The organism is Neorhizobium populisoli, assembly GCF_019430945.1.
Classification (GTDB): Bacteria; Pseudomonadota; Alphaproteobacteria; order Rhizobiales; family Rhizobiaceae; genus Neorhizobium; species Neorhizobium populisoli.
The window spans coordinates 510,918-563,661 of sequence record NZ_JAHYCB010000002.1; the positions used below are offsets into that span (position 1 = coordinate 510,918).

The following is a 52,744-nucleotide window of genomic DNA, read 5'->3' on the forward strand; positions in this document are numbered from 1 at the left end:
GCAAGATGTTTGGTTGGACCCTCGACCACGATTTCGACATGGGGCCGATGGGCACCTACCACATCTTCTCCCATAACGGCCGGCAGACCGGCGGCATGATGACGAGGCCGGAACAGGTGCCGGTGCCCTGCTGGTGCTATTATTTCATCGTCGATGCGATCGATGCTGCCATCGACCGCGTCAAGGCCGGCGGCGGCCAGATCCTGATGGGTCCGATGGAAGTCCCCGGCGGCTGGATCGTCCAGGGGCTCGATCCGCAGGGTGCCTATTTCTGCCTGACGGCCGGCAAGCGCTGATCGCTTTTGTCATGTCGGCCCCGCTTCGGCGGGGCCGTTCGTTTCATCGTCTACCGATTGCGCGATGAAGTCGCGTGCTTTCGTCTCGCAAGCTCAATGCCGTATGGCGTTGATGCCGTTGAACATCGCGTCGAGATTGCCGTTTTCGGCGGCGTAGCGAAGCGGCTTGCAGCGCTCGACCACCACTTCCGTCACGTCCGGCTGGTCGGTGAGGATCTGCATGACTTCCGAGATGAAATCGGCAAGCGGCATGGCATTCGGATCGCTTGCCTGATGCGCGCCCATCAGTTCGGTCTGGACATAGGGCGGAACGATCTCGATCACCTGAGTGCCCGTATCCTTCAACTGGTGACGCAGTCCCATCGTATAGGAATGAATGGCCGCCTTGGTGGCCGAATAGGTCGGCGTCATGGCCATGGGCACGAAAGCGAGACCGGACGAGACGTTCAGCATCGCCGCATCCTTGCCTGTCCGCAGATGCGGCAGCAGGGCGGCACCGAGGCGGATCGGGCCGAGCAGATTGGTGGCGATCGTCGTCTCGGAGATTTCCAGATAGTCGCCCCCGGCACCGATCTCCTCCATCACCATAATGCCGGCATTGTTGAGAACGGCATTCAGCGACGGATAGGTTTTTACGATCTCGGCGGCAAACGCTTTGATGCCCTCCGCATCGGTCATGTCGAGCGCCATGGCCTGCATGCCGGGATTGGCGGCGGTCACTTCCGCCAGCGCCGATTGCCGCCGGCCGGTAATGATCACCTGATTGCCGAGCGCGTGAAACGCTTCGGCCAGCGCCCTGCCGATGCCCGATCCGCCGCCGGTGATGAGAATAGTGTTGCCGTTCATCTTCATGGTTTTCGCCTTTCCTGATTGCGTGACGGGAAAATATGGCCGACAGTCTCCATCGGGAAGAAGGCACCCAAAAGATTTATACATACCAAAAGGAGAGTGACTGTGGTGCAGGGCATCAAGCCATCGATGCGGTCGCCGTTGGGCCGTGAAATCCCCGATCAGGTCGATCCGGTTCTGGAGGAACTGGTGCGCGGTATCATTGCCCAGGTGGCCGACAAATGGACGATGCTGATCCTCGAAGTCCTGGAAGAGCATGGCACCCTGCGCTTCACGCAGATCGGCAAGCTCACCGAGGGCATCAGCCAGAAGATGCTGACCCAGACCCTGCGCCAGATGGAGCGCGACGGCTTCGTGTCGCGCATCGTCCATCCGGTCATCCCGCCCAAGGTGGAATACAGCCTGACGGAACTCGGTCATAGCCTCAGCGCTGCTTTCTGCGGTGTCTGGGAATGGGCCGCCGCCCGTCACGCGGATATCGAAGCCGCCCGCCGCGCTTTCGAGGCGCGCAACCGGGCGGACTAAGCAAGCACCTGCGCGGTCGCTGCCGCCTCTCACGACCCCGTGATTAGCATGCTAAGCTTTGTTGCATTGCGGCAGAGATGGTGGTTTAACGGGTTTCGCCGACCGCCCCAATCCGGCAGCCGGGCAGCCTCTCCCTCCGGCTTCTCCTGATATGCCCTCCATGGCACGCCACTCATGACTTCCGTCGACGATACCACCGTTTTCGCGGTCGAACGCGATCCCAAACTGCGTTTCATCATCCCGGCCGTGGTCGCGGTTGCCTTCCTGATGGAACAGCTCGACCAGACGATCATCGTCACCGCCATTCCCGATATCGCGGCAAGTCTCGGCACCGTGCCGCTCAGGATGAACCTCGCGATCACCACCTATGTGCTGACGCTTGCCATGTTCATTCCGGTCAGCGGCTGGTTTGCAGACCGGTTCGGCGCGCGGCGCGTCTTCATGGCGGCGCTGCTCGTCTTTTCGGTAGGGTCGATCCTCTGCGGCATGGCGACCAGCCTGCCGATGCTGATCGCCACCCGCGCGCTACAGGGCATCGGCGGCGCGATGATGACGCCGGTCGGCCGGCTGATCCTGATCCGCAGCTTTCCGCGCGCCCAGCTGATCACCGCCATGACCTACATGACCCTGCCGGCGATCGTCGGTCCTTTGCTTGGCCCGCTTTTGGGTGGTTTCCTGACCACCTATGTCTCCTGGCGCTGGATCTTCTGGGTCAACGTGCCCTTCGGCATTATCGGCATGCTGGTGGCGATGCGGTATGTCGAGGATACCAGGGTCGATGCCACCGCAAAGTTCGACCTGCCGGGTTTCCTGATGGTCGGCGTGTCCTGCGTGCTCTTACAGTTCGGCATCGAAAATATCGGCCGCCCGACCGTTCCCGTCTCGGCGATCGTCGGCGTCATCGCCGTTGCGGTCCTGCTGTTCCTCGCCTTTGTGCGTTATGCGAAGAGCGTGGCGGCACCGGCCGTCGACATGAACCTCTTCAAGGAACGCACGTTCACGATCGGCACGCTGGCCGGCGGCGTCTGTCGCATCGGGCTGAACGGCGTGCCCTTCCTGTTGCCGCTGATGCTGCAGGTGGCCTACGGCTTCAGCGCCATGACGACGGGCCTGATCACCTCCGTCAGCGTGCTGAGCGCGCTTGTGGCGCGGCCGCTTCTGTCGCGGGCGCTGCGCCGTTTCGGTTTCGCCCATGTGCTGACCTGGAGCGCCGTCGGCGGCTCCGTCATCATCGCCGGCTTTACGCTGCTCGGGCCTGACACGCCGCACTGGATCATCTCCGCCTATGCCATGCTGTTCGGCTTCATGCGCGCCATGCAGTTCATGAGTTCCAACACGCTCTCCTATTCCGATATGCCGGCCTCCCAGCTTTCCCGCGCCACCTCGGTCGGCGGCGTGCTGCAACAACTCTCTGTCACCTTCGGCGTTTCGATCGCCGCCATGCTGCTCGGCCTCGTCACACAAGACGGTTCGGCGCTGACGCCGGAGACGTTTGATACGGTCTTCCTGATTTCGGCTGTGCTGCCATTGCTCGGTATTCCGGGGTTCTTTTTCCTGAAGCCGGAGGATGGGGCCGAGGTGAGCGGGTATTCTTCGCAAAATAAAAGAAAATCCGAGCGCTCTTAGATTCCACGCCAACGGGGCGGCATCTTAAGTCGATAAAATAACAAGTTGTTGTATTTTTAGGAGGTTGTGATAATATTTATCGGCAATCATGAGTTGGAGGTTGTCATGGATGCTGCCGGTGTGATCGATATTTTCTTTTCAAAAATGACAATTCCAATGGCGGTCATGACCATGATAGTGGCGATCGCATGTTTCGGGTTTTCTTTTAAGAAATTCACCACTCTTGCGTGGCAACCCGGTATGTCAAAGGTTCCGATTGGCGCGAGATATTGGACGACATACTATAATTATTATGTATCTGGAATTATATATGCATCTATATCGATAATATTGTTTATATTGCTTATATTTTCACCCGAATTGCTTGATTATATATTGAAGATTATTTCGGGGAAGCTAAATTTGGGGGAACTGTCGATACCGACACAGGGTTTTCCCGATGTCGCGCGACCGATCGTGGCACTGAGTGTGATCTTCGTTTTGTTCGGAAGCCGTAAAAGCCCATTTCACGGAGTCGAGGAAGGGCTTCGTGGGTTTCTTCAGGATTGCGCATCTATTCCGACGAAAGTGCGATCTGTTGTCAATTCAATGGTCAAAGCAACATTCGATCCATCGAGAAAAAGCCAGTTGGCCGGCGCTGCGGCCGAGTTCATGTCCGATGCGTCGATGGATGAATGGCCCGAACACGTCAAGGGCAAATCCTTTGACGACAAGCTTTACAAGATACTGGCTGTGAAAGCGGAGATCGACAAGTGGTCCAGCACGATGTCTGAGCTCAATGCCCTTCACAAAGAATGCGCTGAAGAGTTCGGCCGATTGGACGCCGACATGCGATCGCTTTTTTTGCAGATCGAGAACTACATCGATCTCATTAAAAATAACGCTGAAAAACATGATATAGATGAAATGGAAAGAGATATACTCTTGTATTTGGATAATATGGAATCCAGAGTGTATTTGCCGATAGCATGGAAGCTTTTTATCGGATCGAGATTTATTTCGAGGCGGCGGCAGATATTGGAAAAAGTGGGATTTCTGGATCTTCCTATGACGAAGCCAAGAGTTGTATTAAAGTCGATGCAAGAGGATATCTATCAAATTTCAGCCGGATTGCTATTCGTTATATACCCCGTTGGTATTTTCATTGCGTCGGCTTTCTTACATTGGAAGCCGGACAATAAATGGTGGGACGTTCTATTGATTTGGCCTATGCAATTCGTGATTTTCTTCCTGTCCATCCTGGTGCCGGCGATATGGATTGCCGACAGGATACATAAAGACAACAAAAATCGCTTTCTGGGTTATTTGATTGCCGCACCTTTTGGATTTTTCGGCTCGATCTTGAGCATCGCCGCAACCCGCGGAATAGCTGACGGGGTCATTTCTGCCTCGACCGGTCAAGGCCTCGCTTCCGCGATCGTTTCTGCAGGGGCAGTCGCTCCGTTCGGTTTCTGCGCGGCGATAGTTACTGTTACTCTATCGGTACTTTCGGATATTCCGCGGAATTTTATCGGGCGATCTTTGTTAGATGGTCTGATAACGGCGATCGCGGCCGTGTTTTCGGTCGTTCTGGCGTTTGGTTTTGCTCAGGAAATTGATCGTCCCCTTTGGGACTTGCTCTGGCCCGATCAGGCCTTGATCCAGCAATTGCCGACGCTGAGACCCCTGCAGATGATAGTGCCTCTGATCTCTTTCGCCGGATTTGCTCTCGGATTGTATGTACCTTCCGCCTTTCGCCGATATCGGCAGGGTCTTTCTTCGTCAACGTCAACGGCGCCAAAGCCGGTATCGCCCCCGCGGTCAGTCGAGGTGGCATTGCCCTAGGTTCTACGCTGGCAGTTGCCACGTCGCCGCTCTCGATGCATTCCGAGCATGCGGCAAAGGCCGGCGCATCGGTGGCGCCGCAGATCCGGGAAAGCATCCCGAGGTCTCTAGGATCGATCGCGAGCATCTTCAGGCGGCTTCTCAGCGCCGTGCCGCCGCGAAGAACACTTCCGGGCCTTCCACCTCCACCAGCCGTTTCCCCTCGATCTGCCAGAACCGGTTGCCGATGGTGCGTACGAAACTGCGGTCGTGGGAGACGAGCAGGCAGCTTGCCTGATGTCCCAGCAATTCCGCCTCCAGCGCCTCCTGGCCATCGATATCGAGATGATTGGTCGGTTCGTCGAGCAGGTAGAAATTCGGCTCGCGAAGTCTCAGCACCAAGAGCCCCAGCCGCGCCTTCTGCCCGCCGGACAGGGCTGAGACCGGCTTGCCCTGCATATCGATCGACATGCCGGCGCCGGCCAGCAGGGTGCGCGCTCGCTGGTCGCCGATATCGAAACGGTGGATGATGGTTTCGTGCGGGGTGCGCCGGTCGTCGAGATCGGCCAGCGCCTGGTCGCCGTAACCGAGCACCAGAGAGGGCGTCGCCTTGATGCCGTCCGCCGTCGAGTTAGGCTCGGCGATCGCCCGGCGCAGCATCGTCGCCAGCCGCGTCTTGCCGGTGCCGTTGCGGCCGAGCAGTACGATCCGGTCGCCCTGGCAGATGAACTGCTGGCCGGTGCGAAACAGCAATGTGCCGTCCGGCGTCTTCACCTCGGCATTATCGAGTGTCACCAGCACCTTGGCATGCGTGCAGCGGTTGGCGAGGCGGATGGCGCCGGCGGAGCGTTCCAGATGCGCCGGCTTAGTGGCATCCTCCAGCTTTTCGGCCCTTTCCTTTAGCTGCTTGGTCTTGGTGATCAGAAGATCGCTGCCGGAATTGATGCCGATATTCTTCAGCTTCGCCGCCTGCTTGCGCAGTTGGTCGGCGGTCTTCATGTCCCGCTCGTAGCGCCTGGCATCCGCGGCATCCGCCTCGTCCAGCGCCACCCGCGCCGGGCTGTAGGGCAGGGAGAAGACCTGGCTGTTCTCCGGCCGCAGAAACAGGGTGCGGCTGCTGACGGCATCGAGAAAGGCGCGGTCATGGCTCGCGAGGATCACCGGCACATCTCGCGGCAGCGCATTCAGCCAGTCTTCCAGCAGCGCGATCTTGGCGAGGTCGAGATGGTTTGTCGGCTCGTCGAGCAAAAGCACGTCCGGCTCGGCCACCCAGGCCCGCGCGATGAGCGCCAGCCGCTGCCAGCCGCCGCTCAAAGCGGAAAGCTGTCGTTCCTGCAGCTCTTCCGGCACCTCCATGCCTGCGAGAACTACATCCGCCCGCCAGCTCTCGCTGTCGATCTGGTCGGCCGGCAAGGCCTGCAGCACGGCATCCCGGAAGGTTGCGCCAACAAGGGCAGGAGGCACGTTCTGCTCTACCAGTCCGACCGTCAGCCCGCGGGCACGGGTAATCTCACCCTCGGTCGCATCCAGCCGGCCGGTGATGCAGTTCAGAAGCGTGGACTTGCCGCGCCCGTTGGCTGCGACGATGCCGATCCGGTCGCCGGCATTGACGGTGAGATTGAGCCCGGAAAACAGCGGGCTGGAAAGGATCACTCCGAGATTGCGGAGGTTGAGAATGCTCATGATAAATCTCTGGTCTTGCCGCAGAAGGACGGTGTTGCCGGCACGCAGCTTTCAGCAACGCCGCCGTTTGCGGTGGGTATGAAATGGCAGGTGAATACCTGCCGGCCACGAAGGACCGACCAGAATGAGGATGTGTGAGAAAACGGCCTCTGGTCAGCCCTGCAAACGCATCTGCAGGGCGACGATCGGGCCACGGGGCCGGTAGAACCGGAGATAGAAATTGCGCACGTGACCCTCCTTTCTCTGATGAGCACGGGAGGTGAAATATCATCGCACCCGGCGGATTGCAATCTGACGGCGTGGAATGATGGCTCTGCCGGTCTTGCCCCACCCGGCCCGCTGCTATAGGGCCGATCCGAGACAGAGTTAGATTTCAGGGGAGAGCCGATGACCGCCGGTGACGACGACTACATCTATGACGAGGCAACCGGCGAATGGCGCCCGGCGTCGGAAATCGCCGCAGCCGCCGCACTGGCCGCCGAAGTGCGCGACGCCTCCGGCAACCTGCTGCAGGACGGCGATTCCGTCACTCTGATCAAAGACCTGAAGGTCAAGGGCGCCGGCCAGACCCTGAAACAGGGCACGGTGATCCGCTCGATCCGGCTGACGGACAATCCCGAAGAGATCGACTGCAAGCATGACGCCATCAAGGGTCTGGTGTTGAGGACGGAGTTCGTGAAGAAGCGGTAAAAGGCAAGGCGAGACGAAACGTGCGTTGTCGATCAGCCGAATTTGTCGTCCGTCATGCCGACGCCCGTATCCTTGTCTTTGGGAAACAGGCCATAGTAGCAATCGGAACCGACTATCCGATCGTCATTATAAACGGTCGATAACGTCACTTCGCAGAACTTGTCGCCGAGATTAGCGCGGTAGAAGCGCTTCATGTACTCACGCGGATAGACTTCAATATAGTCACTCACCGGCGCAATCTCCGTCATGCATTGGTTGATCTCGCTCCAGATGGCACGGTCCGCCCTGTAAAGATTGGCCGGGTTGGTGGACGGATAGCACCATCTCGCCGGTCCCTTTATCCGCCGCAAAGTGGACGCCATATTCTCGATCCGGTCCTTGGCCGATTGCGGCCAGGCGAATCTGTCCATGTTCGTGATCTCATCCCAGGCAACAAAGCTCGCAATGAGCAATGCGACGGCAAGGACAAGTCGTTTTATCCGACCTTGCGGGTAAAGTTTCATAGCGGAATCATAGGGTAATGATTGGTTGCATCCGGATTGCCTGGTACCAAGCTGTGTCGTTCGGCCCCATCTGTCAACCAACGCGCTGCCAACTTGATGCCCTAGTGCTGCGGACCGAGTTTATGCGGAAGCGGTGAGGACGGTCATTCCGGTGGCCGCTGGACCGAAACATCCAACGGCTCGAAGTGGCGGATATTGTTTGTAACGACAGTCAATCCGTGTGCTTTTGCGGTGGCGGCGATCATCACATCGGCCAGATCCTGCGGGGTTCCGCTTGCGTCCGCGTCGTCAGCCATCTCGCCTGCAATCCTCGCTGCATCGGCATCGAAGGGCAGGATGCGATCTTTAAATGTTGAACCGATGCCATCAAGCCAGTCGGCAAGCTTCGCGGCGCGCTCTTGGCCGCCTTTGCGATCAAGCTTTCGGATGCCGCGCTCAATTTCCGCGATGGTGATCGCTGCGATATAGAGCCGCCCGGCTGCGCCTTCGGTTATTATCCAGTCACGCAAGGCAGTCGAAGGCTCATATCTGCCAGGCGCCAAGCGGGAAATGACGTTCGTGTCGAGAAGATACCCACTCACAGGTCGATATCACGCATAGTCGAACGATCCCGTTCGAACTCGATTCCGCCGGGAAACGACATGAGATACTCGCCGAAATTCAACTGGGCTTTGCCGAGTGCCTTTTGGGCGGCCTCCGCAGCTTCGATGCTGACCAACGCAGCCACTGGCTTGCCGTGACGGGTAATCGTCACGATCTCGCCCTTCAACGCCTGATCGACAAGAGTGGAGAAACCGGCCTTTGCCTCGCGGAGATTGACTGTCGACATGGCATATACCTCTGTAGTCACATGTGACTACAGTAGGGGCTGGCCTTGCCGATTTCAATCACAGAGTTACCGCTTCAAACTCCCCAAAATCCCGCGAACGATCGCCCGGCCCACCTGCGTCGCCACCGTCCGCGTCACGCTCTTCATTGCCGCTTCGATGATCGTCTCGCGCTGGTAGCCGGAGCGTCCGCGCGGCTGGTCGCGGCGGTCGTCGTCGTCCTTGTGGCCGAAGCCCGGCAGCGTCCAGCCGGTGGTCTCGCCGGAGCCGGCGGGCTGGCCGGGGTCGAGTTCGTCCTGCGCCTTTTTTGCAGCCGCCTGGTCGGATGCCGTCTTAGCCTTGGCGGCCAGCATTTCGAAGGCGCTTTCGCGGTCCACGTCCTCGTCATAAATTCCGAGAACCGGGCTCCTGTCCATCACGGTCTGGCGCTCGGCATCGGTCAGCGGGCCGATGCGGCCCGACGGCGGGCAGATGAGGGTGCGTTCGACCATCGACGGCGCGCCCTTGCCTTCCAGCGTCGAGACCAGCGCTTCGCCGGTGCCGAGATTGGTGATGGCCGTGGCGCAATCGAAAGCCGGGTTGGGGCGGAATGTATCGGCGGCGGTGCGCACCGCCTTCTGCTCGCGCGGCGTATAGGCGCGCAGCGCGTGCTGCACCCGATTGCCGAGCTGGGCCAGTACCGTTTCCGGCACATCGAGCGGGTTCTGGGTGACGAAATAGACGCCGACGCCCTTGGAGCGGATCAGGCGCACCACCTGTTCGACACGATCGAGAAGAACCTTCGGCGCCTCGTCGAACAGAAGATGCGCCTCGTCGAAGAAGAAGACCAGCTTCGGCTTGTCCGGATCGCCGACTTCCGGCAGTTCCTCGAAGAGTTCGGAGAGCAGCCAGAGCAGGAAGGTCGCGTAGAGTCGCGGGTTCATCATCAGCTTGTCGGCGGCAAGGATCGACACCTGGCCATGGCCGGTATTGGGGTTGACCCGCATGATATCGGTGATCTTCAGCGCCGGCTCGCCGAAGAAATGTTCCGCACCCTGCTGTTCCAGCACCAGCAGCGCGCGCTGCACGGCGGCGACCGACGACTTGGAGATCAGCCCGAACTGGCTGGAAAGCTCGGTGGCGTTTTCAGCCATGTAGTTGAGCAGCGAGGTGAGGTCCTTGAGATCGAGCAGCGGCAGGCCGGCCTTGTCGGCGATCTTGAAGGCGATGTTGAGCACGCCTTCCTGCGGCTCGGACGCATCCATCAGCCGGGAGAGCAGCAGCGGTCCCATTTCGGCGATCGTGGTGCGGACCCGGTGGCCCTTTTCGCCGTAGATATCCCAGAAGATCACCGGGAACTGCTCGAACTCATAATCCTGATAGCCGATCTGTTCGGCGCGCTTGAGGAGGAAGTCCTTGGCCTCGCCCTTGGCGGCGATGCCGGACAGGTCGCCCTTGATGTCGGCGGCGAAGACCGGCACGCCGGCGCGCGAAAAGCCTTCGGCAAGCACCTGCAGCGTCACCGTCTTACCGGTGCCGGTGGCGCCGGTCACCAGGCCATGGCGGTTGCCGAACTTCATGTCCAGATATTCGGCCTTGTTGAGCGTATCGTCCGGCTTGCGGCTGCCGCCGATGAAGAGTTTTCCGGTCTCGTCCATATGCAACTATCCGCCTTCTGTTCGCGTTCAACGCCAACGGCTTACCGCCGGCAATCTCTTATAGGATGCGGCACGGCGGCGGGCAACGAAAAGCATCCGCGCGGAGATGGGTGATGACGACAGGCGACGGATCACTATTCGGAAGAGATGAAGGCATGTCCGCTGGCCGGGCCGGCGCATCTGAAAAGGTCGCGGGAGAAAAGGCCAGGGACGAAAAGAGCAGGGGCCGCGATGCCGAATCGCCTGCCGAAATCCCGGCCCGAGGCCTGAAGGATGTGTTCTGGCGGCTCTACGCCTGCCTCACCGAAGACCGCATCACGCTGATCGCCGCCGGTGTCACCTATTATCTGCTGCTGGCGCTGTTTCCCGCCGCCAGCGCGCTCGTTTCTCTCTATGGCTTCGTATCCGACCCGACGGCGATCGTCGACCGCATCGCTTTCCTGAGTTCCGTCATGCCGGCAGATGCGCTGAACATCTTCCTCGACCAGCTGAGGGCGCTCACCTCTGAACACGGCGCGACGCTTTCGATCGGCCTGATCGGCGGCCTCGCTCTCGCATTATGGAGCGCCAATAACGGCATAAAGGCACTGTTCGAGGCAATGAACGTCGCTTACGGCGAGGATGAGAAGCGCAATATCGTCTGGCTGAACGTGGTGTCGCTACTCTTCACGCTCGGCGCGCTGTTCCTGGCGATCGTCATCCTCTTTGCCATGGGCATCGTGCCGGCGGTGCTGAAATATTTCTGGCTCGACCAATGGACGGAAATTATCATCCGCTTCGCCCGCTGGCCTGTGATGATGGCCTTCGTCACCGGCGGCATCATGATGCTCTACCGCTTCGGCCCCAGCCGCGAACCCGCCAAGTTCCGATGGCTCACCTGGGGCGCGGCATTTTCCACCATCGCCTGGCTCACCGCCTCCATTGCGGTTTCCTATTACTTGTCCAATATTGCCGATTATAATGCCACTTACGGCACGCTCGGTGCGCTGATCGGTTTCATGGTCTGGACATGGATTTCCGTCATCATCGTCATCGTCGGAGCGGAGATCAACGCGGAACTGGAGCACCAGACGGCGAAGGATTCGACGACCGGCCGGCCGAAGCCGATGGGCCGGCGAGGCGCCTATATGGCGGACACGCTGGGTGAGGCTTCGGGTGGAGGGAAGGGGTGATGGCCGAACGGCGCGCGTGTTGTTCTCCGTCATCCCTGTGTTTGTCACAAGGATCCAGCAGCATCGCGTCTGCGATGCGAAAGAGTCTTTTTAGCCCAAAGACTTGGGCCGGCTGGGTTCCTGTGACAAGCACAGGAATGACGGAGGAGGTGTCGTCTCCTGCTCTGTCAAAACCACTTGCCATCGCCGAAACCTTCGGCCAAAACTAACCCTATTACCTTGACGTGAACGTCAAAACCCGAGGAGAGATTGATGAACGAACTGGTTTCCCGCGTCGCCGATTCTGTCGGCATTGCTCCGGATGTTGCCGAAAAGGCGATCGGCATGATGCTCGGTTTCCTGCAGCGCGAGGCCGATGACGGCGCGGTCGCCAAGATGATCGAGGCAATCCCGGGCGCTCCAGAACTGGTTGCCCAGTATAATGGCGAGGGTGCCGGCGGCGGCGGTCTGCTTGGCAGCCTGATGTCGAGCTTCGGCGGCGGCGGCGTCATGGCGCTCGGCCAGCAGCTGATGAGCCAGGGCCTCGGCATGGGCGAAATCACCGGTCTCGCCAAGGAAACCATGGCGGTTGCCCGCGAACACGCCGGCGATGAAGTGGTGGATACGGTGATCGCTTCGGTGCCGGGGTTGAGCCAGTTCGTCTGATCGGACGGTTTGCCGGACAGGAGGCCGCTGACTACAAGGTCGGCGGCTTTTTTGTGCGGGCTTAAGGGGCTTGAAATGCTGACCTTTGCAAGTGCCAGAAGACTTGCCGAAACCTATGTCGAGGTGATCACCAACGGCGATGGTGAATTGCTACGCGATTCGACGATTGCAAAGCCCTACGGCTGGATCTTCTTCTACCAGAATCGCGAATATTTGCGTGACCCGACAAACATACTCAATGCCTACGGTGGAAATGCCCCGTTCGTTGTCGATCGCGATACTTTAGAAGTGCGTGTGTTTGGTACGGCGTGGCCTCTGGAGACCTATATCGACCAATACGAGGCGACAATGCCGCCTGCCAGATTGTCAGGAAAACCGCAAATCCCATCCTGGTAAGATGACTGGCCGAAAAGACCGGAAATCTGATGGTGCCCCCGCCGAGGAATTGAACCTGGACCTGCTACGAACGAAGTAGCTGCTCTGACATTGAGCTACGAGGGGCGGCGGGATCAGGCTAAATCATTAGTCTTTAATAATATGATAGTGAATATAAACATTTGCGTGATCGTAAATAACGAACGTCAACCCGTGCCGATCTCGTGATGGCACCGGTGTCGCAGGTGGTAAAAACCCATTGACTTTTGCCCTTTTGAGGCACATTTCAGGCGGTGAAGGGGCACCTGTTCAGGCAGCCCTATTTCAAAGGACAAAGAGATGAACCCCGACAGTCGAAGTTCGACGTCAATATACCGACCTGTCTTTTCGGGGCTCTGATCCTTCTTTTTCAAGGATACGCGCTCCGGAGGACCAATGGTCCGAAAAGGAGCCGTCATGCTGCGTATCCATGCCTATGACCTCGACCGCCTCGTATCGGTCGCTTCCGACATGCCCGCCATTGCAGCCGCGGAATTGCCCGTAGATGGGCGACCGGCGGAAGCTGCGTCGTCGGAAGTTGCCGCCGCACCGGCGATCGTCTGGTACGATCTCGTCAGCCCCACCGCCGAGGAAGAGCGCGAAGTGGGCGAGCGCCTCGGCATCACCGTGCCGACCATGGACGAGATGGAGGATATCGAGCTTTCCGCCCGGCTTTATCAGGAAGACGGCGCCGAGTTCATGACCATGACCGTGCTGACGCGGCCCGACAGCGGTTCGCCGCGCAAGGTGCCGGTCACCTTCATCGTCAAGGGCCAGATCCTCGTCACCGTGCGCCATTCCGAGCCGCGTCCGTTCGATGCCTTCATGGCCCGCGCCAGAAAGCCGAACGGCGCCGGCCTGCATTGCGGTTACGGCGAGCTGATCATGACCGGTCTTGTCGAAGCGATCATCGACCGCATGGCCGATACGCTGGAACGGCTCGGCACCGATATCGACCTGATCTCGCAGGAAGTGTTTTCGACCAAGGCCGCCAAGGCCAACAAGAAGACGCGCGACCTGCAGGAGCTGATGCGCGAGGTCGGCCTCAAGGGCGAGTTCATCACCGTGGTGCGCGAAAGCCTCGTCAGCATCAGCCGCGCGGTCGCCTATTATGCCGCGCTCGACGGCGTCGACCGCAAGCTTTCCAAGGAACTGCGCCAGCGGCTGAAGCTTCTGGCGCGGGATGCCACGTCGCTTGGCGATCATTCGGCGTTTCTGTCCGGCAAGATCAACTTCCTGCTCGATGCAACGCTCGGGCTGATCAACCTCGAGCAGAACCAGATCATCAAGATCTTCTCGGTCGCCTCGGTGGTCTTCCTGCCACCGACGCTGGTCGCCTCGATCTATGGCATGAACTTCGCCAACCAGCCGGAACTGCAATGGACCTACGGTTATCAGATGGCGATCGCCATGATGATCGTCTCGATGGCGCTGCCCTATCTGTATTTCAAGCGGAAAGGGTGGCTGTAGCGCGGCCCGTTGGTCAGGATTGCGAAAGGGGATTGCCGCCGGTCGGCATCCCCGCATCGCGTCAGTCGTCGTCTTTCAGGTAGTTGCTGCCGTTGATCACCAGCAGCTTGTCGGAGCCGACATCCGGTTCGAAAATGCTCAGGGTTTCCGTTTGGCCGGTCGCGTGCCTGAGGTCGAGGCGATAGCCGGAAAGCGTGTATGTGCCGGTTTCGGCGGCGCGTTTGCCGGTGGTGCTCAGGCCGCTGCTCGAGCCGGCGATCTCGTTGCTGGCGGAGGCGCCATGCCAGCCGGTGCGGCGGAACGTGCCGTCCGGTTTCAGCGTCAGCGTCCGGCTGGAGGCGACCGATCCGGAAGAGGTCGCGGTCATGCCGCTGGACGCGAATGTAAACGTCCATTCGCCGTCAAGCGTCGCGCCGTCCTTAAAGGCGGGGATGGCGCGATATTCCCGTTCGCCGATCTTGATGTTCTTGCCGCTCTTTGCAAACGCCGATGCCTCCGGTTCGATCGTGCCGTAATCGGAGGTGACGCTGCGCAGCTCGATATTGCCGGCGGAAAAGAAGCCGCCGCCCTTGAGGCTGTAGAGCCCGCACTCGGTGGGGTTTTCGCGGCAGTGCTCGGCGATCGACAGGCCGCCCTTCGGTAGCTCGGTCGAGAATATTCCCTTCTGATCGAACACCTTGATCAGGCTGTCGGAATAGAAATCCATGCCACCGAACACGTTCGGTCTCAGGCCCGTATCGAGATAGGTAAAGACGCCGTCCAGCCCGCCGTCGCCGCCGGAAGGCGCGATTTCGAAATCCTTGTCGGACGGATCGAGCTTCACCGAGCGCACCAGTGCCGCAAACTCAGCCTCCGCCTGGCTGCTGCGATCGCCGCGGAGGTTGAACTGCACGAGCTGCAGATAGGCCTGCCGTTTGTCGCCCGCGATGCCGACGACGATTTGGCTGACGGAAACGCCCTTCATGCTGGCGCAGCAGCGGTCCTCGACGCGGATGTCGTGGCCGTTCACCGTCACGCCGTAGTGCTTGACGGTGATATCTTCCTTGGCCATGTCGGGCAGGGTGTTGACGAATGTCTTGAGGCCAGCCGGCAGCGAATTGCGCGCCGCTGAGACCGGCTTCATGATCTGGATCATCGCGGTGCCGCGCTTGTCCTTATCCGTTTCCGGAAATTCCTTCTGCAGCATGAAGAGAGTGGTCTTGCCGACCTTGTTCCAGCCGGTCTGAGGCAGTGTCACGGTCAGCCCGTCGATATCGGTTGTCTGCGCCCATGCCGGGGAAAATGGGAAAAGCAAAAGGAAAATGGAGAAAACAACAACCAGCCGGCCGGTGCCGGCCCGATCGATCAACCCGTAAAACATGCCGCCCGCCTGCGTTGTTTCAACTGTCGCCGACGGGAATTGGGGCGGGTGAGGGGTAAATCAAGGGTGACGGGCGGCCCCTCATCCGACGGCCGCCACATTCTCCCCCAATGCGGGAGAAGGGCGCACGCTGCAAAAGCGTGCCAAATCTCAACGGTCGGTTTGGGGCACGCCCCCTCTCACCGTCAGGACGGTGAGAGGGTTAGGGGCATGCTTTACCGGCTCACGCCAATGATCCGATCAATTATCCCACTTCGGCGCCAGATGCCCAGGATTGACGATGCGGCCGGCGGGCTTGGCGAGCTTGTGAACCGCCTGCATTTCGTCCTCGGACAGGGCGAAATCGAAGACGTCGTAGTTTTCCGGCAGGCGGGAAACGGTCGCGGTTTTCGACAGCGCGATGACGTCCTTCTGCTGGATCGCCCAGCGCAGCGCCACCTGTGCAGCCGTCTTGCCGTGCTTGGCGCCGATATCCTTCAGCACTTCGTCGCCCGGAACCGCGCCGTTTGCCATCAGGTAATAGGAGGTCAGGGACATGCCGTGCTTGCGCATTTCCGCCAGAACCTTGGTCTGGTCGAGATAGGGGTGGTATTCGACCTGGTTGGTGGCGAGCGGCGCGTCGGAAAACTTCACGGCCTCCTCGATCAGCGCGACCGAGAAGTTGGAAACGCCGATATTCTTCACCTTGCCGGCCTTTTTCAGGTCGTTCAGGGCGCCCATCCGGTCGGCGAGCGGCATTTCGCTCTGCGGCCAGTGCAGGAGCAGAAGGTCGACATAATCGGTCTTCAGCTTGTCAAGGCTCTCGTCGACGGAGGCGAGGAAATCCTTGTGGCCGACACGATCGACCCAGACCTTGGTGGTGAGGAAGATATCGGCGCGCGGAATGCCGGAATTATGCAGGACCTCACCGACGGCCGCCTCGTTCTTGTAGATCTGCGCAGTATCGACATGGCGGAAGCCGAGCTTCAACGCTTCCGGCAGCACGCGGGCGACGTCTTCGTCGGGCATACGGAACGTGCCGAAACCGAGGGCTGGAATGTTTGCGCCATTGGCGCTGACATCGAACATGAATGTGCTCCTGAGAAAAAGGCCCGGCAAGATTGCTTGATTGCGGCCAGGCGGAATGAGGCCCGCTATACATGGACCGATTTTGTGACGGATCAACCTCCGTCTTTTGGGGAGGTGGGTTGTAGATGGGGATGACGGCGGTGCGGCGATCCTAACCCTCCCCCTTGTGGGGAGGGTGGCCGGCAGGCGGGAGGGGTTTTCACTTTATAGCGAAGATCCCCTCCCCAACCCCTCCCCACAAGGGGGAGGGGCTTCTCGCATCACCCCGCAATCGGCGGGTTAAGCCGCGCAAAACCCTCCTGCCGCCGATACGGAAAATACGGATAAGGCGCCGTCACAGCACTCGCCGCATCGAGCTTTTCCACTTGCTCCTTCGTCAGCGACCAGCCGACAGCGCCAAGGTTCTGGCGAAGCTGTTCCTCGTTGCGGGCGCCGATGATGACGGAGGAGACCGTCGGTCGGCCGACCAGCCAGTTGATCGCCACCTGCGGCACGGTCTTGCCTGTCTCTGCTGCGACTTCTTCCAGCGCATCCACCACCTTGTAGAGCAGTTCGTCATCCACCGGCGGGCCAAAATCAGCCGTCTCATGCAGCCGGCTGCCGGCCGGGATGGGCTTGGAGCGGCTGATCTTGCCGGTGAGGCGTCCCCAGCCGAGCGGGCTCCAGACCAGCGCGCCGAGCCCCTGATCTGCCCCAAGCGGCATCAGGTCCCATTCGTAATCGCGGCCGACCAGCGAGTAATAGACCTGGTTCGCTACATAACGCGTCTGCCCGTGCTTCTCGGCGGCGGCGAGCGATTTCATGATCTGCCAGCCGGCGAAGTTGGAGACGCCGATATAACGCAGCTTGCCGTCCTGCACGAGCCGGTCGAGCGTCGAGACGACTTCCTCGACAGGCGTCGAGGCATCGAAGGCATGCAGCTGGAAAATGTCGATATGATCGGTGCCGAGCCGCTTCAGCGATGCTTCGACAGAGGCGATCAGCCGCGAGCGGGAGGAACCCCAGTCGGCCGGACCGTCACCCACCGGCAGGCTGGCCTTGGTGGAGATCAGCACCTCGTTGCGGCGGCCCTTGATGGCCTCGCCGAGCACTTCTTCCGAAGCGCCTGCCGAATAGACGTCGGCCGTATCGAACAGGTTGACGCCGGCTTCGAGGCAGATGTCGACGAGGCGGCGGGCCTCTTCCACATCGGTCGTGCCCCAATGGGAAAACAGCGGGCCGGAGCCGCCGAACGTGCCGGCGCCGAAGGAGAGAACCGGCACTCTGAGGCCGGATGCGCCGAGATTGCGATATTCCATGATCCTATTCCTTTTGTTGCATGCCGCCCGAAGCGGAAAACCGGTTGCGGGAGCACGGCATGCGTTGAACAGACAGATTATTCGGCAGGCGAGGCGAGGGCGGCATTGTCGGCACTGCGCCGGTCGAGACGAATGGCGATCAGCGCGACGGCCAGGGCTGCAATCGGCACGAGGCCGGCGACGAAGGTGACCGAACCGAGGCCGGGGCCGTGGTCGATGACTGCACCGCCAAGCCAGGCGCCGATCGCATTGCCGAGGTTGAAGGCGGCGATGTTGAAGGAGGAGGCGAGGCCCTGGCCCGCACCTTCCGCCTTGGCCAGCACCCACATCTGCAGCGGCGAGACGGTGGCGAAGGCGGCTGCACCGAACAGACCGATGGCGATCACGGCGAGAACCGGCTGGTGGATGGCGGCGGTCATGGCGAGCAGCACCACAGCGAGAGCGACGAGACTTCCGACGATGGTCGGGATCAGGTGCCGGTCGGCCAGCCAGCCGCCGAACAGGTTACCGACCACCAGACCACCACCGAAGACGAGCAGGATCGGCGAAACGGCAGCTTCGGAAAAGCCGGTGATCTGCGTCAGAATCGGGGCGATATAGGTGAAGCCCGCAAACACGCCGACCCAGGACAGCACGGTGGTCAGAAGGCCAAGGATGACCGAGCGGCGGCCGAGCACGGCCAGCACGCCCTGCGAGGCTTCTTGCTTGTCGTCGGCAGCATTATCCTTCGGAACCAGCGCGGCGATGACCGCAAATGCCACGATGCCGATCAGTGTCACGGCCCAGAAGGTCGCCCGCCAGCCATAGGCCTGACCGAGCCAGGTACCGAAGGGCACACCGAGAATATTGGCGACGGTGAGGCCGGTGAACATGATGGCGATGGCCGAAGCCTTCTTGTTCGGAGCCACGAGGCTGGTGGCGACCACCGAACCGACGCCGAAGAAGGAGGCATGCGCGAAAGCAGTCAGCACGCGGGCGGCCATCAGCGTCCAGTAATCGGGTGCAATGGCACAGGCGAGGTTGCCGACGGTGAACACCACCATCAGCGCCATCAGCAAGGTCTTCTTCGACCATTTGCCGGCAATCGCGCCGAGGATGGGCGCACCGATGACGACGCCGAGCGCATAACCGGAAATCAGCAGGCCGGCGGCGGAGATCGAAACGCCGAGATCCTTGCTGACATCGATCAGCAGACCCATGATGACAAATTCCGTGACGCCGATCCCGAAGGCGCCCGCCGTCAGGGCATAAAGTGCAAGTGGCATGAGGGGAGTCCTTGTTGGTTGTTCCGGGGAGGGCGGAACGTGATGCAACGCAATATCGTCGCGCCGGACTTGCATGGGTAGCGGGGGAAGTGGATAATCATTTGTGAAATTGATTCATAGATAGAGATTGGACCAAGTCTCATGTGATACCCCCTCTGGCCTGCCGGCCATCTCCCCCACAAGGAGGGAGATTGGCTGGGCGCACCGGCTTCCTCGAACAACGAGTGTTGCCGATTGCCGTGCCGTCGATTGGACGAAGGCCGTGCCACGAGTCGATCTCCCCCCTTGTGGGGGAGATGGCCGGCAGGCCAGAGGGGGGTATCTCAGATCGCGACATCCAAGACAGAACAAGGAGCCCCATGGACAACCGAGCCGGCGAAATGGAAGTCTTCACCCTGGCGGCGGAGCTGAAAAGCTTCTCCGCTGCCGGTCGGCGGCTGAAACTTTCGCCGTCCGCCGTCAGCAAACTCGTCACCCGCCTGGAAGACCGGCTCGGCACCCGCCTCGTCGTCCGCTCCACCCGTCTCCTTCAGCTCACTCCGGAAGGCGAGACCTATCTCGCCCGCGCCCGGCGCATCCTGGCCGAGATCGCCGACACCGAAGAGGTCGTCTCCGGCGGCGGCAAGATGCGGCCGCGCGGGCCGCTGGTCGTCAACGCCTCGGTGGGTTTCGGCGAAAGCTACATCCTGCCGCTGACCGCGGAATTTCTGGCGGCGTTTCCGGACGTGCAGCTCGACGTGACGTTGACCGACGACATGGCTGACCTGATCCGCGACCGCGTGGACGTCGCCATCCGCCACGGGGCCTTGCGCGATTCATCGCTGATGGCGAGAAAACTCGGCGAGAGCCGCCAGGTGGTCATCGCTTCGCCGGCCTATCTCGAACGATACGGCATTCCGCAAACCCCGGCCGAACTCATCCACCACAATTGCATCAATTTCAATTTCCGCCGCGCGGTGGAAGGCTGGCCGTTCCGTGATCCGGCGACGGGCCGGCGCGACGTCCTGCCGGTTTCCGGAAACCTCAAGGCCAGCAGCGGCTCGATCATCCGCCAATATTGCCTGAATGGCCAGGGCATCGGCCGCGTCGGCCGTTTTCATGTGGAGCCAGATATCCAGGCTGGCCGGCTGGTGCCTATCCTGGAGGATTTCAATCCGGAAGACATCGAAGCCATCCACGCCGTTTTCGCCGGCCACGAACACCTGGCAGCCCGCATCCGCGCCTTCATCGATTTCATCGCCGAGAGGATGTGAACCTCAATCCCGATCCGGCGCGCCGAGCGGGAAGAATGACCGATACGGCCGGCCTTCATCCACCGCGCGGGCGAAGGATGGGCGAGCGAGCAGGCGGTTGCGATAGGCGGTGACGTTCGGAAAACGGTCGCCGAGCGGATGCGTCCAGTCTGCGTAGAACAGAGCGGGGGCGGCGGCGCAGTCGGTAAGGCTGAAATCGCCGGCGGCCCATTCTCGGTCCTTCATCCGTTCGTCGAGCCAGCCATAGGCATTGTCCAGCATCGCCCGCGCCTCATCGACGCCATAGGGATCGCGATGTTCTTCAGGGCGGATGGCGTTGAAGACGACCTTCTGCTGCGGCGTGGAAATATAATTATCGAAGAACCGGTCCATCATCCGCACCTCGATCGCCTTGTCCGGATCCGCGGGAATGAGTTTTATGGGTCCGGGATAACGCACGTCGAGATATTCGATGATGATCGTCGCCTCGAAGACCGGACGGTCTCCGTCCATCAGCATCGGAAAGCGTTTGACCGGCCAGAGGCTGCAAAGTTCCTCATAGGCGGCAGGGTCTTCCGGCCCCAGCATGCGCGTGTCGAACTGCGTGCCGTTTTCGTAAAGTGCCACCAGCGCCTTCTGGCAGTAGGACGAAAACGGGTGCGAATAAAGAACCGGACGCATTTGCAAATCCTCCCAAACCGATTGCAAATTGAAATCGGATAACGAATAGCGAAACTGGTTAGAATTTGCAATCGGTTTATGCAAGGCGGCCGATCGGGATGATCTCTTTCGCCATGGTATGGAAGGGATTGCCCTCCCAGTCGCCCAGCCAGATATCGACCGCCAGCCCGGCATCGCCGCTCAGCCGCTCTAGAGCGTCCTTGGCCGTGTAGCGAATCTGCGCCGAAGCGGAGAGGTCCTGGCCGGTGGCGATCACCCGAAAGCCGTTCTCATAGGTCAGGATGTCGGTGGCCTCGTCGTAGACGGACTCGTTCCACGCTTCGATGCGGCCATGTTCGGGATGCTCGATCTCGCGGCTGCCGGCGCGTTTCGTCCAGTTCTCCCAGCTGCGATAGGCCGGGTTGCGGCTGTCGAAGATGAAGCGCCCGCCGGGCGCCAGGTGCGCGGCGATCGTCGCGAGCGCCGCCCTCTGGTCCTCGGTGGTCAGAAACACCTGGAACGCGTGGCCGGTCAGCAGAACAAGGTCGAAACGCCGGTCGAGCCGGACGGTGCGTGCATCCGCCTCCACCCATTCGACCCGCTCGCCGCCGGGACGCCTGGCCGCAATCTCCAGCATGGCCGCCGCCGGATCGACGCCCACCACATCACGACCTGCCGAAAGTGCAGCCGTCAGTTCCCCCGTGCCGCAGCCGAGATCGAGGATGGCGCGGGCATCCCTGGCGAGCCCAGTGCAATAATCGAAATCCGCAGCCCAGCCGTTTGCCGCATCGTAGAACTGCGCCAGCAGCGGATCGCGATAAAGCGCGTCTTCGGCCAGTTCGCGTGCGGGTTCAGGCATCGGCCGCAACCGGCTTTTGCGCTCGCAGCGCCCGGATCTCCTCCGCCACCATTTCCTGCAGCCGCCAGAGATTGCGGTCGCGGATGCCGAATTCGGCCAGATGCACGACGGTATTGTAGAGATATTCGGCGCAGGAGCCGCGATGGCCGCAGGCGCGCGCCAGGATCGGCGCCACCTCGTCGAGCGGCAGGAGCGGTTTGACGATCCGCTGGCTGCTGCCACCGACCCAGAAGACCAGCGATTTGACCGTCTCGCCCTCCGGCGTACGTACCTGCAGCCAGCGCATCGAGGAAAGGCTGTCCTTGTTGCTCACTTCGCGCCGCAACGCCTTTTCAATCTGCTCGCGCTTTTCCGCGTCGGCGACGCGGTAGATCACGCCGTCGCAGCGGCCGCCGCGCGACAGCATCATCATCAGGCCGGGCTGGGCCGGCGAGCCGCGGCCGCGCTCGATCTTCAGCGAAAACGACCGGTGCCAGCCATAGATCGTCGCCCGTTTGGAGGCGACGGATTCGAAACCCGGTTTCCAGATCAGCGAGCCATAGGCGAAAATCCACAGCGGTTCGTCGCCGATTTCCGCCGAGAGCCGGTCGGTCAGCAGGACGTAATCCTCATCGGTCAACGGCGTCCAGGATGGCGGCAGGCCGGGATCGGCCTCCTCGCGAAAGCAGAGGTCGACAAGCTCCTGGGTGAGCGACATGGGGGCGGATCTGGGCATGGTTTGACGGCTTTTCGGCAATGAAACGGTTTATGGAAAGCCGGAGACTGCAAGCCGCGAAAGGTCTAGTCAACCCGTTTTCCGGCGCGTTCGGCGAGTTTGCCTGACGACCGAACGACCCGATCTCACCCCTTTGCCCCATCCATGCCCGATTGTTCTGGTCAAACGCCCATCACGGAATATTTCCGTGCGTAACCATTCCCGAGATTTCGAGATGGAGTAATTGATCTGATGCGTTGGCTTTTTATTGCGGTACTGGTGATCCTGGTCGGGCTCATCCTCAGCATTGCGTTCATGAATGACAACCAGGATTTCCCACAGACCGACACGCCCGCACCGGCTCAACAGAACCAGCTCGCGCCACCGCCCGGCAATCCCTGATAATTCAGGCCGCAAACGTCAGCTTTTGACCGCGATCATGAACAGCCGCGGAAAGCGCAGCAGCACCCGCCCGTCCGCCATCGGCGGATAGGCGGCGGTGATGCGTGCCGTGTAATCGGCGGCGAAGGCTTGCGCATATTTCGGGCCGGCGGCATCGAGATAGGGCCTGAGCCCCGTGCCGCGCACCCATTCGACGATCGCTTCGGCATTGGCGAGCGGGTGGTAATAGACTGTGTGCCAGACATCGACACGGACGGATTTCGGCATCAGCGCATCGAAATAGGCGGCCGGCGAGGGCAGCACCGCACGACGCACCTTGCCGCCTTCGAAAGCCGGCGCCCAGGGACCGGCGGCACCGGTTTCCTCCATCAGCACATGGCTCGGTTCGGTGAGATTGTCCGGCATCTGCACGGCCAGCACGCCACCGGGTTTCAGGTGGTCCATCAGCCGCGAAAGCACGGCGATATGGTCCGGTATCCACTGGAAGACGGCATTGGCATAAAGCAGGTCCGCCGGCATGTCCGGGGTCCAGGTATTGAGATCGGCCTTCATAAATTCGCTGCCGGGCAGGCGCTTTGCGGCGGCGGCGAGCATGTTGTCGTCGCTGTCGAGCCCGATCACATTGCCTGCCCCGAAACGCTCGACCAGAAGCTCGGTGGAATTGCCCGGCCCGCAGCCAAGGTCATAGGCAATGACCGCATCCGCCAGCGGCACCTGCGCAAACAGATCGCGGGCCGGACGGGTCCGCTCGTCTTCGAATTTCACATATTGCTGCGCTGACCAGGCCATTTCGCTTCACTCTCGACGAATCCGACAACATGGAAAATGCCACTCATCGAAGCGGCTCTCTACGCATAAAAACATCAAATTTTGTGATGACTCATCTCATATTATCGCTTGACCTTGAGGTGATGGCCGGACTTCACTCACCGCAATTTTCGTAAGCTCAAGGAGACTATCATGGCCGTCAACACCGCCGCGCGCACCACCACCTGGACCTATGTGGATGGCGAATGGCTGGAGGGCAACCCGAAGCTCATCGGCCCGACCTCGCATGCCATGTGGCTCGGTTCGACGGTGTTCGACGGCGCCCGCTGGTTCGACGGTATCGCGCCGGATATCGATCTGCACTGCCAGCGCGTCAACCGCTCGGCGACCAACATGGGCATGCAGCCGGTGATGAAGGCCGAGGAGATCGAGGCGCTCGCCTGGGAAGGCGTCAAGAAATTCGACGGCAAGACGGCGATCTATATCAAGCCGATGTACTGGTCCGAACACGGCATGCCCTACAGCGTCGTCACCGCCGACCCGGAATCGACCCGCTTCTGCCTCTGCCTGTTCGAGGCGCCGATGAATACGGCGAAGCCCTCGTCGCTCACCGTCTCGCCCTATCGCCGCCCGAACCCGGAAGTGGCGATGACCGGTGCCAAGACCGGCAGTCTTTACCCGAACAGCGGCCGCATGATCATGGACGCCCGCAACCGTGGCTTCGACAATGCGCTTGCTCGCGACATGAACGGCAATGTCGCCGAAACCGCCTCCTCGAACATCTTCATGGTCAAGGACGGCGTTGTGATGACGCCGATCGCCAACGGCACCTTCCTCGCCGGCATCACCCGCTCGCGCGTCCTGAACCTGCTGCGCCAGGCCGGCCTCGACGTGCGCGAAACCACGCTGACGGTCGAAGATTTCATGGATGCCGACGAGATCTTCACCTCGGGCAACTATTCCAAGATCGTCCCGGTCAACAAGTTCGAGGATCGCCAGCTGCAGGAAGGCCCCGTCGCCCGCAAGGCACTGGAAGTCTACATGGACTGGGCCCGCTCCAAGCGCGGCCAGGACGTCTAAGCGGTCGTTACGGCCCCGAAAACCTTCGCCAGAAACTCTCCGGCATAGGCAGCGCCGCTGCCGGAGATCGTATGCCCGAGGCCGGGCTCGATCCGCATCTCGACCGGCAGGCCGAGTGCCGCGAGCTTGCCGGCTGCGTTTTCCGTTTCCTCGGCGGAAATCACCCGGTCATCGGTGCCATGCACCAGCAGAAGCGGCGTCGAACCCTTTGGCGCATGCGGTTCGGGTGCCGAAAGCCGCCCCGAAAACCCGACCACGGCGCCCACTGGCCAACGCCCGCTGGCGATCGCATCGAGCGACATGATCGTGCCTTGCGAGAAACCGACAAAGGCAACCCGGTCCAGCCGGCCGACAAAGCCGTTCTCCTCGATGATCGCCGAAACCGTCGCGTCGAAACCCGGCCGTGCCGCGGCAATCCGCGCCGGGCGGTTTTCTGCTGTGACGCCGACGACGGAAAACCATTGACGGCCCTGTCCGGTTGCCGAGGGTTCCGGACCGTCCGGTGCGGCGAAGAAGGCACTCGGAAGTGCCGTGGCCAACCGCTTGCCGAGCGAGGCAAGGCTTTCCCCATTGGAACCGACGCCATGCAGCAGGATGACGAGAATGTCGGAAACGGCGTCTGCCATGGAAAATGCCTTTGCGTCTGGGGGAGAGAGCTCGTCGCGGATGCGAAAAGCACGAGGGTGGGCGGCGGTCTTGTTACGACATCATCCTCAACGGCGCCAGCGCGCGGGGAGTGACCGGAGCGTTCAGTGTTTGGAGCCAATTCTAGGCGTCGTTGTCGTCAAACCGGATATCCCGCCCGCCATGGAAGACCCTGACGATTGTTACGACGTCTTCTTCGACCCGAAAGGCTATGGTTGCCTTTTTCCGGTAACCGACGAGCCGAAGACCCGGACGGATGTCATCATGCGCCATGCCACGAGCCGGGAAAATCTCGAACCGGAGGCAATAGTCGATGATCGAGTCCACATAGGCTATCGCGGCGCGGCCACCGCCCTGGCTATGCAGATATTGTGAGATTTCCCGAAGATCAGCCTGAGCGCCGAGCGAAAACTGAACCCTGTATTTCAGCCCCATTGGCTTTTGCGCCGGGCCAGACCGTGAATGTACTCGTGCAGCTCCTGCCGGGTTTCTTCCGCCGATTTGGCCTTCGAAGGATCGGCGTCATGCACTTCCAATGCCGGCACGACCTCATCTCGGATCCACTGCTCTATTTCCGCATCATTGTCCGCCAGATACCGCAGCCCCTCGGCGACGACTTCGCTCTCGTTGGCGAACTCGCCGGACGCGATCTTCTTCTCGACAAGTTCGACCATGTCTTCGGGAAGCGAGATCGTGATGGACCGGTTTGGGCGCATGATGGGCTCCTTTTCTCAGACAATTTAACATAGCAGCTTTATCTCGGCTATTTTTGTCTAAACGCTTTCCGGCCATTCCCGTGCGCCATGCTGCACAAAGAGCACTTCGATCCGCTCCTCGGTGACGCGATAGGCGACGACATAGGGAGTGCCGATGATCACAAGCTCGCGGGTGCCGGCGATTTCACCAGGGCGCCCTATGAAGGCGTTGGCATTCAGCAGACGGGTGATCTTCGTATGGATATCATGAACGATTTTGGCGGCAGCTCGCGGGTTGCGTTCGCCAATATAGTCCCCGATGTTTGCCAACTCGCGCAGATAGCGTCGGGTGAAGACGATCTGCATTCAGGTCAGGCCGGGCCGTATTTGTTCAGGACCGCGGTGATTTCCTCATCGCTTGCAAACTCGCCTTTTTCGGCTTCTGCCAGACCGGATTCCACACCGGCAATCCACCGCTCCTGCCATGCCAGCGAGCGTCCATGGGCCAACGCATCCTCGATGATCTGGCTGCGCGTCAGCCTCGAGCGCTCTGTCAGCCGGTCGATACGCCGGCTAAGATCGTCTGATATCTCGGCATCCTGCTTCATGTCGGGCAATCTGCCATAGAGGGCATGCTTGCGCCAGCGCCTCTGCAGCAAAGCTCATGCGACCGGCTGCGATATTTCATGCGTGCCCAGCCCTTCACACGAACCGCACGGCTGCCGTGCCGATGATGATTGCCGAGACCGCGATCATCAGGGATTTCACCGGCAATCTCTTCACGATAAGCGCGCCGAAAGGCGCCGCCAGCACGCCGCCGAGGATGAGGCCGAGCGCCGAGGACAGTTCCGTCCAGCCGAGCGCGATGATGAAGGTGGCGGAAATGACCGTCGTCACCGCAAATTCCGTGAGGTTGGTCGAGCCGATCACCTTTTTGGGCTCATGGCCGCGACCGAGCAGCGAACTGGTGACGATCGGACCCCAGCCGCCACCGCCCATGGCATCCAGCAGGCCGCCCGCGCCGCCGACATAGGGCACGATCCAGTCATGCACATCGCGCGGAAACTTCGGGCGGAATGCCTTGTAGAGGATATAGAGGCCGACGCCGATCAGATAGACCGAGACAAAGGGCTCGATGACATGCCCGTCGATATTCGACAGCGCATAGGCGCCGATCACGCCGCCCACCATGCCTGCCGGTGCGAGCCTGACGACCAGACGCCAATCGACATTGCGCTGGTAGAGATGGGACAGACCGGACGCCGCGGTGGTGAAACATTCCGTCACATGCGTCATGGCGCTCGCCACCGCCGGCGGCACGCCGACGGCTAGCAGGCTCGTCGTCGTCAGCACGCCGAAGGCCATGCCGAGCGCGCCATCGACGATCTGGGCAAAAAAGCCGATCGCGACAAAAATCAGGACTTCGGTCGTCAGGAAGTCGAACATGCGGGCGCTCTCCCGGCTTGATTCCAAAGCAATTCCAGCAAAAGTGCGAAGCAGGTCCGTGTCCGGATTTGCTGTAAAAACAAATGGCTAGAACACGTGCAGCGATCAAGGGCGCCACAAATGTTTTAACCCGAAACAATCCGCAATCGTTTGAAAGGTTCCGCCCGCCGCAGCCGGCGGATGGGTCAAGCTCAGATCGCCGGGATTGCCGCCGATGCTTCGAGCGGCGTGGCAATAGCCGGTTGGCCATGGGTCGAGAGCAAGGCTTCGAACCGGCGGAACGCGTTGATGCCGCGCCAGCCGATCTGGGATGTCACGCGCTGCAACGGGTCAAGCGCGGTGGCGAGATCCTCCATTGTCAGGTCGTGTCTGGGAGCCTCGCCGGCGCGGCGACGACGATCGGCAAACCGGAAGGCCTCTTCCACCAGCGCGGTAAACAGGCGATCGGCAAATGCGGCCCGCTTGCCGTCGTCGTCGACCACGATCCACATCGTGTCTAGCATGGCGAGGCGATAGCCCGTCAGCTCATGGAAAAGCGCAAGATCGGCTTCCGAATAGGGCTTTTCAGCCTCCATCGCCGAAATGCGAACTTCCGGCGCTGCATTCTTCCACGTCTCGGCATCATCACGCTGGTTCGGCTCAAGGCCGCCCGCTGTCTCCACAATCACATCAATGCTCACGGAATTCCTCTCGTCAGTCAAAGTCAAAGCGCAAGGCGAAAATCGAGGCAATGACTGAGGCTAAAAGAGCAATCCTGTGCGAAGCTGACTGGCATTCATGTTTTGTGGAGACGGGCTGCTGAAGGGCGTCGGCTATTTCGCCGTCTTCACCATCAGCGCATCGGCGGAAATCTCGCCGCCGATCTCGGTCTTCTTGGTCTTCTTGTCGTAAACGCAGATCGTGCTGACCGTCGCCTTGGCGCCGACCGCCTTGCCGCTGACCACGGCCAGCCCGTAATGCTCGCTGCCATAGGGGTCGACCACGGTCTTGCCGTTTTCGATCAGCCCTTTGGCGGCGGTGATGCAGGCCTTGCTGACATCCTTCTGGAACTGTCCCCAGGCATCGTCGGAAGAGGCATGGGCGCTGCCGGCGGCGGCAAAGAGGAGGATGGCGGGGAGGGCAGATTGAAACTTCATGAAAATGCTCCGAATCGTTTGATGTGGCCCATTTCTTGTATGTTGTAATTTCAGCAATTTCCTGACGCGCAAGCCTTGATTTTTGGCAAGTTCACCGTTGCCTCCGGGCCCCTGCGCTCCTATGTTCCGGCACGACGCTTTCTCAAGTTGTTTGCCGCAAAGGAGTAGACCTATGGCTTTCGAACTTCCTGCACTCCCCTACGATTACGAAGCTCTCGTGCCCTTCATGTCGAAGGAAACGCTCGAATTCCACCATGACAAGCACCACAAGGCTTACGTGGACAACGGCAACAAGCTCGCTGCCGAAGCCGGCATGGCCGATCTTTCGGTCGAGGACGTCGTCAAGAAGTCGTTCGGCACCAATGCCGGCCTCTTCAACAACGCTGCCCAGCACTACAACCACATCCATTTCTGGAAGTGGATGAAGAAGGGCGGCGGCGGCAACAAGCTGCCGGGCAAGCTCGAAGCAGCAGTCGCATCCGATCTCGGCGGCTACGACAAGTTCAAGGCTGACTTCATCGCTGCCGGCACCACGCAGTTCGGCTCCGGCTGGGCCTGGCTCTCGGTCAAGGATGGCAAGCTCGTTATCTCCAAGACCCCGAACGGCGAAAACCCGCTGGTTCACGGCGCAGACCCGATCCTCGGCGTCGATGTCTGGGAACATTCCTACTACATCGACTACCGCAATGCCCGCCCGAAATATCTCGAAGCCTTCGTCGACAGCCTCATCAACTGGGACTACGTCCTGGAGCGCTACGAAGCCGCCACGAAGTAATTCGACGGAAAATTTTCGAAGCCCGGCCACCCAGCCGGGCTTCTTTCTTTTTGTCTTTTGATCATGCCCGGACGACCCTTTGCGAAAAGAAGGATTTGCCCGAATGCGACAGCTTTTTCTTCCTCTGGCATTTTCAATGCTGATCACCGCGGGCCACGCGCGCTCCGAAGAGGCGGGGCAAGCCGGGCCGCCCGGTGAAGCGCAGACGCTCGGCGCACAGATCGAAAAATGTTTCTCGCCATCCTCGCAGGCAAAGGGCCGGGTGGTCATCGCCTTCGATGCCGATGCGGCAGGAGCGGTGACCAATCCGCGTGTCGTCCTGGGCGGAGAAGGCGAAGCGGAAAAAATGCTCGCCGCAGCCGGTATCCGGGCCATTCTCCGCTGCGCGCCCTATAAGCTGCGTCAGGCCGGCGAGGTGCGTGTTCCCTTCGTCGCATCGCCGGAAGAGGGGCAGGCGGGCATCGATATCGCGCCGACATCCGGACCGGAAGATAGACCTGCGGGTGTGGATGCCGCGCGCCTGCGCAGCTTTTCCTATCAAGGCCTGACCGTTCGCCTGGAAGCACCGGCAGGTTATTGCCGCATCGACCCCGAGGCCGGTGAATACGAGCGTGTCGTCTGGAACTCCATGGATCGTCCCTCATCTGCCAAGGAGGTCCTGATGGCGCTCGATATCGACTGCGCCACGTTCAATGCCGCCAAGGCCGGTCAACCGGGCAGGCCCAAGAGCTTTTTCTATGTCATCGCCCCGACGGGTGAGCCGGACGTCACCGTCCCGCTCTCCGATTTCCTGGCTAAGGTGCATGCGCAACAGGTGAAGCGTATTCCCTTGACCAGGCGCTACTGGCAATCGCCGCCCGTCGGCGGCACGGCGGTGGTCGGCCTCGACGAGCGGGCCGTCTATGTGGCGAACCGGACGGTTGATGCATCCGGCAAGGTAACCGTGTCCGGCATCAGCGGGCTCACCATGCTGCGCGGCAAGCAGTTCATGCTCAACCTTTTCGATGGCGACGGCACCAACATGCGTCCCGAATTGCCGGACCTGATGACGAGGGCGGTGGCGGAACTGCACGACCTGTCGAAATGACGAATTACCGCAGAATTGGGCCGGCTATCGCCACGATCAAAAAACTGTAATGTGAACCGGTTATCGGCCTCTCCCATCACAAATTCCTGAATGAAAACCCCATCATGACATCCAGTCCTCTTCTCCGCTTCGGCATCATCGCCGACCCGCAATATGCCGATGCCGAGCCCTGGGCCTTGCTCGACCGTTATTACCGCAACAGCATTGCCAAGCTGGAAGAAGCCTTCGGTGTGCTGAACGGTGAGGACCTCTCCTTCGTGGTGACGCTGGGCGACCTCATCGACAAGGATTGGCAGAGCTTCGATCCGGTTCTGGCCGCCTACAAGGGCCTGAGGCACGAGAGCTTCCTGATGCCCGGCAACCACGATTTTTCGGTCGCACCGGAAAGGCTCGGCGAGGTGCATGCCCGCCTCGGCATGCCGGCCGCCTGGCACGATTTTTCCCGCGGCGGCATCCGTTTCGTCATCATCGACGGCAACGAGATGAGCGTCTTCTCGGCGCCCGAAGGCACACCGCGTCATGCCGCAGCCAGGGCGCGACTCGATGCGCTGCTGGCCGAGGGCGCGATCAATGCCAAGGAATGGAACGGCGGCATCGGCGACGAACAGTTCGCCTGGCTGGAAGCCACGCTCGCCCGCGCCAAGGCAGCCGGCGAGAAGGTCGTCGTCATGGGCCATTATCCGCTTTATCCGGAAAACGAGCACAATCTCTGGGGCGGCGAGCGTCTCCTCGATCTTTTCGAGCGCTCCGGCAATGTCATCGCTTACCTGAACGGCCACAACCACGTCGGCAATCTCGGCCGGCATGGCTCGACCTGGTATGTGAATTTCAAGGGCATGGTGGATACGGAGAAGCAAAACACCTTCGCCGTGGTGGAGCTTTATCCGGACCGGATCGAGATCATCGGTTATGGGCGCGAGGACAGCCGGACGTTGCCGCTTTAGGCTTATGGGGCGTATTGGGTACGCAAGATCTTGCCCTGCGCTCGACGTCATCCTCGGCCTTGTGCCGAGGATCTAACCACGTTTGATGTGGACAGATGCTCGGGACAAGCCCGAGCATGACGGCGGAATTTCAGCTTCGGCCAGCACCGTCCGTCCGCCCAAGTCGCTATCCTCGCGCCGCCCAGCTCAACCCCCGCCGCAAAATCGTCCGCATCCACGGATGCTCGAATTCCGCAGCCACGTGCCCAAGCGCCGAATAGAAAACGCGCCCCTTGCCAAAGTGCCGCTTGTAGACGACCGGCATGGTGATGTTGCGCACCGCCTCGTCATAGTCACCGCTGAAGGTCGTGGTGGCGAGGATTTCGATCGAGGGGTCGTAATGCAGATAATACTGCTCCGACCGATAGTCGAAATCCGGAATGCCCTGCATTAGCGGATCGTTCGGCCGGGTGATGTTGACGCGGAAATCGATGACATTGCCCGGATGCGCCACCCAGGTGGAGCCGGCCAGATACCGAAACGGCGCGCTTTCCTTGAAAGACGTCGACAGCGCCCCGTGATGCCCGCCAAGCCCAAGCCCGCCGCGCACGGCCGCCACCAGCGCATCCGCATGCGCCCGCTCCAGTTTTTCCCCGGTAATGATCGGCACCAGCAGGTCCGCCTTGGCGATGTGGTCCGAGCCGAAAATGCCGAGGTCACCGGTGATCTCGACCGCAAACCCGTCTTCCGTCAGGATGTCGCCGGTGATGCGGGCGCATTCCTCCGGCTCATGGAGTTTCAGCCCGCCCCAGACGATGATGGCTTTGCGCATTTCTGGTCCTGTGTTTGCCGTAGATCTGGCGTTTGACTGGTAGGTGGATCGCCTATCATTCGGCGATTGGCAACGGGGTCCGCTTTCGGCCCAGAGCAGTCACCGTCAATGCGGTTGCCGACTATCCGATATCGGGGCTGAAGCGTGATCCCAGAAAGCCTGCACCGCAAACAGCATTTCCGCATGCAGGGATTCATACCGGTCTTGTGCTTCCGGAGAGAATGCGGGTTTGCCGTTGTCATCACGCGGAACGGCCTCGCCCAAGGCGATCGCCATGTCGATGTAATAGTAGGTCATGTCGCCATAAGGTCGCTTGCAATCCATCAGTTCGACATATGCGCCCGCGGCCCACGTGTTCATGCTTCTGATGAGCGAAAGGTGTTCTGGGGTAATGGTGAACATGAAGCCGGTTTCCGTCGGCACCTTGATGACGGCGTCCCCCCAGGAGTTGAGTTTGAGGACACCATTTTCCGCGACGGCAGCGTGATAATTGTCGATCTTGTAAGATCCTGGACGTATTTCGTATGTTTTGAAGAAATGCCTGGCCGTGTTGGCCAGTGCGTGCGCAAGAAATTCCCACCTGTACGGGTCCTGTGCATCTATAGCCGGGTGAAGAGAAAGAAGCTCGGATAACACCGCGCCGTTGGCTTCGTCGTCGTTCATGACGCCCAAAAGATAGATACCGCCAGCTTCGGTAGGGTTCCAGTAGGGATGCATTCGGGTTCGAAGGGCTTCTATCAAATCGGCGTTTGTCACGACGCGGCTTCCTTTCCTTGATCCACGACGTGCGTAAATTGTCCTCGTCACGTTCGCGACAAGGTCCGTTATTGGCGCAAGCTCGTCACCGCACCGACTCTTTTCTTGTCCGCTCTTTTTGTTAGTCAGCCGCGCTGGTGGATGGATGGTCTGTCGTCCAATATCAGTGCTTAGCTTTATTTCGCTTGGAGCGGACATGTGCCCAGTAAGAGGCGCATAGTCCCAACAGAACGCTTAAAATATAGATCAGTAACCTTGATTCAGGCACTTCCGCGGTGGCAAAAAATGTACGCGCCTGTGAGGAGAATACGGGCCAGCCATTCAGTGAATATGAAGATGAGCAAAAGCTTTACGAAAGCCATATTCGATACCGCCATTGGAATAGCCAGTAAATGCAACGCAGCTTCTATCTACGCAAGACGTGCAAACAAGAAGAAGGCCGCCAGAAACGCAAATAGGCATTTCACGCCGCTCCATTCGCTGCCCACCCGGCAACCCACATCCCCCTTAACCTCTCCCCATCCCCCGGAAAAAACGCCTGCACCGGCTCGCAATGCTCCACCCGGTCGGCTCGAAAGTTGCGGATCGCCTCCCTTAGTTCGCACCAGGCGACGATATTGGCGGTCTGCGAATAATAGATCAGCGCGATCGGCCGGATCGTGCGGTCTGTCGCGCGGCCGAGTTCGTCGCGGTAGCCGAGGGAGAGTTTCTGTTCGTCGCGGATCGCCCGGCGCAGCATGGCGAGGTCGACGGCTTCCGGCACGGGTGCGGCACTACCCCAGGCATGCAGCGCGTTGGTGGAAAACGTGCCGGCGAGCGGCGCGGGCACCACGGCGGCGATCTTGCGGTTCACCTGTTTGGCCGCTTGTTTGAGGCCGGTGTCGCCGGTGCGTTCCAGCAACGCCAGCGCCAGCACGATCGCCTCCGTCTCCTCGATCGACAGCATCAGCGGCGGAAGCGTAAAGCCGGGGCGCAGGATATAGCCGATGCCGCGCCCGCCCTCGATCGGCACCCGCATCGCCTGAAGGGCGGCGATATCGCGATAGATCGAGCGCGGCGTGACTTCCAGTTGGGCGGCGATCTCGGCCGCGGTCACCGGCTTTTTAGCCAGCCGCACGATCTGGATGATCTCGAACAGCCGCGAAGCCTTCCGCATGGCGTTTTCCTGTGATGAGACCTATGGCTACTGACAATACGCTGTCAGTTGGCCTGCCGTATAGGACCGCATATCCGATTGAAAAACAAGGCTTCGGTGATTTGAAGCCGGACATTGCGAGATGGGAAACTGACATGACCTACACGGAAAACCTCTGGCTCTTCTTCACGCTCCTCTTCGGCATCATCGTCGTGCCGGGCATGGACATGATCTTCGTGCTCGCCAATTCGCTGACGCGTGGCCGCGCCGCCGGATTGGCAGCCACGGCGGGCATCATCGCTGGCGGGCTGGTGCATTCGCTTTACGGAGCGATCGGCGTCAGCCTGCTGGCAAGCCTGATGCCCATCCTGTTCCGGCCGCTTTTGATCGGCGGGGCGCTCTACATGGCCTGGATCGGCGTGACGCTGATCCGCAGCTCTATCACCGTCGAGCATGTCGGACCGGCCGATACGCATTCCAACTGGGAGGCCTTTCGCCGTGGCGCGATCACCTGCCTCATCAATCCCAAGGCCTATCTCTTCATGCTGGCGGTCTATCCGCAGTTCTTGCGGCCCGATTTCGGCCCGCTCGCGCCACAGGCGGCGATCATGGCGGCAATGACCGCCGGCACGCAGCTGGCGATCTACGGCGGGCTCGCCTTTGCAGCCGGGCGTGCGCGGGATGCGTTGGTGGGCAATGCCGACGCGACGATCTGGGTCGGTCGCATCGCCGGCTTTCTGTTGCTCGTCGTTTCTCTGCTGACCCTGTGGGAAGGCATTGCCCCATGACGAAGAGATGTTGCCTGGCTTTTGTCAATTCCGCCTGGAATTCTTCAATATATACCGAAGAGAGGGCCGTTGCGCTTCAATGAACGATGACGGCGATTGTGATGTAAATTGTGAACACTGTGTTCAGCAAAACGGCTCCAACCTTTACGCTCCTGACAGAAAAGTTACTTCTTTCAAATGCATAAGCTTGCCATCATCGCATCGCACAAGGATTTACCGGGATCACCGGTTCAATGAGGAGAGGTTACATGAAGTTCAAGCTTATCGGCGCCGCCGTGGCCGTACTCTGTCTGGGCATGGGCGCCGTAACCGCCCAGGAAACCCCGGTCGCCAAGCGCGAGGCGCTGATGAAGGGCATCGGCGGTTCCGTCGCCCAGCTCAGCGGCATTGCCAAGGGCGACAAGCCCTTCGATGCGGCCGTGGTCAAGACGGCGCTCACCACGATCAGCACCAATATCAAGGCTTTCCCGGATCTCTTCCCGGCAGGTTCGGAAGCCAATTCGGCTGCCGCCCCGGCCATCTGGGAAAACAATACCGATTTCCGCGCCAAGGCCGCCAAGATGGGTGCCGATGCGGATATGGTTCTGGCTTCCATGCCGACCGATCAGGCCGGCGTCCAGAAGGCCATGCAAACGATCGGCGCCAACTGCAACGCCTGCCACCAGACCTATCGCCTGAAGAAGTAATCGCCCTATCTTGGGTACCATGACGGCCGCAGCCTCTGCGGCCGTTCTTGTCTGGAGCGCCGTGCGTCCTTTCGGGCGCACAAAGGACGCTCCAGCTCTTTATGCTGTAGATGAGCGGACGGAGATGGCAATGGCCTCGGTTCTATCGAAAATTCTCGGTGCGGGCGTGGTGATCGTCGCCGTCGGCGCCGCTGCCGCCTGGTTTCTCACCAAGCCCGATCCGCATCCCGATAGTTACTGGGCCAATCTCGGCACGCCCGATCTCGCCAAGGGCGAACAGCTCTTCTGGGCTGGCGGTTGCGCCAGCTGTCATGCCGCCACCGGCGCTTCCGGTGATGCGTTGAAAGTGATGTCCGGCGGCCGGGCGCTGCCGAGCCCGTTCGGCACGTTCCATATTCCGAATATCTCGCCAGATCCGAAGGCCGGTATCGGCGGCTGGACGCTGGCGCAGTTCGGCAATGCCATGACCCGCGGCGTCGGCCCAAATGGCGAACATCTTTACCCGTCCTTCCCATACGGTTCCTATGCGCGCCTGCCGGCAAAGGACGTCAACGACCTCTTCGGTTACCTGAAGACGCTGCCCGCCAGCCAGAATATCGCCCCGCCGCACGAACTGGGCTTCCCGTTCAACATCCGCATGGCGGTAGGCGGCTGGAAATTCCTCTATTTCAACGACCAGCCGCGCGTGCAGCTCGCCTCCGCCGACGACAAGCTCAAGCGCGGTCAGTTCCTCGTCGAAGGCCCCGGCCATTGCGGCGAATGCCACACCCCGCGCGACGCCATGGGCGGCTTCCTGCCCGGCAAGTGGCTGGCCGGCGGCCCGAACCCGGAAGGCAAGGGCACCATCCCCAACATCACCCCCGGCGGCGATCTGGGCTCCTGGAGCGAGGGCGATATCACCAACTATCTCGAAACGGGTTTCACCCCCGATTTCGACACGGCGGGCGGCTCGATGGTGGAAGTACAGCAGAACATCGCGCATCTGCCGAAAGGCGATATCGAGGCGATCGCGGCTTATCTGAAGGCGGTGCCTTCGGTGAAGTGAGATGCTTGCAAAAAATGCTATCATTCGCTAAATTGCTTGTATGAACAGCAAGCACCGCAAGACGCTGGAAACTGTCTTTCGAGATCCAGTATCTGGGACGCTCGAATGGGCGGCCATCGAGAGTCTGCTTGCTGCAGTCGGTTGCGCTGTTATCGAGGGAAGCGGTTCTCGCGTTCGTTTTGACAAGAACGGCGAGATTGAGAACTTTCACCGGCCGCATCCGGCGAAGGAAGCAAAACGCTATCAGGTGCGGGCTGCGCGGTCTTACTTGATCCGTCTAGGGATAACGCCATGACCAATGTGATGACTTACAAGGGCTACTCTGCCCGCATTGAATACGATGACGAAGACGGCATCTTGTTTGGCCGGCTTGCCGGAATTCGCGATGGCGTCGGCTTTCACGCGGACAATGTCGAGGAATTACGGGCAGCGTTCCATGAAGCCGTGGACGACTACATCGAAACCTGCGCCAAAATCGGCAAGGAGCCGCAAAAACCTTATTCAGGCAAGATGATGTTCCGGGTCGATCCCGATGTTCATCGTCGCGCCGCTCTCGCCGCCGAACTTTCGGGCAAGAGCCTCAATGAATGGGCGGGCGAAGTTCTGGCCAAGGCCGCCGGATAGGCCCTGGCCGATCTCCTGGCGCTTTAAGCCAGCGCTTGCGTATACCGCATGCCGGTCACCGGGCGCGGCACGAAATCCATGTGTTCGTAGAAGCGGTGGGCGGCGAAGTTGCCGGTGGCGGCGCTGACCGAAAGATAGCCGCAGCCAGCGTTTTTCGCCATTTCGCGGGCGCGTGCCACCAGATGCTGGCCGGTGCCGTGGCCGCGATGGCCGTCACGCACGAAGAGGTGGTGCAGGTCCATGCCGCGACTGCCTTCCTGCGCGCGGTAGAGCGGCACGAGGATGGCGTAACCGATCAGTTCCGAACCGGCCTCGGCAACGAGCGCGGTGATCCACGGAATCGGTCCGAAGAGGTCGCGCTCAAGCTTTTCGGGCGTCATCGCGGCGGGATCGCTGTGATGGGCGGCCAGCAGCGCGATCATTTCGTTGAGCGCCGGCAGGTCGCGCGGCTTGGCACTGCGGATCGTCACAACGGATGGGCGGGGCAGGGTGATTTCGGTATCGAGGATTGTATTGGGGGTCATGTCCGGCATTCCTTTTTCGGTCTTGTCGTGCCGTCAGGTGCCGTTTGATACAACAAAGCCGCCTGACGGCGGCTTGTTGACATTGTGATCTGTCGAGCCGCCCTTTACAGGTAGGCCCAAAAATACGAGCAGGAGATGGTGGTGCGCGTCTTGATCATGGCGGCTTAGATGCGCCCGAATCCGGGACTTGTCAAGCGACCTCTACGAAACGATTAACGGCATTCGCGATCGCCTCCGCCATGCCGCTATCGCCGGTCGAATGCCCGGCATTTTCCAGCAGCACCAGTTCGCAGCCGGGCCAAACGTGGGAAAGCTCGAACGCCGTCTTCGGCGGCCCCTGCAGATCGAGCCTGCCCTGGATCAGCACACCGGGAATGCCGGCCAGCTTATGCGCCTCGCGCAGCAATTGCCCATCCTCCAGCCAGGCGCGATGGTGGAAGTAATGGACGCAGAGCCGCGCACGGGCGAGGGCGAAAACCGGATCGCGCCAGCGCTCCGGCAATCCAGCCTGCGGCTCGGCGGAGATGGAGCCCGCCTCCCAGACATGGAAATCGAAAGCGGCCTTTTGCCGGACGGCCGGATCGGCGTCGTTCAGCAGCGCATGATAAGCGGCGACCGGATGCAGTTGCCGCAACGCTTCGGGGACGGCCGCCACGAACCGCTCATGCGCCTCGGGCAGAAACAGCGCCATGCCACTATAGAGCCAGTCGATCTCCGACCAGCGCGTCGTCGTAACCCCGGCCAGCACCATTGCCGAGACCTGATCGCAAAACGCTTGCGCATAGGCCAGCGCCAGCGTCGCGCCCCAGGACGAACCGAAAACCAGCCAGCGCCCGATGCCGAGCCTTTCCCGCAGCGCCTCGATATCGCCGATCAGATGCCCGGTCGTATTGTCCGCAAGCGTGTTGGAAAACTCGGCGGCACTCGGCGTGCTTTGCCCGCAGCCGCGTTGGTCGAACTGGACGATATGCCAGACGGCCGGATCGAAATGCCGCCGCACGCTGTCCGACATGCCTGAGCCCGGCCCGCCATGCACAAGCAGCGCGGGCTTGCCCATCGGATTACCGGAAAGGGCGAAGAAAATCCGGTTGCCGTCCGGGCGCTCCAGAAAGCCGGTCTCGTAGGGCGCAAGGGGAGGGAAGAGGTCAGGCATGGCACAAATCCGTTTTGAGCTACCGCATGCTCGCCTATCATATATTGACAATAGATGTTACGATTGCCGCAGAACGAGGATCATCGCTTTGACCAGCATTGCATTGAATGAACATTACGAACGCTTCATCAAAAAGCAGCTGGATTCCGGCCGTTACAACAACGCCAGTGAAGTCGTGCGCGCCGGACTTCGCATGCTTGAGGATTTCGAAGACGCGCGCGAAAAGTGGCTTCGCGATGAAATTCCGGGGCGGTTTGCCGAACTACAATCTGATCCCGCCAAGGCAGTTCCGCTGGATACCGCTTTTGCTCGGCTTGAGGCCAGGCACAAGGCTCGCACTGCGCAGGATAAATAGTGCTCACCATGCGCCATGAAGTTGTACTCCATGCGTTGGCGGAAGAAGAACTCGGTCAACTTTATGACTATATTGTCGGGAACTCAGGTCCGGTAATTGCGTGGAAATACATTCTGGGTGTGCGCCAATTCATCGAAGGACTGGCCGATTTTCCCGAGCGTGGAACGATCCGGGAAGGCTCGGTGCCGGGCCTGCGGATTATCGGATATCGCCGCAGCCTCAGTATCGCATTTCATTTTCACGAGGGCCGCGTCGTGATCCTTGGCTTCTTCTACAACGGTCGCCTTGCAACATCGGAAATTCTCGAAGAACGGCTTTAGTGCTCCCCGCCACATAGCCCGTGGTCGGACAGCGACCGGATCACATAACATTCCTCGATCGAATGGCCGCCGTCGCAATGGGAGACGATGCGGGCGAGTTCTTCCTCCAGCTTCTTCAGCTTCTCGATCTTTTCCCGGACGGCGGAAAGGTGGTCGGCAGCGATGCGGTCGGCGTCGGCGCAGGGCAGGTTCGGGTGCTGGCTGAGCGCGATCAGTTCGCGGATCGCCTGAATGTCGAGGCCGAGGTCGCGGGCATGGCGGATGAAGGCGAGTCGCTCGAGATCGGTCCGTTCATAGCGTCGCTGATTGCCCTCGGATCGCTCGGCCGCGTCCAAGAGGCCCATCTGCTCGTAATAACGGATCGTGGGCACCTTGACGCCGGTGCGCCGTGAAAGATCGCCAATCGACAGCATTGCCGGAAAATCCCCTTGAAGCTCTAGTGACTATAGGGATTATCTAGTACGTCACCGGAGACTAGACAAGCGGAGAGGTGACGGATGCCCATGTATTACAGCCATTGCGGGCGCGAAACGGCGCTCAAAAATATCGCAAGACTGTTTTGGGGCCTCGTCGCCCTGGCGGCAGGCTTCTGGCTGCTGTTGGCAATGGAAATGTTGCGCGGCCTGAAAACGATGCCGGGGGCGGAATGGGAGCGCGAGGCTGAACCCGAAGGTCGCGCTTCCCATCATCCGCCCCTGGCCGTCGCCAATGACAATCCGGCTGGAGGTCGGTAGGATTGCCGGCGAAACGACTGCGTCGAAAGTGGCGGGCCGCAGCCTTTAGATGATTATGCGGAGAACAGGTCGTCCTCGTTCTTCTTCGATCCGGCCTTGGCCGTCGGCTGAACACCGCCCAATGGAGCATTGCCGGCCTGGGCGCCACCCTGCTGGGTGTCTCCCGCGCCGGCACCCATGTTCATCGCCGTATCCTGCTTCTTGCCGTTGACTCCCATGGCTTCGAGGATCGCCTTGCGGATTTCCGCTTCGACGGCTTCGCGTTCTTCCGGCGACATGGCGGCAAGACTGTCTTCGCTGAGGCCGTGGGCTTCCAGATACTGGTCGCGGATGCGTTCGGCGAGCGTCTTCTTGGACATGTCCATGAACTGGTCTTCGATCGCCGTCGACGGCGCATCGCCCAGCCATGTATCGCCGGCTGGCTGGTCGACCTCGACGCCCTGGCTTTCCATCGACCACAGCGCGTCGGCAAGTTTGGCGCCGAATACGGTGTCGCTGCCGGTTATGCCGCCGGAACCGGCCTGGCGCGGCAGACTATTGGCGTCGCCGCCTTCGCTGCTGCCGCCCTTGCCGTTTTTATTGCCGGAAATGTTCAGAAGTGAAGGTACGTAATATGGGTTGGTGCTGCCAATCGTCGTCATCGCGGTCGTCCTCGCCCGGTGAGTCCTCAACTGACGATTGGCTTAGGTTCCCAAACCTGCACGAGGCTTTCGGATTTGATCATCGTCAACCGGTCGTTTGCATTTCGGGCATATCTCGTATAGGGTACCCCCCTATACTAAACCGGAGAAAACCGTGGCGCATACGATCCGCGAAAAGACAAAGCTTCTGGCGCGGGTGCGCCGGCTGAAGGGACAGATGGAAGCGGTGGAGCGCGCGCTGGAGGCGGAACGTCCCTGCGGCGAGGTGCTGCAATTGCTGGCCTCGATCCGCGGCGCGCTGAACGGGCTGACCGGCGAGGTGATGGAAGATCACCTGCACGAACACGTGGTGCATGCGGCGGATGAGACGGAGCGGGCGCAGGCGGCGCAGGAGCTCGCCGAAGTGCTGCGCACCTATATGCGCTGAATTTCAGCGCCGAAGATTGAAGATCGAAGGAGAATAGAGATGGCGCAGACCCTCGAGGATATGAGGCATGAACATGTGTTTCTGGGCGCCGATCACCAGCGCAACGAACGCCGCGTCTGGCTGGTGATCGCGCTCACCGCATCGATGATGGTGGCGGAAATCGTCGCCGGCTCGATGTTCGGTTCGATGGCGCTGACGGCGGACGGCTGGCACATGTCGACTCATGCGGGCGCCATGCTGATCTCGGCGCTGGCCTATCTTTACGCCCGCCGCCAGGCAAAGAACCCGCGCTATACGTTCGGCACCGGCAAGCTGGGTGATCTCGCCGGTTTTGCCAGTGCCATCGTGCTGGCCCTGGTGGCGCTGATGATCGCCTGGGAAAGCCTGTTGCGCCTTGCCAATCCGGTGGCGATCGATTTCGACCAGGCCATCCTCGTGGCGGTCATAGGCCTGGCGGTCAACCTCCTCAGTGCCTGGCTGCTGAAGGAAGATCATGGTCGCCATGCGGGGCATCACGGCGGTCACCACGGCCACCGCGGCGGCCATCACGGAGGTCACGATCATGCCGGCCACCATGGCCATCACGACCGGGCGCGCGGCAAGGACCACAATCTGCGCGCCGCCTATCTGCATGTCCTGGCCGATGCTTTGACTTCGGTGCTGGCGATTGCCGCCCTGCTGCTCGGCCGGTCCTATGGCTGGAATGCGCTCGACCCGATCATGGGCATTGTCGGCGGTCTGGTGATTGCCCGCTGGTCCTGGGGATTGATCCGCTCGACGGCAACCGTGCTGCTCGACGCGCAGGCGGACGAGGAGGGGCTGGCGGAAAAGATTCGGGCGCAGGTGGAAACGGAAGAGGATCGCATTTCGGACCTGCATGTCTGGCAGGTCGGGCCGGGCCATCACGCCGCGATCGTGGCGCTGGTCGCTTCAAGGCCCCAATCGCCGTCCTTCTACAAGGAGAAGCTCCGGGGCATCCGGGATTTGTCGCATGTTACCGTCGAAGTCACGCCGAAGGTCGCGGCGTAACGGAAGTTCGAAATCAGGCGAATTCTTCGTAGGCGCCGGCGACCCAGTCGCTCGACATGGCCGGCATGTGTTCGGAGAAGGAGGCGGCATCGCCCGTCTCCACCGCCCACAGTGCGTTGGCCAGCGAAGACGACAACAGCGTGCTGCTGCCGGTAATCGCGTCAGCGGAACGCTGGAACGTCACGGTCTCGCGCGGAGCCGCTTCTTCGGTTTTCCGGTCCATTTCGACAGTCCGGTTCGGGTAGTGATAGCCGTTGAGGCCGCTATCGATCTTCATGGCGGTACGCCCGTCTCCAAATTAGTTAACAAATGGTTAACGCATGAAGCTTGCGCGAGGCTTGCGTCCGCCGTGGCGGTTTGATGACAGGGGCTTGACAAAAATGACGCCTGACCCGTCGGGGTGCGGCGGTCCCTATTCGTTCAGGTTCGCAGGAATTTGTCGACAATCGCGGCGGTCAGTCGTTGATTGTTGCGGTACCAGCCATCGTCGGTGAAGAAGACCGGCTCGCCTAAGTCCCAGCCACTCATGCTGAAATCGCTCTGGCGGGAGAAGAAGTCGATGAATTCCGCTTCCGTTGTCCATGTGGCGATCGGGGTGCCGGGATAGGAGCCATCCTGGATATCGCAAAGGATCACGCCGTCTTGCGTGCGGATCAGGCCATGGCCGCAGAAATCCCGATGGGACTGGTGGATCAGGCCTTCGCCGATCTCGGCTTCGGCAAGCTTGTGCCACAGGCGCCGCGCCCGTTCTGCACCGAGAGCCTTGCGGGAAAGCCCGTCGCGCAATTCCGCGTGCCGCCGGTCCATCTCCTCATCGGTCGCGTCGACGACGGGGTAGGGCGGCCATTCCGGCTTGTTCCGGTTGCGACGCTGTTTCCAGATCGACCAGGAAAGCCGGCCGACGATTGCGACGATGATGGCATAACAGACGATCGGAATAAGGATGCCGGCCATGCCCTTATCCTCACCCTTCCATCGCCCGCGCCATCTCGGCGAGCTTGCGGACGGTGTTGAGATTGCGCGAGGTGCCGGCCTTCAACGCCGGCAGCCTCAGCTTCGATTTCCCCGAGCCGATCGGATAATGCACATAGATCTCGCGGTCGGCGACCACAGCCTCTTCATCGTCCGGCGCCACCATGCCGTCGAGCGCATTCTTCGGCGCCTTTTCATTCAGGAAATGCACCAGCAGGAAATTCGGCTTGGCGTCAGGGAAGGGCGCGTTTTGCGCGATCTCTTCCATTTCTTTCGTGCTGCGAACCATGACGCCCGGCTTCTTGCCGAACTTTTCGCCCAGCGCATCGTCGAGAAGGTCCGCGACCGCCTGTTCCTTGTCGTCGGAGCGGAAGAGGACATTACCGCTCTGGATATACGTTTTGACGTCGGTGAAGCCGAGGGTTTCGCAGATGGACTTGAGTTCGGTCATCGGGAGCGGGGTGCCGGTGACGTTTACGGCGCGCAGCAGGGCGATGTAGGCGGGCATGCGGGGTTCCTCTCTTTGAGCGGCACTATCGGCGGCGTACCGCGCCATACCCCCCTCTGCCCTGCCGGGCATCTCCCCCACAAGGAGGGAGATTACAGGTGGCGTAACCTTTCCGCCAATCTATCGTCTACTGCGCGGCTACTGAAGATGCGTTGCCAGGTTCTTTGCTTGGGGAAACCAGCGCCCCCAGCCAATCTCCCCCCTTGTGGGGGAGATGCCCGGCAGGGCAGAGGGGGGTGCCATAGGGCACACACCTCAACACCTCACATCTTCCCCGCCATCTTGATCGCAAACGCATACTCAAACGCGATCTCCTCCAACCTTTGGAAGCGCCCCGACTTGCCGCCATGGCCGGCCGTCATGTTGGTCTTCAGCAGATACGGCCCACCCTCCGGCGCCATCTCGCGCAGCTTTGCCACCCACTTTGTTGGCTCCCAATAGGTCACCCGCGGGTCCGTCAGGCCGGAGATCGCCAGGATCGGCGGATAGGGTTTTGCCGCGATATTGTCATAGGGCGAATAGGCGGCGATCCACTGGTATTCTTCGAGGCTGTCGATCGGGTTGCCCCATTCCGGCCATTCCGGCGGGGTGAGCGGCAGCGTGTCGTCGAGCATCGTGTTCAAGACGTCGACGAAGGGCACGGCGGCGATGATGCCGGCGAATTTTTCCGGCGCCATGTTGGCGATGCCGCCCATCAGCATGCCGCCGGCCGAGCCGCCCTCGGCGATGATGTTCGCGTAGGACGTGAACTTCTGCTCGTTCAGATAATCAGCCGCGGCGATGAAGTCTTTGAACGTGTTCGCCTTGTGCTCCATTTTGCCGTTTTCGTACCAGGCAAAACCCTTGTCCTTGCCGCCGCGGATATGGGCGATGGCGTAGACGAAGCCGCGGTCGGCAAGCGACAGGTTGTTGGTCGAGAACGAGGCCGGGATGGTGATGCCGTATGCGCCATAGCCATAAAGCAGGCAGGGCGCCGAACCGTCGAGCGGCGTGTCTTTCCGGTAGAGCAGCGAGACCGGCACCAGTTCGCCGTCATGTGCCGGCGCCATGACCCGGCGGGTGACGTAGTCGTCCGGATTGTGGCCAGACGGCACTTCCTGCGTCTTGAGCAGCGTGCGCTCGCGGGTGACCATATTGTAGTCGAACAGCTGCGACGGCGTCGTCATCGACGAATAGGAGAAGCGGATGACGTTCGACTCGTATTCGGCAGCGCCCTGCAGACCCAACGAATAAGCTTCTTCGGCGAAGGCGATGGCGTGCTGTTCGCCGCTCTTGCGGTCCAGGATGATGATCTGCGGCAGGCCGTCCTTGCGCTGCAGCCAGAGCAGATGGCCGGCAAACGCCATGTGGCTGATGATCAGACGACCCGGCTCGTGCGGTACGAGTTCAATCCAGTTTTCCTTGCCCGGCGCGTTGACCGGGGTCTGCATGATCTTGAAATCCTTCGCATCGCCGGCATTGGTCAGGATGTAGAAGACGTCGCCGCCTTCCGTCATCGAATATTCGATGCCTTCCTCGCGCTCGGCCACCAGCGCCGGCTCGGCCGTCAGGTCCTTGGTGGACAACAGCCGGTATTCCGAGGTTTCGTGGTCGTGGATGTCGATATAGATGAAATCGTCGAGCAGCGAGCCGCCGACGCCCATGAAGAAGCCCGGATCCTCTTCCTCATAAACCAGTCGATCTTCCGATTGCGGCGTGCCAACGACGTGATGGAAGACCTTGGAAGGCCGATGGTTTTCGTCCTGCAGCGTATAGAAGAAGCTCTTGCCGTCCGGTGCCCAGACCCCGCCGCCACCGGTGTTCTCGACCACGTCGGACAAGTCCTCGCCGGTCGCAAGATCGCGGATGCGCAGGGTGTAATATTCCGAACCCTTGTCGTCGTAACCCCAGATGCCGTGCGAATGGTCTGTCGTATGATCGATGCCGGACAGGCGGAAATAATCCTTGCCCACCGCTTCCTTGTCGCCGTCGAGCAGGACCAGCTTATCGCCACCGTCGCGCGGAGTGCGGAAATAATGCGGCTGCTCGCCGCCGGTGACGAACAGCGAGCCATAAGCAAACGGCCCGTCCTTCATCGGCACCGAGGAATCGTCTTCCTTGATGCGGCCGCGCATCTCGGCAAACAGCGCCTTCTGTAGCGCGGCAGTATCGCCCATCGCCGCTTCCATATGGGCGTTTTCGGCCTCCAGATGCTTGCGGATTTCAGGGTCGAGGATCGACGGATCCTTGAACATCGCCTGCCAGTTATCGGCACGCAGCCAGGCATAATCGTCGGTGCGGGTGATGCCGTGACGCGTATCCGTCAGCGGCTTTTTCGGCGCGACGGGGGCGGTCGGAAGATTGGCGAAAGGCGACGGACGGGAGGTGGCCAAGGAAGCACTCCGGGAACAATGAAAGGAGTGCCAGAGATAGGGGGCGCATGCCTTGGTGGCAAGCGAGGAAAGGCGATGCGTTATTTCTTCTTCCGGTCGTGAAGAGCAGCATCCCGCTCGTTCTGCCACCAGACGAAGGCGGCGACACACGACACGCCTACAATAGGTGTCAGGAAGAGGATCAGATTCTCGATCATGCCTTCAACCTTTCGAGCGTTTTCATTGCAGCCAAATGTAATGCCAGGCCGAGAAGAAAACAAGCAAGAGGCGAGACAATCAGCCAAATTGGGCTCACCTGCGTGCTGATGTCGCCATATATCAAACGGGTTGTGGGCGTGAGTACCCCAACGAGGATCACACCGATCCCGATATTGTTCAGGAATGTCGCGCGTAGCTTGATCTGCTCCTTTGTTGCATCCGATAATTGGGTTGCCGTGCTTTCCATTTATCAAACACCCTCAAATCACCCCAACCGTTCACAACATCTTATTTCGCGTTCTGGTAGGTGGTCAATTTGGCAGTCGTCCCCTAGTTTCCGCGCCATCCTTGAGTCATCGTGGATGGACCAAACATGAAGAAGACCCTGTCGCTGGTGGCTTTTGCCCTGTTTTCCGTGTCGAGCGCCCATGCGCTCGATGCCCGCATCGTCAGGCAGCTCGATGCGCTTGCCCCGGACGAACGTCGCGAGCAGCGCTGCGATATGGAAGCGGCCGATCGCATCCGCAAGGAAGGCGATTTCAAGCCGGACAAGGTGATCGCCTATGCGTTCGGCGATACGATCGAGGCGGGGAACGCAATCCGCGCGCCGGGCGCCGTCTTCCGTGCCGGTGGTGACTGGTATCGCCTGAAGTTCAAGTGCGAAACGGGCGAGGAAGGCCTGAAGATCATGTCCTTCGACTTCAAGATCGGCGACAAGGTGCCGAAGGAGCAGTGGGAAAGATACTACCTCTACGACTGATCCAGTTTTTGGCTAAAAGGTCGGGAATCCTAGGTCAGGAGTAATATGCATTGGTCAGGCCGGCGGAGTTCGCTTCGGCCGGTCGAGAGCAAAATCCTCGAACCAGGCCTGGCTGTCGCCGGCAATCATCGCGGCGATCATCCGCGAGGCGAGGTAGGAGAAGGTGATGCCGTTGCCGCCATAACCATAGGCGGCGAATATGTTCGGCGAACCGGGTACGGGGCCGATCAGCGGCAGGCCATCGGAGGTCTCGCCGAAGGCGCCGCACCAGGCATGCGAGATGGTCGCATTCGCCTTCGGCCAGAGCTTCGTCAGCTTTTCCTTGAGCTTCAGCGTCTTGTCCCACAACATCGCATCGCGCTTTTCCGGGTCGGCGATCTCTTCGTCCTCACCGCCGATGATGATGCGGTTGTCGGCTGTGACGCGCATGTAGAGATAGGGATCGCTCGCTTCCCAGATCAGTGCCCGTTCCGCCCAGAGACGATCCGGCGATTGCGGCACGGTCGACAGCGCAAAGCTCGAGGCCGTCGCATGGGTCTCCGGCATCACGAAATGCGGCATGACATAACCGGTCGCCAGCACCACCTGCGCAGCCTCGATCACGTAAGGCCCATCGGTCTCGATGACGACCCGCTTGCCTTCGTCGTGGAAATTGACCGCATTGGCGGCAATCATCCGGGCGCCGCGGGAAGCGGCAATATCGAGCAGCGACCAGCAGAGCAGCAGCGGATCCGCCTCCGCCGATCCGGGCGAAAGGATAGCCGCCTCGCGATCAAGGCCGAATTCTTTGCGCAGCGACAGATAGGGCAGGAAGACGCCCGGCAGACCGGCGCGGTGGCGAAGATCAAGCTCTTCCCGCAACTGCCTGTCTCCTGTCTCGCCGGCTGCGATGTAAAGCGTCGGGCGCGGATGGAAGACGCAGGCGATACGATGGATGGCAACGAGCTCGGCCAGCCCCGCCACAGCGGCGCGACTGCGGCGATAGACATGTGCCGCCGTCTCGAAGCCGTAAAGCGCCGTCAGGTCCGCCAGCGAACTGTCGGTTTCCCATTGCAGCATGGCTGTACTGGCCCGCGTGCTGCCGAGCCCGAGCTGCTCCCGGTCGATCACCACCACCTCGTGGCCGAGCGATGTCAGGTGTTCGGCGGCAAGTGCGCCGGTAATGCCGCCGCCGACCACCGCCACATCGGTGGATATGCTTTCCGTCAGGGCCACCCGCTCGGGGGCTTTCAGATGCATGCCCCAGGGCGAGCGTCCGGTCAGAAGATCGTCATGACTGGTGTTTTCGAAACTAAGGCTTGAAGCACTCAATACACAGATCCTTTCGTTTCCAGATGGCCGCTCAGCCTGGAAGATGCGGCGTCGTTTTCCGTTCCGGGAAGAGTTCCGAGATGATCGTCATGACGATCAGCGACAGCGGCAGCGCCAGCATGGCGCCCACCGCGCCCCACATCCAGGTCCAGAACAGGATGGCGAGAAAGACGATGAATGGGTTGATCTCCCACTGCCGGCCCATGACCGCCGGAAACACCAGGTTTTCCATCGCCAGATGGATGGAGAAGAAGATGAAGGCCGGGATCAGCCCAATGATCAGTGCATCATGGGTGAGGATGCCGGCGATCGCCACGGCGACCGTCATCAGGGTAATGCCGATGAACGGAATGAAACTGGACAGGAACGCGAACACGCCCCACAGGAGCGGCATGGAGAGCCCGCCGAAATAGGCGATCAGCGTCATGCTGATGCCGAGCGCGAAATACAGCATGCTGGCGGTGGCGAAATAATAACCGAGCACCTGATCAACCGAGTTCAAAACCCGGATCGTGGTGAGCCGCTGCTTGCGGGTCGGAAAGGCCATGATAAGCGTCTTGCGCAGCTTCAGCCGGCCGTAGAGGAAAAGCAGCAGTGCCGCGAAAAAGATCATCCCCTGGATGATTGCCGGCGTCAGCTGGGAGGTGACGATCCCAATCACATTGCCGGAATTCTCGATCAGCTTGTCCATCGACATCTGGCTGTTCTGGAAGGTGGCGGGCGAAATATTCAGCCAATGCTGGCTTTCGAGGAACGGCGTCACGCGCTGCATCGTCCGTTCGACGAAATTGGGCCCTTCCTTCACCAGCGTCGCGACAGGTTGTGCCAGCGAGTTGACGACCAGGAACAGGATGGCGAAGACCAGCGACGACAGGATGAAGGCGATGCCGGCGCGTGGCACGCCGGAACGGCCCATCTTGTCGGCTGCAAGACCGAGGATCAGGCCGACGACGATCGCCAGCGTCACCGGAATGAGGATCAGCGACATGTAATGAACGAGCGCGAAGAACATCATCCCGAAAATGCCGACCACCGCCCAGGCCTTGGCAACTTCCAGCGCCTCGCGGCCAAGCACATGCGGTTCGCTCATCTCACCGGCCTCTTCGGCAAGTGCGGCCTCCCGGCGGGCGACGGCTTCGCGCCGCGCTGCCGCCGTCTCGAACATCTGTTTCCTTGCCGGCTTCAATTGGCCGCGCGCGCTCGCAATCGCCATGATCTATCCCTGAATGCCCCTCTGACAGCGCATGAACGCAAAAACGGCGCTCCGGTTCCGGAACGCCGCTTTTGCGAAGAGGGAATGTTGAGAGGCTCAGGCGGCCAGCGTCAGACCGATGCCCCAGGGGTCCTTCAGCGAGTACCCCTCTGCCGTTTTCGTTGTGGCGATTTCCTGTGCGTCGAGCGCCTTCAGAGCCTGTTCGAGAGCGGCCGGATCATTGAAGCGGACCTCGTAGTCGGAAAGCCCGGTCGTGTTGCCCTGACGCGCCTGCGCACCGCGGCTGTTCCAGATATTGGCGGCGATATGGTGATGGTAGCCGCCGGTCGCAAAGAAGCTCGCACCGGGATACCGCGCCATGACCTTCAGACCCAGCACGTCGCGATAAAACGCATCCGCCTGCTGAATATCGCCGACCTGCAGGTGGATATGGCCGATCGCGGTGCCATGTGCCATACCGCTCCAGGTCTCACGCGGCGCCTCGTCGTAAAGCGCTTGCAGGTTCAGTCTTTCGGTTGCCATGGCGACGGTGCCGTCCTGCTGGTAGCTCCATTCCTCCAGCTGGCGGTCGCGATAGATTTCGATCCCGTTGCCTTCCGGGTCCGAGAGGTAAAGCGCCTCGCTGACCAGATGGTCGGAGGCGCCATCCAGGCGGATGTCGTTATGGGCGGCATTGGCCAGCCAATGGGCAAGCTCGATGCGGTTGGGAACCAGGAAGGCGGTGTGGAAAAGACCGGCGGCATTGCGCGGCGCACGAACGACGTTCTTGTTGGTCGTCAGGGCCAGCAGCGGCTTGCCGTCGACGCCCAGAACTTCGCCGCTCTCGGTTCTTTCGATGACCTTGAGGCCGATGATCTTCTGGTAGAAGGCGGAAACCGTGTGGAGGTCGTTGACGACCAGATGCGCACCGCGAACATGCGCAGGACGGGTGAGCGCAAAGGGTTGAACCGGGGCCTGGGTCAGAGTCTGCATTGCTTCGGACATCGATGAAATCCTCAAATGGTTAGGCGGCTTCCGTTGCCTGTTGGGATTTATATGGTCCATCCCCGTCGTTCACGATAGAGAGCAAAAACGCAATTGATTGTTTCGTATTTGTTGACGGCAGATTGATGCCCGTCAAGGCGGCGGCAAGGTCTTTCCCTTATGGACGGGCGAACCGATGAAGGAGAGTGAGATGTATCGGAAGATCATCGTTGCCGTGGATATCGCGCAACTGGACAAGGGCGAGCGCATCTTGCGCAGGGCAGCGACGCTGCTGAGCGACGGCGGCATCATTCTCCTTATCAACGTGGTGGAAGATCTGCCGGGCTATCTCGTCTCCGATCTCTCCGTGGAAATGACCGTCAAGGCGCGGCAGGAGGCGGAAGAGATGCTTATCGCTTTGAAGGCAAAAGCGGCGGTTCCCGCCAATATCGAAATCTGCCAGGGCTCGCCTGCACGGGAAATTTTAGGCGTCGCGCAGGAAGAACAGGCCGACCTGATCATGATCGCCTCGCATGTGCCGGACCTCTCCAACTATTTCATCGGCGCCACCGCGGACCGCATCGTCCGCCACGCCACCTGCTCGGTCCTGATCGACCGGTAAGGGCAGGACGCCGATTAATGGGAGATATCGAATGTGAAGCGCCACTCTCTTGCCTTCCTTCTTCATCACTCCCATTCTGAGACGAGGGAATGCGGAAGACGGCATGAGTGAACTTTTCAATTTCGGACGCAGATATGATTTCCACGAGATCGTCGCCGACGGCGTGATCAACGGCATCGGCATCATTTTCGCGCTGATCGGTGCGACGGCGCTGATCGTCTATGCCACCACATGGTCGAGCCATGGGGAGATCGCCGCCGCCTGGATCTACGGGCTCGGCCTGGTGCTCTGCCTGTCGATTTCCTTCACCTACAATATCTGGCCGTATTCGCGCACCAAGTGGATCCTGCGCCGCTTCGACCATTCGGCGATCTTTATTCTGATTGCCGCGACCTATACGCCGTTCCTGGAGCGTGGGGCGCATGATCCATGGATTTTCACGATGCTCATCGCCCTCTGGGCAACGGCGCTTGCCGGCATCGGGTTGAAATGCCTGTTTCCTGGCCGTTACGATCGGCTCGCCATCCTGCTTTATCTCGGCATGGGCTGGAGCGGTGTCATGGTCATGGAGCCGATATCGCAATATCTGCCCTCGGTCACCACATGGCTGATCGTCATCGGCGGGGTGATCTATTCCCTCGGCGTCATCTTCCACGTGTGGAACAGGCTGCGGTTTCAGAACGCCATCTGGCATGGTTTCGTGGTGGCCGCCGCCGCCGTGCATTACGGCGCGGTGATGACCTGTTTCAGCCTGTCGAACGGGGCGTGAAGGCAGTCATCGGGGGCAGCCGGCGGGTTTGAAGCTTTTCACCATCCGCTTGACGATCGGGTCGTACAGCTTGAGATCCTGCTTGCTATATTCCAGCATCAGGAAACCGGCGCTGTCGTCGCAAAGCTTGATCCCGCGGACATAGAGAATGCGGTCGCCCTTGGCGCCGGAATAGCTCGCCCATTCCGGCTCGACCCGCGAGTAGGATATCTCCCAGCCGTCATCCATCGCTCCCACGATGCGATTGGAGGCCTCGCCGTCGAAGGTCGTATCGAGAACGTGGGTGCCGAAGACGAGGATGCGGGTACCGTCCTTGCCGAGAAACGTGCCGCCATCGCCATTGTCCGGCGCCCGCTGCATGGCGAAGCCCGGCGGCATGTCGATCGTGTAGCCGAAGCGCGCATTGGCGAAAGGCTTCCAGTCTGCCGCGTGCACGGCCGCTGGACCTGCGAATATCAAACTCAAAACCACCAG

General features: G+C 60.6%; 66 protein-coding genes and 1 tRNA gene (2 of these 67 only partly in view). 28 read left to right on the forward strand and 39 right to left on the reverse strand.

Going from position 1 to position 52,744, the window contains the following annotated elements; all coding sequences use genetic code 11:
* A protein-coding gene (locus tag KX729_RS06695) for a VOC family protein (RefSeq protein WP_219741647.1) crosses the window boundary here: on the forward strand, positions 1 to 296 show its 3' end. The gene continues 526 nt to the left of window position 1, outside the view; 296 of the gene's 822 nt are visible here — the last part of the coding sequence; the start codon falls outside the window, past its left edge; the stop codon is at positions 294 to 296.
* 93 nt (positions 297 to 389) lie between these two features.
* Here KX729_RS06695 and KX729_RS06700 read toward each other — a convergent pair whose 3' ends face one another.
* On the reverse strand, positions 390 to 1,148 hold the full coding sequence (locus tag KX729_RS06700; RefSeq protein ID WP_219741648.1) for an SDR family oxidoreductase: 759 nt from the start codon (positions 1,146 to 1,148) through the stop codon (positions 390 to 392).
* A 126-nt stretch (positions 1,149 to 1,274) separates the two neighbouring features.
* Here KX729_RS06700 and KX729_RS06705 point away from each other — a divergent pair, with 126 nt between their 5' ends.
* The 3 genes from KX729_RS06705 (at position 1,275) to KX729_RS06715 (ending at position 5,120) form a co-directional block, all read left to right on the forward strand.
* Positions 1,275 to 1,670, forward strand: a complete 396-nt coding sequence (locus KX729_RS06705) for a winged helix-turn-helix transcriptional regulator (RefSeq protein ID WP_219741864.1) — start codon at positions 1,275 to 1,277, stop codon at positions 1,668 to 1,670.
* 174 nt (positions 1,671 to 1,844) lie between these two features.
* Positions 1,845 to 3,296: a DHA2 family efflux MFS transporter permease subunit gene (locus KX729_RS06710; protein WP_219741649.1), complete on the forward strand. Its 1,452-nt coding sequence runs from the start codon at positions 1,845 to 1,847 to the stop codon at positions 3,294 to 3,296.
* Between the two features lie 105 nt (positions 3,297 to 3,401).
* Entirely contained in the window at positions 3,402 to 5,120 is a 1,719-nt protein-coding gene (locus tag KX729_RS06715) for a hypothetical protein (RefSeq protein ID WP_219741650.1), read from the forward strand.
* Positions 5,121 to 5,261: 141 nt separating this feature from the next.
* Here KX729_RS06715 and KX729_RS06720 read toward each other — a convergent pair whose 3' ends face one another.
* On the reverse strand, positions 5,262 to 6,782 hold the full coding sequence (locus KX729_RS06720; protein WP_219741651.1) for an ABC-F family ATP-binding cassette domain-containing protein: 1,521 nt from the start codon (positions 6,780 to 6,782) through the stop codon (positions 5,262 to 5,264).
* 387 nt (positions 6,783 to 7,169) lie between these two features.
* Between KX729_RS06720 and KX729_RS06725 the strand changes: the two genes are divergently transcribed.
* Entirely contained in the window at positions 7,170 to 7,472 is a 303-nt protein-coding gene (locus tag KX729_RS06725) for an alkylphosphonate utilization protein (RefSeq protein ID WP_219741652.1), read from the forward strand.
* 32 nt (positions 7,473 to 7,504) lie between these two features.
* On the opposite strand, the gene KX729_RS06730 is transcribed toward KX729_RS06725, so the two are convergent.
* From KX729_RS06730 to KX729_RS06745, 4 genes are all read right to left on the reverse strand, one after another.
* Positions 7,505 to 7,882, reverse strand: coding sequence for a hypothetical protein (locus KX729_RS06730; RefSeq protein ID WP_219741653.1), 378 nt, complete (start codon positions 7,880 to 7,882; stop codon positions 7,505 to 7,507).
* A gap of 236 nt (positions 7,883 to 8,118) precedes the next feature.
* Positions 8,119 to 8,556: a type II toxin-antitoxin system VapC family toxin gene (locus tag KX729_RS06735; protein WP_219741654.1), complete on the reverse strand. Its 438-nt coding sequence runs from the start codon at positions 8,554 to 8,556 to the stop codon at positions 8,119 to 8,121.
* On the reverse strand, positions 8,553 to 8,804 hold the full coding sequence (locus tag KX729_RS06740; protein WP_219741655.1) for a type II toxin-antitoxin system Phd/YefM family antitoxin: 252 nt from the start codon (positions 8,802 to 8,804) through the stop codon (positions 8,553 to 8,555). Before KX729_RS06740 ends, KX729_RS06735 begins: the two co-directional genes overlap by 4 nt.
* A 66-nt stretch (positions 8,805 to 8,870) precedes the next feature.
* The gene (locus KX729_RS06745; protein WP_219741656.1) at positions 8,871 to 10,439 is read right to left on the reverse strand and encodes a helicase HerA-like C-terminal domain-containing protein; all 1,569 of its coding nucleotides are present in this window, start codon (positions 10,437 to 10,439) and stop codon (positions 8,871 to 8,873) included.
* A 155-nt stretch (positions 10,440 to 10,594) separates the two neighbouring features.
* On the opposite strand from KX729_RS06745, the gene KX729_RS06750 reads away from it, so the two are divergent.
* From KX729_RS06750 to KX729_RS06760, 3 genes are all read left to right on the forward strand, one after another.
* Complete coding sequence (locus tag KX729_RS06750; protein WP_219741657.1) at positions 10,595 to 11,611, forward strand: YihY/virulence factor BrkB family protein; 1,017 nt, start codon at positions 10,595 to 10,597, stop codon at positions 11,609 to 11,611.
* 252 nt (positions 11,612 to 11,863) lie between these two features.
* The gene (locus tag KX729_RS06755; protein ID WP_219741658.1) at positions 11,864 to 12,256 is read left to right on the forward strand and encodes a hypothetical protein; all 393 of its coding nucleotides are present in this window, start codon (positions 11,864 to 11,866) and stop codon (positions 12,254 to 12,256) included.
* A gap of 75 nt (positions 12,257 to 12,331) precedes the next feature.
* Positions 12,332 to 12,652 carry a YrhB family protein gene (locus KX729_RS06760; RefSeq protein WP_219741659.1) on the forward strand — a complete coding sequence of 107 codons (321 nt, stop codon included), beginning with the start codon at positions 12,332 to 12,334 and terminating at the stop codon, positions 12,650 to 12,652.
* Positions 12,653 to 12,682: 30 nt separating this feature from the next.
* Here the strand turns inward: KX729_RS06760 and KX729_RS06765 are convergent.
* Positions 12,683 to 12,758: transfer RNA gene (locus tag KX729_RS06765), tRNA-Thr, on the reverse strand.
* A gap of 329 nt (positions 12,759 to 13,087) precedes the next feature.
* Between KX729_RS06765 and KX729_RS06770 the strand changes: the two genes are divergently transcribed.
* Entirely contained in the window at positions 13,088 to 14,140 is a 1,053-nt protein-coding gene (locus KX729_RS06770) for a magnesium transporter CorA family protein (protein ID WP_219741660.1), read from the forward strand.
* Positions 14,141 to 14,201: 61 nt separating this feature from the next.
* Here the strand turns inward: KX729_RS06770 and KX729_RS06775 are convergent, their stop codons facing one another.
* The 4 genes from KX729_RS06775 to KX729_RS06790 form a co-directional block, all read right to left on the reverse strand.
* Positions 14,202 to 15,500: a hypothetical protein gene (locus KX729_RS06775; protein ID WP_219741661.1), complete on the reverse strand. Its 1,299-nt coding sequence runs from the start codon at positions 15,498 to 15,500 to the stop codon at positions 14,202 to 14,204.
* A 240-nt stretch (positions 15,501 to 15,740) separates the two neighbouring features.
* The gene (locus KX729_RS06780; RefSeq protein WP_219741662.1) at positions 15,741 to 16,568 is read right to left on the reverse strand and encodes an aldo/keto reductase; all 828 of its coding nucleotides are present in this window, start codon (positions 16,566 to 16,568) and stop codon (positions 15,741 to 15,743) included.
* A 260-nt stretch (positions 16,569 to 16,828) separates the two neighbouring features.
* Complete coding sequence (locus tag KX729_RS06785) at positions 16,829 to 17,866, reverse strand: aldo/keto reductase (protein ID WP_219741663.1); 1,038 nt, start codon at positions 17,864 to 17,866, stop codon at positions 16,829 to 16,831.
* Positions 17,867 to 17,943: 77 nt separating this feature from the next.
* The gene (locus tag KX729_RS06790) at positions 17,944 to 19,131 is read right to left on the reverse strand and encodes an MFS transporter (protein WP_219741664.1); all 1,188 of its coding nucleotides are present in this window, start codon (positions 19,129 to 19,131) and stop codon (positions 17,944 to 17,946) included.
* A gap of 359 nt (positions 19,132 to 19,490) precedes the next feature.
* Between KX729_RS06790 and KX729_RS06795 the strand changes: the two genes are divergently transcribed.
* Complete coding sequence (locus KX729_RS06795; protein ID WP_219741665.1) at positions 19,491 to 20,384, forward strand: LysR family transcriptional regulator; 894 nt, start codon at positions 19,491 to 19,493, stop codon at positions 20,382 to 20,384.
* A gap of 3 nt (positions 20,385 to 20,387) precedes the next feature.
* On the opposite strand, the gene KX729_RS06800 is transcribed toward KX729_RS06795, so the two are convergent.
* The 3 genes from KX729_RS06800 to KX729_RS06810 all read right to left on the reverse strand — a co-directional run bounded on the left by KX729_RS06800 (position 20,388) and on the right by KX729_RS06810 (position 22,597).
* A complete protein-coding gene (locus KX729_RS06800) occupies positions 20,388 to 21,044 on the reverse strand; it encodes a glutathione S-transferase family protein (protein WP_219741666.1) in 657 nt (218 codons plus the stop codon).
* 76 nt (positions 21,045 to 21,120) lie between these two features.
* Positions 21,121 to 21,882: a class I SAM-dependent methyltransferase gene (locus KX729_RS06805; protein ID WP_219741667.1), complete on the reverse strand. Its 762-nt coding sequence runs from the start codon at positions 21,880 to 21,882 to the stop codon at positions 21,121 to 21,123.
* Complete coding sequence (locus tag KX729_RS06810; RefSeq protein ID WP_219741668.1) at positions 21,875 to 22,597, reverse strand: gamma-glutamylcyclotransferase; 723 nt, start codon at positions 22,595 to 22,597, stop codon at positions 21,875 to 21,877. Before KX729_RS06810 ends, KX729_RS06805 begins: the two co-directional genes overlap by 8 nt.
* 231 nt (positions 22,598 to 22,828) lie before the next feature.
* On the opposite strand from KX729_RS06810, the gene KX729_RS06815 reads away from it, so the two are divergent.
* Complete coding sequence (locus KX729_RS06815) at positions 22,829 to 22,978, forward strand: hypothetical protein (RefSeq protein ID WP_219741669.1); 150 nt, start codon at positions 22,829 to 22,831, stop codon at positions 22,976 to 22,978.
* A gap of 18 nt (positions 22,979 to 22,996) precedes the next feature.
* On the opposite strand, the gene tam is transcribed toward KX729_RS06815, so the two are convergent.
* Entirely contained in the window at positions 22,997 to 23,767 is a 771-nt protein-coding gene (gene tam / locus KX729_RS06820; protein ID WP_219741670.1) for a trans-aconitate 2-methyltransferase, read from the reverse strand.
* Positions 23,768 to 23,938: 171 nt separating this feature from the next.
* Between tam and KX729_RS06825 the strand changes: the two genes are divergently transcribed.
* On the forward strand, positions 23,939 to 24,826 hold the full coding sequence (locus KX729_RS06825; protein WP_219741671.1) for a branched-chain amino acid aminotransferase: 888 nt from the start codon (positions 23,939 to 23,941) through the stop codon (positions 24,824 to 24,826).
* Here the strand turns inward: KX729_RS06825 and KX729_RS06830 are convergent.
* The 8 genes from KX729_RS06830 to KX729_RS06865 all read right to left on the reverse strand — a co-directional run bounded on the left by KX729_RS06830 (position 24,823) and on the right by KX729_RS06865 (position 28,748).
* On the reverse strand, positions 24,823 to 25,452 hold the full coding sequence (locus KX729_RS06830; protein ID WP_219741672.1) for an alpha/beta hydrolase: 630 nt from the start codon (positions 25,450 to 25,452) through the stop codon (positions 24,823 to 24,825). The genes KX729_RS06825 and KX729_RS06830 overlap by 4 nt on opposite strands.
* A gap of 142 nt (positions 25,453 to 25,594) precedes the next feature.
* Complete coding sequence (locus KX729_RS06835; RefSeq protein ID WP_219741673.1) at positions 25,595 to 25,906, reverse strand: type II toxin-antitoxin system RelE/ParE family toxin; 312 nt, start codon at positions 25,904 to 25,906, stop codon at positions 25,595 to 25,597.
* Entirely contained in the window at positions 25,897 to 26,187 is a 291-nt protein-coding gene (locus KX729_RS06840) for a ribbon-helix-helix domain-containing protein (protein WP_219741674.1), read from the reverse strand. Before KX729_RS06840 ends, KX729_RS06835 begins: the two co-directional genes overlap by 10 nt.
* Positions 26,188 to 26,244: 57 nt before the next feature.
* Positions 26,245 to 26,532: a type II toxin-antitoxin system RelE/ParE family toxin gene (locus KX729_RS06845; protein ID WP_219741675.1), complete on the reverse strand. Its 288-nt coding sequence runs from the start codon at positions 26,530 to 26,532 to the stop codon at positions 26,245 to 26,247.
* A 5-nt stretch (positions 26,533 to 26,537) separates the two neighbouring features.
* Entirely contained in the window at positions 26,538 to 26,774 is a 237-nt protein-coding gene (locus KX729_RS06850; protein ID WP_219741676.1) for a CopG family ribbon-helix-helix protein, read from the reverse strand.
* A 94-nt stretch (positions 26,775 to 26,868) separates the two neighbouring features.
* Positions 26,869 to 27,612 carry a sulfite exporter TauE/SafE family protein gene (locus tag KX729_RS06855; RefSeq protein ID WP_376775931.1) on the reverse strand — a complete coding sequence of 248 codons (744 nt, stop codon included), beginning with the start codon at positions 27,610 to 27,612 and terminating at the stop codon, positions 26,869 to 26,871.
* 191 nt (positions 27,613 to 27,803) lie between these two features.
* On the reverse strand, positions 27,804 to 28,292 hold the full coding sequence (locus KX729_RS06860) for a hypothetical protein (RefSeq protein ID WP_219741677.1): 489 nt from the start codon (positions 28,290 to 28,292) through the stop codon (positions 27,804 to 27,806).
* A 132-nt stretch (positions 28,293 to 28,424) separates the two neighbouring features.
* Entirely contained in the window at positions 28,425 to 28,748 is a 324-nt protein-coding gene (locus tag KX729_RS06865) for a hypothetical protein (protein WP_219741678.1), read from the reverse strand.
* A 172-nt stretch (positions 28,749 to 28,920) separates the two neighbouring features.
* Between KX729_RS06865 and KX729_RS06870 the strand changes: the two genes are divergently transcribed.
* The 3 genes from KX729_RS06870 to KX729_RS06880 all read left to right on the forward strand — a co-directional run bounded on the left by KX729_RS06870 (position 28,921) and on the right by KX729_RS06880 (position 31,554).
* Complete coding sequence (locus KX729_RS06870) at positions 28,921 to 29,523, forward strand: superoxide dismutase (protein ID WP_219741679.1); 603 nt, start codon at positions 28,921 to 28,923, stop codon at positions 29,521 to 29,523.
* Positions 29,524 to 29,626: 103 nt separating this feature from the next.
* Positions 29,627 to 30,610, forward strand: coding sequence for a hypothetical protein (locus tag KX729_RS06875; RefSeq protein ID WP_219741680.1), 984 nt, complete (start codon positions 29,627 to 29,629; stop codon positions 30,608 to 30,610).
* Between the two features lie 104 nt (positions 30,611 to 30,714).
* Positions 30,715 to 31,554, forward strand: a complete 840-nt coding sequence (locus tag KX729_RS06880) for a metallophosphoesterase (protein ID WP_219741681.1) — start codon at positions 30,715 to 30,717, stop codon at positions 31,552 to 31,554.
* Between the two features lie 166 nt (positions 31,555 to 31,720).
* Here the strand turns inward: KX729_RS06880 and KX729_RS06885 are convergent, their stop codons facing one another.
* The 3 genes from KX729_RS06885 to KX729_RS06895 form a co-directional block, all read right to left on the reverse strand.
* Entirely contained in the window at positions 31,721 to 32,365 is a 645-nt protein-coding gene (locus KX729_RS06885) for a ThuA domain-containing protein (RefSeq protein WP_219741682.1), read from the reverse strand.
* Between the two features lie 105 nt (positions 32,366 to 32,470).
* Positions 32,471 to 33,121, reverse strand: coding sequence for a hypothetical protein (locus KX729_RS06890; RefSeq protein WP_219741683.1), 651 nt, complete (start codon positions 33,119 to 33,121; stop codon positions 32,471 to 32,473).
* 463 nt (positions 33,122 to 33,584) lie between these two features.
* Complete coding sequence (locus KX729_RS06895) at positions 33,585 to 34,277, reverse strand: helix-turn-helix transcriptional regulator (protein ID WP_219741684.1); 693 nt, start codon at positions 34,275 to 34,277, stop codon at positions 33,585 to 33,587.
* A gap of 134 nt (positions 34,278 to 34,411) precedes the next feature.
* Between KX729_RS06895 and KX729_RS06900 the strand changes: the two genes are divergently transcribed.
* From KX729_RS06900 to KX729_RS06920, 5 genes are all read left to right on the forward strand, one after another.
* Complete coding sequence (locus KX729_RS06900; protein ID WP_219741685.1) at positions 34,412 to 35,044, forward strand: LysE family translocator; 633 nt, start codon at positions 34,412 to 34,414, stop codon at positions 35,042 to 35,044.
* A gap of 248 nt (positions 35,045 to 35,292) precedes the next feature.
* Positions 35,293 to 35,730, forward strand: a complete 438-nt coding sequence (locus KX729_RS06905) for a c-type cytochrome (RefSeq protein WP_219741686.1) — start codon at positions 35,293 to 35,295, stop codon at positions 35,728 to 35,730.
* Positions 35,731 to 35,860: 130 nt separating this feature from the next.
* On the forward strand, positions 35,861 to 36,775 hold the full coding sequence (locus KX729_RS06910; RefSeq protein WP_219741687.1) for a c-type cytochrome: 915 nt from the start codon (positions 35,861 to 35,863) through the stop codon (positions 36,773 to 36,775).
* Between the two features lie 40 nt (positions 36,776 to 36,815).
* Complete coding sequence (locus KX729_RS06915) at positions 36,816 to 37,070, forward strand: type II toxin-antitoxin system HicA family toxin (protein ID WP_219741688.1); 255 nt, start codon at positions 36,816 to 36,818, stop codon at positions 37,068 to 37,070.
* Positions 37,067 to 37,399 carry a type II toxin-antitoxin system HicB family antitoxin gene (locus KX729_RS06920; protein ID WP_219741689.1) on the forward strand — a complete coding sequence of 111 codons (333 nt, stop codon included), beginning with the start codon at positions 37,067 to 37,069 and terminating at the stop codon, positions 37,397 to 37,399. Before KX729_RS06915 ends, KX729_RS06920 begins: the two co-directional genes overlap by 4 nt.
* A 23-nt stretch (positions 37,400 to 37,422) precedes the next feature.
* On the opposite strand, the gene KX729_RS06925 is transcribed toward KX729_RS06920, so the two are convergent.
* Positions 37,423 to 37,923 carry a GNAT family N-acetyltransferase gene (locus KX729_RS06925; protein WP_219741690.1) on the reverse strand — a complete coding sequence of 167 codons (501 nt, stop codon included), beginning with the start codon at positions 37,921 to 37,923 and terminating at the stop codon, positions 37,423 to 37,425.
* 190 nt (positions 37,924 to 38,113) lie between these two features.
* Positions 38,114 to 39,076: a prolyl aminopeptidase gene (gene pip, locus KX729_RS06930; protein WP_219741691.1), complete on the reverse strand. Its 963-nt coding sequence runs from the start codon at positions 39,074 to 39,076 to the stop codon at positions 38,114 to 38,116.
* Between the two features lie 88 nt (positions 39,077 to 39,164).
* Here pip and KX729_RS06935 point away from each other — a divergent pair, with 88 nt between their 5' ends.
* Together KX729_RS06935 and KX729_RS06940 are read left to right on the forward strand one after the other, a co-directional pair.
* Complete coding sequence (locus KX729_RS06935) at positions 39,165 to 39,431, forward strand: type II toxin-antitoxin system ParD family antitoxin (protein WP_219741692.1); 267 nt, start codon at positions 39,165 to 39,167, stop codon at positions 39,429 to 39,431.
* Between the two features lie 8 nt (positions 39,432 to 39,439).
* Positions 39,440 to 39,751, forward strand: a complete 312-nt coding sequence (locus KX729_RS06940; protein ID WP_219741866.1) for a type II toxin-antitoxin system RelE/ParE family toxin — start codon at positions 39,440 to 39,442, stop codon at positions 39,749 to 39,751.
* On the opposite strand, the gene KX729_RS06945 is transcribed toward KX729_RS06940, so the two are convergent.
* Entirely contained in the window at positions 39,748 to 40,164 is a 417-nt protein-coding gene (locus KX729_RS06945; RefSeq protein ID WP_219741693.1) for a MerR family transcriptional regulator, read from the reverse strand. The genes KX729_RS06940 and KX729_RS06945 overlap by 4 nt on opposite strands.
* An 84-nt stretch (positions 40,165 to 40,248) precedes the next feature.
* Here KX729_RS06945 and KX729_RS06950 point away from each other — a divergent pair, with 84 nt between their 5' ends.
* Positions 40,249 to 40,485 (forward strand): hypothetical protein, encoded by a 237-nt coding sequence (locus KX729_RS06950; protein ID WP_219741694.1) that lies wholly within the window; start codon positions 40,249 to 40,251, stop codon positions 40,483 to 40,485.
* A gap of 53 nt (positions 40,486 to 40,538) precedes the next feature.
* Here the strand turns inward: KX729_RS06950 and KX729_RS06955 are convergent, their stop codons facing one another.
* Positions 40,539 to 41,126, reverse strand: a complete 588-nt coding sequence (locus tag KX729_RS06955) for a hypothetical protein (protein WP_219741695.1) — start codon at positions 41,124 to 41,126, stop codon at positions 40,539 to 40,541.
* Positions 41,127 to 41,280: 154 nt separating this feature from the next.
* Here KX729_RS06955 and dmeR point away from each other — a divergent pair, with 154 nt between their 5' ends.
* The gene (dmeR, locus tag KX729_RS06960) at positions 41,281 to 41,553 is read left to right on the forward strand and encodes a Ni(II)/Co(II)-sensing transcriptional repressor DmeR (RefSeq protein WP_219741696.1); all 273 of its coding nucleotides are present in this window, start codon (positions 41,281 to 41,283) and stop codon (positions 41,551 to 41,553) included.
* Between the two features lie 39 nt (positions 41,554 to 41,592).
* Positions 41,593 to 42,582, forward strand: a complete 990-nt coding sequence (dmeF, locus tag KX729_RS06965) for a CDF family Co(II)/Ni(II) efflux transporter DmeF (protein WP_219741697.1) — start codon at positions 41,593 to 41,595, stop codon at positions 42,580 to 42,582.
* Between the two features lie 13 nt (positions 42,583 to 42,595).
* On the opposite strand, the gene KX729_RS06970 is transcribed toward dmeF, so the two are convergent.
* The 5 genes from KX729_RS06970 to KX729_RS06990 all read right to left on the reverse strand — a co-directional run bounded on the left by KX729_RS06970 (position 42,596) and on the right by KX729_RS06990 (position 46,879).
* Positions 42,596 to 42,859 carry a hypothetical protein gene (locus tag KX729_RS06970; protein ID WP_219741698.1) on the reverse strand — a complete coding sequence of 88 codons (264 nt, stop codon included), beginning with the start codon at positions 42,857 to 42,859 and terminating at the stop codon, positions 42,596 to 42,598.
* Between the two features lie 143 nt (positions 42,860 to 43,002).
* Complete coding sequence (locus KX729_RS06975; protein ID WP_219741699.1) at positions 43,003 to 43,536, reverse strand: hypothetical protein; 534 nt, start codon at positions 43,534 to 43,536, stop codon at positions 43,003 to 43,005.
* A gap of 10 nt (positions 43,537 to 43,546) precedes the next feature.
* Positions 43,547 to 44,062 carry a DUF1697 domain-containing protein gene (locus KX729_RS06980; RefSeq protein WP_219741700.1) on the reverse strand — a complete coding sequence of 172 codons (516 nt, stop codon included), beginning with the start codon at positions 44,060 to 44,062 and terminating at the stop codon, positions 43,547 to 43,549.
* A 263-nt stretch (positions 44,063 to 44,325) separates the two neighbouring features.
* Positions 44,326 to 46,434 (reverse strand): S9 family peptidase, encoded by a 2,109-nt coding sequence (locus tag KX729_RS06985; RefSeq protein WP_219741701.1) that lies wholly within the window; start codon positions 46,432 to 46,434, stop codon positions 44,326 to 44,328.
* A gap of 193 nt (positions 46,435 to 46,627) precedes the next feature.
* Entirely contained in the window at positions 46,628 to 46,879 is a 252-nt protein-coding gene (locus KX729_RS06990) for a hypothetical protein (protein WP_219741702.1), read from the reverse strand.
* Positions 46,880 to 47,005: 126 nt separating this feature from the next.
* Here KX729_RS06990 and KX729_RS06995 point away from each other — a divergent pair, with 126 nt between their 5' ends.
* Positions 47,006 to 47,392 (forward strand): DUF930 domain-containing protein, encoded by a 387-nt coding sequence (locus KX729_RS06995; protein WP_219741703.1) that lies wholly within the window; start codon positions 47,006 to 47,008, stop codon positions 47,390 to 47,392.
* A 54-nt stretch (positions 47,393 to 47,446) separates the two neighbouring features.
* Here KX729_RS06995 and KX729_RS07000 read toward each other — a convergent pair whose 3' ends face one another.
* The 3 genes from KX729_RS07000 to KX729_RS07010 form a co-directional block, all read right to left on the reverse strand.
* Positions 47,447 to 48,703, reverse strand: a complete 1,257-nt coding sequence (locus KX729_RS07000; protein ID WP_376775932.1) for an NAD(P)/FAD-dependent oxidoreductase — start codon at positions 48,701 to 48,703, stop codon at positions 47,447 to 47,449.
* Positions 48,704 to 48,734: 31 nt separating this feature from the next.
* Positions 48,735 to 49,916 carry an AI-2E family transporter gene (locus tag KX729_RS07005; RefSeq protein WP_376775933.1) on the reverse strand — a complete coding sequence of 394 codons (1,182 nt, stop codon included), beginning with the start codon at positions 49,914 to 49,916 and terminating at the stop codon, positions 48,735 to 48,737.
* Positions 49,917 to 50,012: 96 nt separating this feature from the next.
* Positions 50,013 to 50,900 (reverse strand): VOC family protein, encoded by an 888-nt coding sequence (locus KX729_RS07010; RefSeq protein ID WP_219741704.1) that lies wholly within the window; start codon positions 50,898 to 50,900, stop codon positions 50,013 to 50,015.
* A gap of 190 nt (positions 50,901 to 51,090) precedes the next feature.
* Between KX729_RS07010 and KX729_RS07015 the strand changes: the two genes are divergently transcribed.
* Both KX729_RS07015 and trhA read left to right on the forward strand, forming a co-directional pair.
* Positions 51,091 to 51,501, forward strand: coding sequence for a universal stress protein (locus KX729_RS07015; protein ID WP_219741705.1), 411 nt, complete (start codon positions 51,091 to 51,093; stop codon positions 51,499 to 51,501).
* 103 nt (positions 51,502 to 51,604) lie between these two features.
* Complete coding sequence (gene trhA, locus KX729_RS07020; RefSeq protein WP_219741706.1) at positions 51,605 to 52,270, forward strand: PAQR family membrane homeostasis protein TrhA; 666 nt, start codon at positions 51,605 to 51,607, stop codon at positions 52,268 to 52,270.
* 6 nt (positions 52,271 to 52,276) lie between these two features.
* Here the strand turns inward: trhA and KX729_RS07025 are convergent, their stop codons facing one another.
* A protein-coding gene (locus tag KX729_RS07025; RefSeq protein ID WP_219741707.1) for a hypothetical protein crosses the window boundary here: on the reverse strand, positions 52,277 to 52,744 show its 3' portion. Its footprint extends 12 nt past the window's final position; only the last 468 of its 480 coding nucleotides appear in the window; its start codon lies off the right edge, out of view; it ends in the stop codon at positions 52,277 to 52,279.

Excerpts from the sequence above, each read along its gene's own strand:
- KX729_RS06720 (WP_219741651.1), bottom strand. The coding sequence starts at position 6,782 with ATGAGCATTCTCAACCTCCGCAATCTCGGAGTGATCCTTTCCAGCCCG.
- KX729_RS06790 (WP_219741664.1), bottom strand. The coding sequence starts at position 19,131 with ATGCCACTTGCACTTTATGCCCTGACGGCGGGCGCCTTCGGGATCGGC.
- KX729_RS06945 (WP_219741693.1), bottom strand. The coding sequence starts at position 40,164 with ATGCTGTCGATTGGCGATCTTTCACGGCGCACCGGCGTCAAGGTGCCC.
- KX729_RS06840 (WP_219741674.1), bottom strand. The coding sequence starts at position 26,187 with ATGCGCCCAAACCGGTCCATCACGATCTCGCTTCCCGAAGACATGGTC.
- KX729_RS06725 (WP_219741652.1), top strand. The coding sequence starts at position 7,170 with ATGACCGCCGGTGACGACGACTACATCTATGACGAGGCAACCGGCGAA.
- KX729_RS06950 (WP_219741694.1), top strand. The coding sequence starts at position 40,249 with ATGCCCATGTATTACAGCCATTGCGGGCGCGAAACGGCGCTCAAAAAT.
- KX729_RS06835 (WP_219741673.1), bottom strand. The coding sequence starts at position 25,906 with ATGGGGCTGAAATACAGGGTTCAGTTTTCGCTCGGCGCTCAGGCTGAT.
- KX729_RS06715 (WP_219741650.1), top strand. The coding sequence starts at position 3,402 with ATGGATGCTGCCGGTGTGATCGATATTTTCTTTTCAAAAATGACAATT.
- KX729_RS06700 (WP_219741648.1), bottom strand. The coding sequence starts at position 1,148 with ATGAAGATGAACGGCAACACTATTCTCATCACCGGCGGCGGATCGGGC.
- KX729_RS06815 (WP_219741669.1), top strand. The coding sequence starts at position 22,829 with ATGCGTTGGCTTTTTATTGCGGTACTGGTGATCCTGGTCGGGCTCATC.
- KX729_RS06755 (WP_219741658.1), top strand. The coding sequence starts at position 11,864 with ATGAACGAACTGGTTTCCCGCGTCGCCGATTCTGTCGGCATTGCTCCG.
- KX729_RS06710 (WP_219741649.1), top strand. The coding sequence starts at position 1,845 with ATGACTTCCGTCGACGATACCACCGTTTTCGCGGTCGAACGCGATCCC.
- KX729_RS06970 (WP_219741698.1), bottom strand. The coding sequence starts at position 42,859 with ATGAAGATCGATAGCGGCCTCAACGGCTATCACTACCCGAACCGGACT.
- KX729_RS06920 (WP_219741689.1), top strand. The coding sequence starts at position 37,067 with ATGACCAATGTGATGACTTACAAGGGCTACTCTGCCCGCATTGAATAC.
- KX729_RS06810 (WP_219741668.1), bottom strand. The coding sequence starts at position 22,597 with ATGCCCAGATCCGCCCCCATGTCGCTCACCCAGGAGCTTGTCGACCTC.
- KX729_RS07010 (WP_219741704.1), bottom strand. The coding sequence starts at position 50,900 with ATGTCCGAAGCAATGCAGACTCTGACCCAGGCCCCGGTTCAACCCTTT.
- KX729_RS06770 (WP_219741660.1), top strand. The coding sequence starts at position 13,088 with ATGCTGCGTATCCATGCCTATGACCTCGACCGCCTCGTATCGGTCGCT.
- KX729_RS06905 (WP_219741686.1), top strand. The coding sequence starts at position 35,293 with ATGAAGTTCAAGCTTATCGGCGCCGCCGTGGCCGTACTCTGTCTGGGC.
- KX729_RS06870 (WP_219741679.1), top strand. The coding sequence starts at position 28,921 with ATGGCTTTCGAACTTCCTGCACTCCCCTACGATTACGAAGCTCTCGTG.
- KX729_RS06885 (WP_219741682.1), bottom strand. The coding sequence starts at position 32,365 with ATGCGCAAAGCCATCATCGTCTGGGGCGGGCTGAAACTCCATGAGCCG.
- dmeF (WP_219741697.1), top strand. The coding sequence starts at position 41,593 with ATGGCGCAGACCCTCGAGGATATGAGGCATGAACATGTGTTTCTGGGC.
- KX729_RS06915 (WP_219741688.1), top strand. The coding sequence starts at position 36,816 with ATGAACAGCAAGCACCGCAAGACGCTGGAAACTGTCTTTCGAGATCCA.
- KX729_RS06775 (WP_219741661.1), bottom strand. The coding sequence starts at position 15,500 with ATGTTTTACGGGTTGATCGATCGGGCCGGCACCGGCCGGCTGGTTGTT.
- KX729_RS06745 (WP_219741656.1), bottom strand. The coding sequence starts at position 10,439 with ATGGACGAGACCGGAAAACTCTTCATCGGCGGCAGCCGCAAGCCGGAC.
- trhA (WP_219741706.1), top strand. The coding sequence starts at position 51,605 with ATGAGTGAACTTTTCAATTTCGGACGCAGATATGATTTCCACGAGATC.
- KX729_RS06785 (WP_219741663.1), bottom strand. The coding sequence starts at position 17,866 with ATGGAATATCGCAATCTCGGCGCATCCGGCCTCAGAGTGCCGGTTCTC.
- KX729_RS07005 (WP_376775933.1), bottom strand. The coding sequence starts at position 49,916 with ATGGCGATTGCGAGCGCGCGCGGCCAATTGAAGCCGGCAAGGAAACAG.
- KX729_RS06850 (WP_219741676.1), bottom strand. The coding sequence starts at position 26,774 with ATGAAGCAGGATGCCGAGATATCAGACGATCTTAGCCGGCGTATCGAC.
- KX729_RS06880 (WP_219741681.1), top strand. The coding sequence starts at position 30,715 with ATGACATCCAGTCCTCTTCTCCGCTTCGGCATCATCGCCGACCCGCAA.
- KX729_RS06925 (WP_219741690.1), bottom strand. The coding sequence starts at position 37,923 with ATGACCCCCAATACAATCCTCGATACCGAAATCACCCTGCCCCGCCCA.
- KX729_RS06845 (WP_219741675.1), bottom strand. The coding sequence starts at position 26,532 with ATGCAGATCGTCTTCACCCGACGCTATCTGCGCGAGTTGGCAAACATC.
- KX729_RS06780 (WP_219741662.1), bottom strand. The coding sequence starts at position 16,568 with ATGTTCGATGTCAGCGCCAATGGCGCAAACATTCCAGCCCTCGGTTTC.
- KX729_RS06705 (WP_219741864.1), top strand. The coding sequence starts at position 1,275 with ATGCGGTCGCCGTTGGGCCGTGAAATCCCCGATCAGGTCGATCCGGTT.
- KX729_RS06825 (WP_219741671.1), top strand. The coding sequence starts at position 23,939 with ATGGCCGTCAACACCGCCGCGCGCACCACCACCTGGACCTATGTGGAT.
- pip (WP_219741691.1), bottom strand. The coding sequence starts at position 39,076 with ATGCCTGACCTCTTCCCTCCCCTTGCGCCCTACGAGACCGGCTTTCTG.
- KX729_RS06760 (WP_219741659.1), top strand. The coding sequence starts at position 12,332 with ATGCTGACCTTTGCAAGTGCCAGAAGACTTGCCGAAACCTATGTCGAG.
- KX729_RS06730 (WP_219741653.1), bottom strand. The coding sequence starts at position 7,882 with ATGGACAGATTCGCCTGGCCGCAATCGGCCAAGGACCGGATCGAGAAT.
- KX729_RS06900 (WP_219741685.1), top strand. The coding sequence starts at position 34,412 with ATGACCTACACGGAAAACCTCTGGCTCTTCTTCACGCTCCTCTTCGGC.
- KX729_RS06955 (WP_219741695.1), bottom strand. The coding sequence starts at position 41,126 with ATGACGACGATTGGCAGCACCAACCCATATTACGTACCTTCACTTCTG.
- KX729_RS06795 (WP_219741665.1), top strand. The coding sequence starts at position 19,491 with ATGGACAACCGAGCCGGCGAAATGGAAGTCTTCACCCTGGCGGCGGAG.
- KX729_RS06940 (WP_219741866.1), top strand. The coding sequence starts at position 39,440 with ATGCGCCATGAAGTTGTACTCCATGCGTTGGCGGAAGAAGAACTCGGT.
- tam (WP_219741670.1), bottom strand. The coding sequence starts at position 23,767 with ATGGCCTGGTCAGCGCAGCAATATGTGAAATTCGAAGACGAGCGGACC.
- KX729_RS06800 (WP_219741666.1), bottom strand. The coding sequence starts at position 21,044 with ATGCGTCCGGTTCTTTATTCGCACCCGTTTTCGTCCTACTGCCAGAAG.
- KX729_RS06875 (WP_219741680.1), top strand. The coding sequence starts at position 29,627 with ATGCGACAGCTTTTTCTTCCTCTGGCATTTTCAATGCTGATCACCGCG.
- KX729_RS06865 (WP_219741678.1), bottom strand. The coding sequence starts at position 28,748 with ATGAAGTTTCAATCTGCCCTCCCCGCCATCCTCCTCTTTGCCGCCGCC.
- KX729_RS06830 (WP_219741672.1), bottom strand. The coding sequence starts at position 25,452 with ATGGCAGACGCCGTTTCCGACATTCTCGTCATCCTGCTGCATGGCGTC.
- KX729_RS07015 (WP_219741705.1), top strand. The coding sequence starts at position 51,091 with ATGTATCGGAAGATCATCGTTGCCGTGGATATCGCGCAACTGGACAAG.
- KX729_RS06980 (WP_219741700.1), bottom strand. The coding sequence starts at position 44,062 with ATGCCCGCCTACATCGCCCTGCTGCGCGCCGTAAACGTCACCGGCACC.
- KX729_RS06750 (WP_219741657.1), top strand. The coding sequence starts at position 10,595 with ATGTCCGCTGGCCGGGCCGGCGCATCTGAAAAGGTCGCGGGAGAAAAG.
- KX729_RS06990 (WP_219741702.1), bottom strand. The coding sequence starts at position 46,879 with ATGGAAAGCACGGCAACCCAATTATCGGATGCAACAAAGGAGCAGATC.
- KX729_RS06855 (WP_376775931.1), bottom strand. The coding sequence starts at position 27,612 with ATGTTCGACTTCCTGACGACCGAAGTCCTGATTTTTGTCGCGATCGGC.
- KX729_RS06975 (WP_219741699.1), bottom strand. The coding sequence starts at position 43,536 with ATGGCCGGCATCCTTATTCCGATCGTCTGTTATGCCATCATCGTCGCA.
- KX729_RS06740 (WP_219741655.1), bottom strand. The coding sequence starts at position 8,804 with ATGTCGACAGTCAATCTCCGCGAGGCAAAGGCCGGTTTCTCCACTCTT.
- KX729_RS06805 (WP_219741667.1), bottom strand. The coding sequence starts at position 21,882 with ATGCCTGAACCCGCACGCGAACTGGCCGAAGACGCGCTTTATCGCGAT.
- KX729_RS06995 (WP_219741703.1), top strand. The coding sequence starts at position 47,006 with ATGAAGAAGACCCTGTCGCTGGTGGCTTTTGCCCTGTTTTCCGTGTCG.
- KX729_RS06910 (WP_219741687.1), top strand. The coding sequence starts at position 35,861 with ATGGCCTCGGTTCTATCGAAAATTCTCGGTGCGGGCGTGGTGATCGTC.
- KX729_RS06895 (WP_219741684.1), bottom strand. The coding sequence starts at position 34,277 with ATGCGGAAGGCTTCGCGGCTGTTCGAGATCATCCAGATCGTGCGGCTG.